This is a genomic window from Rhizobium terrae (assembly GCF_003425685.1).
Lineage (GTDB): Bacteria > Pseudomonadota > Alphaproteobacteria > Rhizobiales > Rhizobiaceae > Neorhizobium > Neorhizobium terrae.
Genome location: NZ_QJKM01000002.1, coordinates 220,107 through 277,777, shown reverse-complemented (window position 1 = coordinate 277,777; position 57,671 = coordinate 220,107). Strand labels below are relative to the sequence as shown.

Here is a 57,671-nt window from a genome sequence, read left to right as displayed (position 1 = left end):
ACGAAGCCCTTTACCCCACGTTGTTTTCTCAATTGGAATCCACAAAAGAGGAAACACCGGGATGAATGCATTTCGTTTGCGCGCGACTGCCGTTGTGGTCGCGATCGCCTCCACGCTCACCACCTTCGGGCCGGCCCAGGCCTTCCAGGTTTCGGCGCCCCCGGGCATTTCGGCGGCAAGTCCCGTGACCGATGTCCAGTATCGCCGCGACTGGCGTGATCGTCGCGGCTGGTACAACGGCCATCGCGGTTATCGCGACCGCCGTCCGGGCTATCGCTACCATAACGGTTTCTGGTTCCCTCTGGCCGCCTTTGCCACCGGCGCCATCATCGGCGGTGCCATCCAGGCCGATCGCGGCGGTTACGGCAGCCGCCATGTCGCCTGGTGTGAAAGCCGCTATCGCACCTATCGCGCTTCGGACAATACTTATGTCGCAAGCGCCGGGGTGCGCCGCACCTGCGTTTCGCCCTACTGATCCCGCAGGGTTGATACAATCCGTCGCCAAACCCGGTCCGGCGTCATGTCTGAGGCCGGGTTCGCGCGCCCCGTGTTAATCGCCCATTCAGGATGGATTTCGTAAGCATTTTTCAAGCATGCAGCCCGTCCGGCAAAAGCGGATCATCGATCCGGCGCAGGGCTGAAGACCATGTAGGGCCAAGGGGATTGGGGAGATTTGAAAATGACGCTGTTCAAGAAGATTGCGGTCGCGGGCATTTCCGCCGCCGTTCTGGCCGGCTCGTTGATGCCGGCTGAGGCCATGCCGGTTCCTGTGGCGCCGGCCGCCGGGATCGAGGCCAAGTCAGATGTCGTGGCGGTTCAATATCGCCGTCGCCATGGCGGCGGCTGGTATCATGGCCATCGCGGTTATCGCGATTACCGGCCGGGTCATCGCCACCATAACGGTTACTGGTTTCCGCTCGCCGCCTTCGGCGCCGGCGCGCTCATCGGCGGCGCCATCGCTTCGCAGCCGCGTTATGTCGAGCCGGTCCCGCGTTACGTCGAACCCGCGCCGCGCTATGTCGAAGCCGCCCCGGCCGGCGACATCAATCCGCGTCACTACGAATGGTGCTCGGACCGCTACCGCTCCTATGATGCCTACTCGAATACGTTCCAGCCGAACTACGGCCCGCGCCAGCAATGCTATTCCCCTTATTACTGAGGATAGCCTGAGGACCTGGCGAGAACCCGCCGGTACGATGCCGGCGGGTTTCGTTCGATGGTTATAAAATTCCGGCGCGCCTCAGCAGCCACCAGGCTGCGGCGACCGAAAATACGATCAGCGCCAACGCGTAGGCCGTACCGCCGATGCCTTCCGCGAACGGAAGCGACGAGGTGTTCATGCCGAAAAAACCCGTCACCAGCGTGGGCGGCAGCATGAAGGCCGTCATGATCGACAGGATGTAGAGATGCCGGTTGGTCTCGGAGGAAAGTTTGGAGTCGATTTCCTCGTGCAGCAGCCGGGCACGTTCCTGAAGGGCATAGACGTCGTGATCCGCCGCCTCCAGCCGGCCGATCAGCCGTCCTGCGACATCGTCGAAACCGAAAGGCATCTCGTCGTCGTCGGCCGCGGCAGCGCGCCGAAGCAGCGTCAGCACGGTCCGCAGGTGCCGGTGCAGCCTGACCACGGTGCGCCTGACGGGAGCCAGTCGCCGGCGTTCGTCGCGCGGGGCGTTGTCATAGACGAAGTCCTCGATCTGATTGAGCTCCTCGGTGAGCTCCATGACAAGCGAGATCAGCGTGCGCTGGAATTCGGCGACGATCGTCTCGAAGACGTCAATCGGCCTTTTGTAGCGTGCGGCGTTCTTCTCCAGTGCGGCGCGCACCCGGTCGATCGAGCGCAGCGGCTGCAGCCGCGTGGTGATGATCACCTTGCCGGATACAAAGAAATGCAGCCAGCCGATATCGCGCGTTTCGCTCGCGAAATCCCGCTGGAAGTCGATGAGCGTGCCATAGAGAAGCTGTTCGTCGAGCGTCACCGCCGCATGCGTGTCATGGGTGGTGAGCGCCGCGATGGCGGCGGGTGAAAGGCCGGGAAAGTTTTCAAGAAAGGCATTGACCCGGGAATCGGCGAGATTGAGGTGCAGCCATAGAAAGCCTTCGCTCACCTCCAGATCGCTACGCGTCGCATCGAGTGGTAATCTGCTGCAGGGAGCGGAGCCTGGACGGAAATGATAAGCCCAGACGAGACCGGGAACGGCAGGGGTCATGAGGGACATGGGCGGGGATTCCGGAAACATGCGGTCACTCCATAAGCCTCTTGTATAACGCTCGTTTCAACAAGATTCTCTAAAGCGGAAGAAGCCCTCGCAGGTCGATGTTCAATCTGCAATATTGACCGTTCGTTCCGGCAGATGGAGACTATTTATATGTCTTTCGAGGAGGAATGCCGCAACCAATCCAGGGCAATCCAGGGCTATCATCGCAGCCGATCGGATCGATGGCGATCTTCCGGCATCCCGGAACGTAGCGCTTGCCGACATTCCCGCAAGCGACGAGGGAGACGACATGCAGTCGGCCTTCGAGAACGGACGTTGACAAGCGCATTTACGTTTACGTAAAAAGCAGGTGAGGATGCCGGTCGAATGGAATCGGCAAGGGCTGCGAGCGCCCGCGAGGAGGGAGCATCATGTACAAGGCACCGGTCGAAGAGATTGCGTTTACGCTCAACCATGTGGCTGGCTTGGCGGAAGCGGTCGAGATCGGCCGTTTCGGCGACCTGAGCACGGACCTCGTCGAGGCGATCCTGGAGGAGGCCGGCCGTTTCGCCGGCAACGAGATGGCGCCGCTCGGGGAGATCGGCGACAAGCAGGGTGCCCGCCTGGGGGACGGCGAGGTGAAGACGCCGGATGGTTGGCCGGACCTTTACCGCCACTGGCGGGAAGGCGGCTGGAACGGGTTGACCGCGCCGGAAGAATTCGGCGGCCAGAACCTGCCGCACATGCTGAATGTCGCCGCGCTCGAAATGTGGAATTCGGCCTCGATGGCTTTCGCACTGGCTCCGACTTTGACCATGGGCGCCATCGAGGCGCTGGTCGCTCACGGCAGCGACGCGCTGAAGTCGAAATACCTTGAAAAGATGGTCTCCGGCGAGTGGACCGGCACCATGAACCTGACCGAGCCGCATGCCGGCTCCGATCTCGGCGTGCTCAAGACCCGCGCGGAACGCCGTGACGACGGCACCTATCGCATCTTCGGCCAGAAGATTTTCATCACCTGGGGCGAGCACGATGCTGCCGATAACATCATCCACCTCGTGCTGGCCCGGCTCCCCGATGCGCCGGCCGGCACGCGAGGCATTTCGCTGTTTTTGGTACCGAAATTCCTCGTCGAAGACGATGGCTCGCTCGGTGCCCGCAACGATGTCTTCTGCCATTCGATCGAACACAAGCTCGGCATCCATGGATCGCCGACCTGTACCATGATCTATGGCGACGGCAAGTTTGGCGATGAAAAGGGCGCGATCGGCTGGCTGGTCGGCGAGGAGAACAAGGGGCTGGCCTGTATGTTCACGATGATGAACAATGCCCGCTTGGCGGTCGGCATGCAGGGCGTGGCGATCGCCGAAGCCGCCACGCAGAAGGCGATCGCCTACGCCCAGGAGCGCACCCAAGGCAGGGCGCCCGGCTGGTCCGGTTCGGGCCAAAGGGAGGGCATGAGCCCGATCATCGAGCATCCGGATATCGCCCGCACGCTGATCACCATGAAGGCCCTGACCCAAGGGGCGAGAGCCATCTGCTATGCCTGCGCCTATGCGACCGATATGTCGCATCACACCGAAGGCGACGAAGCCCGCCACTGGGCCGAGCGCGCCGCGCTTCTGACGCCGGTCGCCAAATCCTTCGCCACCGATATCGGCGTCGATGTCGCATCGCTCGGCATCCAGGTGCATGGCGGCATGGGCTTCATCGAGGAGACGGGGGCAGCCCGCTATCTTCGTGACGCCCGCATCGCACCGATCTACGAAGGCACCAACGGCATCCAGGCGATCGACCTCGTCACCCGCAAGCTGCCGCTCTCCTCCGGCGAGCAGATGCGTGGTTTCATAGGCGAGCTCAGGGAGATTGCCGACCGCGTCTCCACGTCCAATCTGCCCGCGTTCGGTGAAACGAGCGACCGGTTGAAGGCAGCTATCGCCGCTTTGGAGACCGCCACCAACTGGCTGCTGGAGGTGCAGTCCGCCGGCAGGGCCGTTGACGCACTGGCCGGCGCCACCGCCTATCAGCGGCTTTTCGGCCTGGTGCTGACCGGCTGTTATCTCGCCAAGGGAGGGCTTGCCGATACCGGCGACGGCAAGGTGGACAAGCGCATCGCGCTCTGCCGCTTCATGGCGGAAAATCTGTTGGCAGAGACCTCCGCCCTGAAGGACCGCGTCGTTTCCGGAGCAGCAAGCCTCGAAGCTGCCCGTGCGGTTCTGGCCTGAAGGAGTTCTTCGTGAGCGACACCCATATCCTCGTCGAACGCCCTGAAGCCCAACCGGGTGTGATGGTCATCCGCTTCAACCGGCCGGAAAAGAAGAATGCCATCACCTCCGCCATGTACAACCGCATGACGGCGGCGCTGCAAGAGGCGAACGGCGATGCGGGCATCCGCGCCGTCGCCTTCCTCGGTACGGAAGGCTGTTTTTCGGCCGGCAACGACATGGGCGACTTCCTTACCTATGCTATGTCGGGCTCCAAGGAACCTCCTGCCGCGGCCGTCTTCATCAAGGCGCTGGCGCTGGCCGAAAAGCCACTGGTTTCGGGCGTCGATGGCCTGGCGATCGGCATCGGCACGACCCTCAACCTGCATTGCGACATGACAATTGCCTCCGCCCGCAGCCTGTTCAGGACGCCCTTCGTCGATCTTGCGCTAGTGCCGGAAGCAGCCTCCAGCCTGCTCGCGCCGAAGGTGATGGGCCATCAGCGCGCCTTCGCCATGCTGGTGGCGGGCGAAGGTTTTTCCGCCGAAGCTGCGTTCGATGCCGGCGTCATCTGGAAGATCGTCGAACCCCAGGCGGTCGAGGCCGAAACGCTCGCGCTGGCGGCAAGCCTTGCGAAGAAGCCGCCCCAGGCGCTGAAGATCGCCCGCGACCTGGTGCGCGGCCCGCGCGATGCCGTTCTCGCCCGCATGGACGAGGAACTTCTGCATTTTTCCGCGCAGCTGCGAAGTGCCGAGGCGCGCGCCGCCTTCGAGGCGTTCCTGCGCCGTTAACTTCCTCGCATAAAAGAAAAAATACGTCTTCTTTTCTTCTGAAGTCGCGCTAGATTGCAAACATATATAGGGGAGGAAAAGATGACGCATCGCATCTTGTCGGGCTTGCTGGTTTTCATGGTCGGAATTGCACCAGCCGGAGCAGAAACGCTTTCGCTCTCCGCCAGCGGAAAGCCGATCGAACTCGCGCAGAGAAGTCCATCGGTCACAATCGGTCCCAACGGCATCATCATCAATCCCAACGAGCGGGATCGTGACAGGGACAGGGATCGCGACAGAGACCGTGACAGGGATTGGGACCGCGATCGTCGTAGGTATGACTATGTTTGCGTCGTACCGCCGCCGCCGAGCATGGACCGTCGCCGGCCTTACGTCTGCGATGCCCGTCCCGGTCGTGTCGGAGAGCGTTGCCGCTGCTCCGGAGTTCCCGGCACCGGCCGCCTCGACATCGACAGATAACTATTTTTCCAGGAGCGCTACGGCTTCCACATGCGCAGACCAGAGGAACTGGTCGATCGGCGTTACGGATTTGATCCTGTAGCCGCCGTCGATGAGGATTCTCAGGTCGCGGGCGAGCGTGACGGGATTGCAGCTCACCGCCGCGACGGTTTTGATGGTGGAACGGGCGAGTTCCTTCATCTGTGCCTCCGCGCCCGCGCGCGGCGGATCGAAGACGACGGCATCGTAATTCTTGAACTCTGACACCATCATCGGCCTCCGGAAGAGGTCGCGCTTCTCGACGGTTACGGGCTTCAGACCCTGCGTGCTGCGGGCTGCGAGATCGAGCGCCTTTAGAGGTTTTTCCTCGCCTTCGACCGCATGCACCTTGGCACCGCGCGCCAGCCGCAGCGAGAAGGTTCCAGAGCCGGCAAAGAGATCGAGCACCCGCTTGGCCTTCGCCACATGCGAAAGCACCAGCTCCGACATCGCTTCCTCGGCTCGCTTCGTCGCCTGGGTGAAGCTTCCGGGCGGCGGCGAAACCTTGACGCCGCCGAAATCGATCAGCGGCTTCTGCGGCTCGATGACGATCTCGCCGTTGACGGAAACGCGGGCGATGCCTCTCAGCGTAAGCACGGTTTCGGTCACCGCGCGGCGCTGCTTGTCGGAGAGCGGCTTCAGCCCCTCGGCGGCGAGATCGAGGCCGGAAAGCGTTTCGAGCACCGCGACGCGAAACGTTTCCGAACCCGCCGCCAATGATTTTCCAACTGCCCGGATTGCCTCGAGTCGCGCCACGATACCCGGCGAGGCGATCGGACATTCCTCGATGGAGATGATGTGGTTGGTTTCGGCGCGGTTGAAGCCGAGCAGGAATTCCTTCTCCGTCTGGCGAGCCGAAAACACCAGCCGCTGCCTTTCCCCCGGATGGCAGGTGACGAGGTCGTGGACCTCCGGTGTCATGCCCTTGGAAGCGAGGGCATCGACGACGAGCTGACGCTTGAAGGCATGATAGGGCATGTCCGCGAGATGTTGCAGCGAACAGCCGCCGCAGGCATCGCGATCCGGGTCGAAATGGCGACAGAGCGGCGCAATGCGGTCCGGCGAGGGTTCCGAAATCGAGATCAGCGCGCCATGCGTGCCGTTGCGGGCGATCGCCACCGTCTCGCCCGGCAGCGTATGAGGCACATAGATCGGCCCTTTGATTCCTCCTTGGTCGCCTTCGACGACGCCGTGACCCTGCGCACCGAGCCGCGCGATCCTGACGGTTTCCACACTCATTCCGGCTTCCGCCCCGCAAGCAAGAACTCCTGGTTGCCGTCGCCGCCGGTGATCGGCGAGGGGATCAGGCCGAGGCTTTTCCAGCCCATGTCTTCCGCCAGCCAGCGCTCTAGTTCGGCGGCCACCCGTGGTGCGGTCTCGGGTTCCTTCAAAAGCCCTGCCTTGCTGATCGCGTCGCGCCCGGCCTCGAATTGCGGTTTGACGAGCAGCACGCAGAACGCGCCCGGTTCGGCGAGTTCAAGCGCCGGCGCCAGCGCAAGCTTCAGCGAGATGAACGAGACGTCGGAAACGATGAAGGTGATTTCTCGCTCGCCATAGTCCTCGGCGTTCAGATAACGCGCGTTCAGGCCTTCGATATTGGTCACGTGTGCGTCGGCGGTCAGGCGCGGATGCATCTGCCCGTGCCCCACATCGATTGCCGTCACGTGCCCGGCACCGCGCATGACCAGCACTTCGGTGAAGCCGCCGGTGGAGGCGCCGATGTCGAGACAGTCGTGCCCGGCCGGATCGAGCTTAAAATGGTCGAGCGCCGCCACGAGCTTCAGCGCCGCGCGCGACACATACTCCTGCGCGGGGTCGTCGATGGCGATCGCCGCATCGGGCGGAAAGGCAAGGCTCGGCTTGGTGACGACGCGGCCGTTGACGGTGACGGTGCCGCGCGTGATCGCGTCTCGGGCGCGGGCGCGGCTCGCGACCAAGTCGAGCGAGACGAGAAGCTGATCCAGGCGTTGGTGTTCGGAAGCTGAGGACATGCCGCAGTCAATGCCCGCCATCGCCCCTTCGTGCAAGCTTTTAATGGAGTTGGAAACCTCCGCTGCCGGTCGCCGAACTCAATAAAATTTTAATCATGTTGGGATTCTCTCCTGCTTGGAGGAAACCCGAAGCGCTGTTTCATCGGAGAGCGGAAGCCCCCTTATGTCACTCAAGAATCTTTCTTTGAACAAGAAATTGATCATCACGTTCGCCGCCTTGATGTCGGTCTGCCTTCTGGCATCCGCTGGCGTCTACTGGCAGGCGCTGAAATCGAGCCGTTCTTCCGCTCAGCAGGTCGTTTCGCAGACGATCCTCGCGCAGGTGGACAACGCGCTCGAGGCGATGCTGGAACAGGCCGTCAACCAGCGCGGCTTTCTGCTCTTCAAGAGCGACAGCACCTATAACGACGTCTTCAACAATCGCGAGAAGATGATTGCCGCGATCGATGCGGCAAAGAAGGCCGCCGCCGGCGCCCCGGAGATCCTCGCCTCGCTGGATGCCATGCGTGCTGCGGCCGATGTCTTCCACAACCAGCTCACCGTGCCGCAGCTCGACGCGCGCAGGAATACCAGCAAGCCGATCGAGGAAGTCATCGAGATCGGCCGCAACCAGGCCAAGGGACAGCTTGATGGCTTCCGAGACGCGGCCGCCAAGATCAAGAAGCAGGCGCTCGACCTTTCGACCGGCATGGCGAATGCGCAGGCTCAGGCGCATAACGACCTGTTGCTGACCCTGCTCTTCGGCGGCGGCATCGCCGGCCTTATCGCTGCGGCGCTCGTCTGGGCCCTGTCGGGGGCCATCGTCGCCCCGATCGTCGGCATGACCGATGCGATGACCCAGCTTGCCGGCGGCAAGCACGATATCGACGTTCCGGCGCTCGATCGCACCGACGAAGTCGGCCGCATGGCTAAGGCCGTCGCCGTCTTCAAGAATGCGGCGATCGAAAAGCAGTTGCTTGCCCGCGATGCGGATGCTCTCCGCGAGACGACGGAGCGCGAGCGCCTCGCCCATGATGCGGAAAAGGCGCGCGAAGCGGCGGATATCGAATTTGCCATCGATTCGCTGGCGACCGGCCTGGCCAACCTTGCCAATGGCGACGTCGCCTACCGTCTCGAAAGGCCGTTCGCCGACCGTCTCGACCGCCTGCGCACGGATTTCAACCAGGCGCTCGGCCGCCTGCAATCGGCCCTCCGGGCCGTCGGCGAGAATGCATCGGCGATCAATGCCGGCGCCGGCGAAATCCGCGCCGCTGCCGATGATCTCGGCCGCCGCACCGAACAGCAGGCCGCCGCCGTCGAAGAGACCGCTGCGGCTCTCGAAGAGGTGACGACGACGGTCAAGGAATCCGCCCGCCGTGCCGAAGATGTGGGCCAGCGCGTCGAGCGGGCCCGCATCGGTGCGGAAAAGTCCGGCGATGTGGTGCGTCGCGCCGTTTCCGCCATGGAGGAGATCTCCAAGTCGTCCGGCGAGATCATCAACATCATCTCGGTCATCGACGACATCGCCTTCCAGACCAACCTGCTCGCCTTGAACGCGGGTGTCGAGGCGGCCCGCGCCGGTGATGCCGGCAAGGGTTTTGCCGTCGTCGCCCAGGAAGTCCGCGAACTCGCCCAGCGATCCGCGAACGCCGCCAAGGAGATCAAGGCGCTCATCACCACGTCCAGCCAGCAGGTGGATGCCGGCGTCGCCTTGGTCGGCGAAACCGGTGAGGCGCTGCAGGCGATCGTCGGCGAAGTGCAGCAGATCAACGAGCACTTGAACGCCATCGTGATTTCCACCCGGGAACAGTCGACGGGTCTGCAGGAGATCAACTCCTCCGTCAACAACCTCGACCAGGGCACCCAGCAGAATGCCGCCATGGTGGAAGAGCAGAATGCCGCAAGCCACAAGCTTGCCCAGGAGGCGCATGCGCTCGATGCGCTGATCAGGCAGTTCAACCTCGGCGATGCGACGGCGTCCCGCGCATCGCGCCCGGTTGCCGCGTCGGCTGAAACCCGTCCGGTTGCGTCGCCCGCCAATGCTCTCCGCTCCACCGTCGCCCGCGCCTTTTCCGGCAAGACGGCCAGTGCGGCTGCGGTGAAGGAAGAGTGGTCGGAATTCTGATCCGACTGCGCACGGAATCCTTGAAGGCAGGCCGGAAGACCCCCCGGCCTGCCTTCTCTGTTTCATCAAACCGGTCTATCGTCCGCCGGGCTCAAGCGCTGGAGGGATAGATATGCGATGGACCTTGCTGATCGGCGGGTTTTTGTTGGCGGCATCGAACGTCTTGGCGAACGACACGACCGCAGAGCTGACCACCGGGGGGCTGATCTACGTCCAGACTTCCGACGTCGCCATGGAGGAGGAAGAGCTCTATATCTCGCGTGAGGAAGTGCTGGTCGACTACGTGTTCAGGAACACCGGCGACAAGGATGTCGAGAGCATCATTGCCTTTCCGATGCCGGACATCGTCGGCGGCTCGCAAAGCGACATCGCCATGGGCGATGCCGAAAGCGACAACTTCCTCGGTTTCTCGGTGGTGCAGGACAGCCGGCAGATCAAGCCGGAACTGCAGCAGCGGGTGATCGCCGTCGGCATCGACCGCACCGAGGAATTTTCGAAGCGCAATATCCCGCTTCTGCCCTACAGCGAAAAGACGCGCGAGGCGCTCAAGTCGCTGCCGGCCGACGTCAAGGCCGACTGGATCGCCAAGGGCCTCGTCTATATCGACCGTTACGACGCTGGCAAAGGCTGGCAGGAGGATATTACGCCCGCCTGGACGCTGCGCTCCGCCTATTGGTGGAAAACGAAATTTCCCGCAGGCAAGCCGGTCCGCGTCAGTCACCGCTACAAGCCGAGCGTCGGCGGTACCGTGGCCATGACCTTCGTCGACCAGGGCAAGCCGGGCCCCAACCACAAGGATTATGTTGAGCGCTACTGCATCGACCAGCCGTTCATGAAGACGGCCGCCAAGCTCGAGGCCGCGGCCGGCAAGTCCGGTCCGAACTATACCGAGCAATGGGTTTCCTACATCCTGACCACCGGCGCCAACTGGGGTGGTTCGATCGGCAAGTTCAAGCTGACGATCGACAAGGGACGGGAGCAGGATTACGTCAGCTTCTGCGGTACCGGCATCAAGAAGATCGGTCCGACGACGTTCGAGATGAGCGCGACCGATTTTTCCCCGGAAAAAGACCTGCACGTCCTGTTCGTGACAGCGGTGGATCAGTAACGCCGGGTCACGGTCAATTTCAGCAATATTGAAAGAAAGGGTGATACCGGGCCGCTTGCCTGGAACGGCCGTCGATCGCCTTCAGTGTCAGCGGCAGGATCTTCCGCTCGCATATGCGATGAATATCGGCACGCCTATCTATTCGATGCCGTGCAGTTCGACATGATGATCGAAGGCCTGCGGGACCGACCGTCGGCGTCGGGCAGATCAGCCTGCGAAGCCCACGCCGACACGTGTCTGGCCGAGTGCCTTGAAGACCGTCGAAACGATCCCGGTCCGGTCAAGGCCGGCCTTCGCATACATCGCGTCCGGGCTTGCCTGCTCCATCCAGATATCCGGCAGGACCATCGAGCGGATCTTCAGCCCGTTGTCGAGCAGGCCTTCGCTTGCCAGGAACTGCAGGACATGACCGCCGAAGCCGCCGACGGCGCCTTCCTCGATGGTGATCAGCACCTCATGGTGGCGGGCGAGCTGGCGGATCAGGTCCTGATCGAGCGGCTTGGCGAAACGTGCATCGGCAACGGTCGTGGAAAGCCCTGCCGCATCGAGGTCTTCGGCCGCTAGCAGACAGTCCTTCAATCGGGTGCCGAAAGAAAGAAGCGCGACCTTCGAGCCCTGCTTGACGACGCGGCCCTTGCCGATCTGGAGAATCTGGCCGCGTTCCGGCAGTTCGACGCCGACACCTTCGCCACGCGGATACCGGAAGGAGATCGGGCCTTGATCATAGGCGGCGGCGGTGCGCACCATGTGTTTCAGTTCGGCCTCGTCGGCCGCGGCCATCACCACCATGCCCGGCAGGGTGGCGAGGAAGGTCGTGTCGAAGGAGCCCGCATGCGTGGGCCCGTCGGCGCCGACGAAACCGGCGCGGTCGATCGGGAAGCGTACGGGTAGGCCTTGGATCGCCACGTCGTGCACCACCTGGTCGTAACCGCGCTGCAGGAAGGTGGAATAAAGCGCACAGAACGGCTTGTAGCCTTCCGCCGCGAGGCCCGCGGCGAAGGTCACCGCGTGCTGCTCGGCAATACCGACGTCGAAGGTGCGGGACGGGAAGGCTTCCGCCAGCTTGTCGATGCCGGTACCGTTCGGCATGGCGGCGGTGATGCCGACGATCTTGTCGTCGAAACCTGCTTCCTGCACCAGCGCTTCGCCAAAGACGCTGGTATAGGATGGCGCGTTGGGCTTCGACTTCGCCTGCGCGCCGGTGATGACGTCGAACTTGTTGACGCCGTGATATTTGTCGGCGGCCGCTTCCGCCGGCGCGTAACCCTTGCCCTTCTGCGTGACCACATGGATCAGGACAGGGCCGCGGGCATGGTCGCGCACGTTGCGCAGCACCGGCAGAAGATGATCGAAGGAATGACCGTCGATCGGGCCGATATGATAGAAGCCCATTTCCTCGAACATCGTGCCGCCGGTCACGTAGCCGCGGGCATGTTCGACGGCGCGGGTGATCGCCCGGTCGATGCGGCCGCCGAGATAGGCGGTCAGTTTCTTGCCGAGATCGCGGAAGCCCATATAGGTGCGGCCGGAGGCGAGCCGCGCCAGATAGGCGCTCATCGCGCCGGTCGGCGGGGCGATCGACATGTCGTTGTCGTTGAGGATGACGATCAGTCGCGCGTCGAGTGCGCCGGCATTGTTGAGTGCCTCATAGGCCATGCCAGCCGACATGGCGCCGTCGCCGATGACGGCGATCACATTGCGCTTCGAGCCGGAAAGATCGGCGGCGACCGCCATGCCGAGGCCGGCGGAAATCGAAGTGGAGGAGTGTGCCGCGCCGAACGGGTCGTATTCGCTCTCTGCCCGGCGGGTGAAGCCGGAAAGGCCGTTTTCCTGGCGGAGCGTGCGGATGCGGTCACGACGTCCGGTGAGGATCTTGTGGGGATAACACTGGTGCCCGACGTCGAAGATCAGCCGGTCGTCCGGCGTGTTGAACACCTTGTGGATGGCGATCGTCAGCTCAACGACGCCAAGGCCGGCCCCGAGATGCCCGCCGGTGCGGGAGACCGCATCGATCATCTCGTCGCGCACTTCGCGGGCAAGCACCGGCAGGTCGCGATCCTCGACCTCGCGAAGATCGGCGGGAAGCTTGACCTTGTCGAGCAGCGGCGTTGCGGGCGTTGATGTCACGGAAGTTGGCCTTCTCTCGTCTTGGTCGGAAGCATGCTTCCTCACAAGATGAGAAGAAAACAGGCTTTTTCAAGTTGTATGAAGGGCTGTTTCTAGCCGATTTCAGGCGGCGGGCAAGGGGACAAACTCTTCTTCGTCTCCCGGCACGATGTCGAAACGGCCGGTGCGCCACTCCTCTTTTGCCTTTTCGATCCGTTCCTTGGAGGAGGAAACGAAGTTCCACCAGATGTAGCGCCTGGAGTTCAGCGCGGCACCGCCGAACAGCATCAGGTGACAGCCCATCGCACCGGCTTCCAGCGTGATATCGTCCCCCGGGCGGAAGACGAGCAACTGGTCGGCCGCGAACCGGTCGCCGGCCACCAGCAATTCGCCGGAGAGGATATAGATCGCCCGTTCCTCGTGCGCCGCCGCGAAGGGAAAGCGCTTGCCCGGTTCGAGGCGCAGATCGGCATAGAGCGTGTCCGTATAAGTCGAGACCGGCGAGCCGAGGCCTTCGAAGGAGCCGATCACCACCCGACCCCTCGCACCGTCCGCCTCGATCAGCGGCATGGAGTCCTTGCCGGTGTGGGAAAAGGTCGGATCGATCTCCTCCTTGTCGTCCGGCAGCGCCAGCCAGGTCTGCAGGCCGGAGACGGACATCGGGTGGCCCCGCAGGTTCTCCGGCGTGCGTTCCGAATGTACGATGCCCCGCCCGGCGGTCATCAGGTTGATGTCGCCCGGGCGGATGACGAGTTCGGTGCCGAGACTGTCGCGATGCTTGATTTCGCCGTCGAAGAGATAGGTGACGGTGGAAAGCCCGATATGCGGATGCGGTTTGACGTCGAGCGCCTCGTCGGCGCGCAGCAGCGCCGGCCCCATCCGGTCGAAAAAGATGAACGGCCCGACCAGTCGCCTCTGCCGCGTCGGCAAAGCGCGCCGCACGGAAAACCCGCCGATATCGCTGGTGCGTGGAATGATCAGGTTCTCGATCGCATCGCAGGCAAACGCATCGCCCGCGACAGGGTCTTTTCCGGGGAAGAAGGACATGGAGATATACTCGCTACAGTGTTTCCTGGTCTTCGGGGTATTCGGCGAGGAATGCTGTGAGTTCGGTCACCAGGAGCGGAAGATGTCTCGTGATGATCGCCTATGTTACGTCGTCCAGCACGCCCTCATATTCGTGCCGAAGGATGTTTCCGAAGTTGCGGATGTCACGCCAGCCGTACCGCGGAAAAAGGTCTTCGGCCACTGGTCCCAATTTTACGGCTGCTTCGGAGATGCGTGCGAGACAGCGTTCCGAAGCGTCACGCACCAGCCGGTTCTTGAGATAGCCTTCGAAATCAAGCTCTCGGGTATAGTCAAGAATGGCTTCACCATTCTCGGTGATGTCGCGGAACCGGGTAAGGGGTCGCTTAGTAGGCAACGGCACGATCCCGCTCGACGTTCCGGCGCAGACGCTCTTTGCGCACCGGTTCGGCTACAATGTCGACGTGAGAGGCGCCCGTGATTTGGGTAATACGTTCCTGTAGGCCTGCCAAAACACTGAAATAGCCGAAACCCGATTGTATGACGGGTTCGGAACACTTTACAAGAATATCGAGATCTGACTGCGCCGTCGCATCGCCTCTGGCCACGGAACCAAAGATCGACATATGCTCCGCACCCGCAGCGCGCAGTTCGTCCTCGTGCTCCCTCAGCTTGGCGATGACCAGGTCCTTGTCCATGTGGGACAATATAGTGGAACCGTCGGATTTGGTCGATAGTCCTCAGTCGGGACACCTGCTTAGAACGGTTTCGTCTCCCGCCTTGGCACCGAGTTCTGTGCATCCGCCCTCATGGCAGAGCCTCCACCCACCCGGCGTCATGCCGGAAGCTGCGAGCGAAACATGCTTTTGCGGCGGAAGCTTCGGACGCCACGTCCACCAGCCATCCTTCAGCTCCGCATCCGCCTCTGGTTCCATGCCTGCGCCGGAGCCTTTGACCTCGGCCTGGCGAAGTTCCAGCCCGGCCGGTGTCACGGCCCAGGTCTCGCGCCATTCGGTCTTCTGCGCGGAATGGGTCCAGGAAAGCGTGAACATCGAGACGGCGAGCGTCGTTACCTTGCCGCCCGCCAGAATGCAGAGGCTCATCAGCCGGCGCTCAGGGTGTCGCGACCGCCGGCGCCGAGAGCTTGCGCGTCCGCCACCAGTGCCAGCCGATCCAGACCAGGGTGACCACCCAGCCGATCTCGTCGGTCCAGGGCAGAGCCAGGACCAGCAGCACGCCCGCGAGGCAAGCGAGCATCCGCTCCCATATGGCAAGCCGGGCAAACAGGAATCCAACGACGGTGGCGCCCCACAGCACGATACCGAGGCAGGCCTTGACAAAGACATAAGCAACTTCGCCCCAGTAGCCGACATAAACAGAGAGAGGGCCCGGATCCTGCAGCATCAGTGCCGGCGTGTAGACTGCCATAAAGGGAACGAGGAAGCCGGCAATCGCGAGCTTCACTGCTTGAACGCCGATCCGCATGCCGGATTCCTTTGCCATCGGAGCGGCTGCATAAGCGGCGAGCGCCACCGGCGGCGTCAGGTCCGCCATAATGCCGAAATAGAAGACAAACATGTGGCTGACGATCAGCGGCACGCCGAGTTCGAGCAGCGCGGGGCCTGCGAGCGACGAGGTGATGATGTAGTTCGGAATGGTCGGGATGCCCATGCCGAGTATGAGGCAGGTGATCATCGTCAGGACCAGCGAGATGAATAGGTTGTCCCTGCCGATATCGATGATCGTGCCGATCAGCGTCGAGGCGATGCCGGTCAGCGTCAGCGTGCCGATGACGATGCCGACGATGGCGCAGGCGATGCCGACGGGGAGCGCGTTCTTCGCGCCTTCGGCAAGCGAATCGATGCAGATCATCAGCGTCTCGCGGCCGCCCTTGAAGAACAGGCAGGCCAGGATCAGCAGGCAGAGAAGCCCGGCAAGGAAGGTGACGCCGAATTCGAAGAAGCTTGCCGAGGCGATGCCGATCGCCAGCCAGAAGACGATCCGGAAGGCGGTCGGCCCGATAGAGGCGGCGATCGGTGTCGAGAGGATCAGCACGACTGTCAGCGCAAGCCCCATCGTCCCGGCGAAGATCGGGGTGTAACCCGCAAACAAGAGGTAGACGAGGGCGGCAAGCGGCAGGATGAGGGGCCAGTGCTGCCTGATCGCTCCCCAGGCGCTCGGGAGCTCGCTTTCGTCCATGCCTTTGAGGCCCGCCTTGCCGGCTTCCAGATGCACCTGCCAGAAACAGGCGCCAAAATAGAGAATGGCCGGGATGATCGCCGCCTTCACCACTTCCGCATATGGGATATTCAGCGTCTCGGCCATGATGAAAGCAACGGCCCCCATGACCGGCGGCATGATCTGCCCACCCATCGAGGACGTCGCCTCGACGCCGCCGGCGAAGGCGGACCTGAAACCGAAACGTTTCATCAGCGGGATGGTGAACTGGCCCGATGCCACGACGTTTGCGACGCCCGAGCCCGAAATCGTCCCCATCAGCGCCGATGACAGCACGCAGACCTGTGCCGGCCCGCCGCGCCAGTGGCCGACGAGCCCGAGCGCCACGTCATTGAAGAGCGCGATCATGCCCGCCCGTTCGAGGAAGGCGGCAAAGACCACGAAGATGAAGATGTAGGCGGCCGAGACATAAACCGGCGTGCCGTAGATCCCCTCCGTGCCATAGGCGAAATAGTCGATGATCTGGTCGAAGAAATAGCCGCGCGTCTGCAGCGCGCCGGGCGCATACTGGCCGAAGAAGCAATAGGCCAGGAAGATGCCGCACATGATCGTCAGCGGCAGCCCCATAAGCTGGCGGGCACCCTCGAAGACGACGAGGATCAGTACGACGCCGACAATGATGTCGGGTGTGGTCAGGAAGCCGCTGCGCTGCAGGAGCGGCGCATATTCTACCCAGTTGTAGAGGCCGGTCGCAAATCCCAAGATACCGAGCAGCCAGAACCAGCTCTTGCCGATCGGCGTCTTGGCGCGCAACTGCGCCAGGAGGCCGAAGCCGAGCAGCAGCAGGAAGGCCACATGCATGGCCCGGATCACCTGGCTCGGCAAGATGGCATAGGCGGCCGTGATCAGCTGAAAGGCGGAAAAGGCGAGCGCGATGGCAAAGGTGATCTTCGCGCCGATTCCATCACCCCATCCGGCCGGCAGCCCTTCGATCGGCTCCTCGGCGCTTTGCGGCGTCATCGGATGATGCATGGCGGATTCGGACATGTTTACTCCGGAGATCGCTTGCCCCTCACCCTCACCCTAACCCTCTCCCCGCGAACGGGGAGAGGGGATGTGCCCCTGGCTCGGTCGAGAGGAGTTAAAACGTTGCGGCACATCTCCTTCTCCCCATTCAGACGGGGAGAAGGTGCCCGGCAGGGCGGATGAGGGAATACGCCCTCTTACTTCATCAATCCGACTTCCCTGTAATAGCGTTCGGCACCGGGATGCAGCGGCACCGGCATGCCATCGAGCGCCTTCTTCACGTCGATCGCCTTGGCGGCCGCATGCGCGGCGGAAAGTTTCGGCAGGTTGGAGAAGAGCAGCTTGGTCATCTGGTAGACGGTTTCGTCGGACACACCCGAATGGGTGATCAGGAAGTTGCCGACGGCGGCTGTTTCCACGTCCGCGGTCTGGCCCTCATAGGTCCCAGCCGGGATCTTCACCGAAATATAGGGCGCGCCGATCTTCTCGACCTCCGCCTTCGGGATCGCCACGACGTTGATCTTCAGCGAGGTGGCAAGGTCGCGGATGGAAGCGACGCCGAGGCCCGCCGATTGCAGCGTCGCATCAAGCTGGCGGTTTTTGATGAGCTCGACCGATTCGGCGAACGGCAGGTATTCGGTCTTGCCGAGATCCTTGTAGGACATGCCGGCTGCAGCGAAGATCGCCCGCGCATTGAGTTCGGTGCCGGAAGCGGGCGCGCCGACCGAAAGGCTCTTGCCTTTGAGGTCGGCGAGCGTCTTGACGCCTGATTCGGCGCTGGCGACGACCTGGATATAGTTGGGATAGATCGCGGCGATGCCGCGCAGCTTGTCGAGCTTCGCCGGGAAGCCGGCTTCCTTGTTGCCCTTCCAGCCTTCCTGGACGGAATCGCCGAGCGAGAACGCGATCTCGCCGCGGCCCGCCTGCAGCAGGTTCAGGTTTTCGACCGAGGCTTTGGTGGCCTGCACTTGCGTGCGGGCATCCTTGATGCCCTGTCCGTAGATGTCGGCAAGCGCGACGCCGAGCGGATAATACACGCCCGACGTTCCCCCCGTCAGCACGTTGATGAATTCCGCGGCTTTGGCGCCGACCGCCGAGAACGCCGTCGAAACTGCAAGTGTGGCCGCAAACATGAGATTGATTTTGCTGGACTTCACGCAAACCGTCATAATCTGCTCCTCCCAAAGCACCCTGTCAGACGGCAGCTATCATGGGGAGGTGGTCCCGGTGCGTCAATCGCTTTATGATGCATTCCCAACCGGGGTTGTACGACTTTGGTTGTACGTCCGTCGGCAGGCCGTTCAGGACTGCAGTTCCTTACTCGCCGTCCAGCGGTTCGACGCCCTGCGGCTTGCCCGCGCGGTCCAGGCGGATTTTTTCGATGCGGTTTTCGGCGGCGGTGAGCAGTTTCTCGCAATGCTTCTTGAGCGCTTCGCCTCGCTCGTAGATGACAATGGATTCGTCGAGCGCCACGTCGCCGCGTTCCAGCCGCGCGACGATGCTTTCGAGTTCGGCGACGGCCTTTTCGAAGGAGTAGCTGGTGACGTCAACGGTTTCGGTGCTCTCGGTCATCGTCTATCCCCTCATCAGTCTCAGAATGTGCATGCCGGCCGATTCGGCCAATCCTTCGAGATCATAGCCGCCCTCGAGCAGGCTGACGACCCGGTTGTTGGCGTACTTCCCGGCCAGTTCCATCAGCCGACCCGTCGCCCAGTCGAAATCGTCGCCGACGAGGTTGATCTGCGCCAGGGGGTCGCGATGGTGTGCGTCGAAGCCAGCCGAGATGATGAGGAAGTCCGGCCGGAAATTTTCAAGCGCCGGCAGGACGCGGCTCTTGAAGGCCTCGCGAAAGTGCTCGCTGCCGGTGTCGGGCGAAAGCGGCGCATTGATGACATTGTTCTTGATGCCGGTTTCGTCCTTGGCGCCGGTGCCGGGGTAAAGCGGCATCTGGTGCGTCGAGCAGAACAGCACGGACGGATCGTCCCAGAAGATGTCCTGCGTGCCGTTGCCGTGATGCACGTCCCAATCGACGATGGCGACGCGTTCGATACCGTGTTTCTGCCGCGAATGGCGGGCGGCGATCGCCGCATTGTTGAACAGGCAGAAGCCCATGAACTTGTTTTTTTCGGCGTGATGGCCGGGCGGCCGGGCCGCCACGAAGGCATTGTCCACCTTGCCCGAAAGCACGTCGTCGACCGCCGCCATCGCACCGCCGACGCCGGTCAGCGCCGCTTGGAAGCTTTTTGGGCCGACATAGGTATCGGCTTCGATCTGACGGACTTCGTCTTCCTCCGGGATGGAACGCATCACCGCGCGCAGGTGCTTTTCCGGATGGACGAGCAGCACCGAATCCTCGTTGGCCTGCGGGGCCTGTTTGCGGTCGAGCGTGGAAAAATTCGGATGCTGCAGTGCGATGTTGAGCGACCGCAGCCGGTCGGCTCTTTCAGGATGCCCTTCCGGCGTGCGATGTTCGAGGAAGATCTCGTGTTCGTAAAGGCGCGTGGTCATGAAGCGGCCTCGTCAGGTGTGAGTCCAGGGCGGACATTCTCCGACATGGCGCAGATGGCCGATTTTTTCAAGCCGTAACCCCTTGCCCTGACGCTTGTTTAGCTTGAAAGAATGGTCTTACATGAGGATGTTCAGCCAGAGGGTGCAGTGGCCAGAGAATCAGTCAGACCGCACGAGTTTCGAGTTCCGTTCCGCGACGTGGATATGCATGGGGAGATGTTCCGTGCCGCCTATGTCACGCGGGCCGAAGAGGCCGTGACGGAATTCTGGGCGCGGCGTAAATCCCGGAAGGACGATCCGTTCTTCACGATCGGCAAGGTGACATGCACATTCCATTCGGCGCTGAAGCTCGGTGACACCGTCCAGACGAGCGTCGGTATCAGCAAGATCGGTGGAAAGTCGGCAGGTTTTCTGGTGCGCATGATGCGCGGCAACGAGGCCGTAGCGGAGGCGGAGATCGTCTGGGCCGCCTGCGACCGGGAAAGTCGCGAGCCGGTCGCACTTCCCGAAGACCTTCGCGACTGGCTGTATCAGTTCCTCGATTGATGAGGGGACCGGAGCTTTCAGACCCGCTGGGGCAGCAGAGGATAACCCACCATGACCGCACGGCCGGCAAGCGCCGCGATCATCGCCTTCAAGACGTCGCCGGGAACGAAGGCGAGGTCGCCGAGGAAGGCGGTCGAAAGGCCGGTGCCGGTGCCGAAGGCGAGCCAGATGATGCCGAGCCCGTGGTCCACCACCACGCCGCCGAGGAGCGCCGCCAGGAAGAAGCCGGTGATCTGCACGATGCCGCTCTGCGAGCGGTCGACGAAGCGCTCGGAAAGATAGCCGGCCACGACAGCCGCGAAGAACCAGCCGACAAGATAGCCTGCGGTCGGAGAAGCGAAAGTGGCAAGGCCGCCGCGGCCGCCCGATAGCACCGGCAGGCCGATCGCGACGAGCACCAGCACCAGGAGCACGGCGAAACCGCCGCGTTTGGCGCCGAGCACGACGCCTGCCAGCATGACCCCGAGGGATTGCGCGGTAATCGGTACCGGAATGAAACCGAGAATGATCGGCGGTACCAGGCCGAGCGCCACGATGATGGCGGCGAAGAGGGCGGCCAGAACGAGATCCCGGGTGGACATGGTGTATAATCCCTTAACGCTGATCTTTATCCCAGTTCTGCCCGCGGATGCCGCGGGCGTCAATGGCCGCGGCGATCTCGTCGGCATTGCGCAGGGTGAGGATGATCAGCGGCACCCCCAAAGTCAGGGCACTCGGTTTCAACCCACGGGCGCGATGGGCATCGCGGATGGCCTGGTACCGGCCGAGCACGTCAGGCACGAAACGAATTACGAGACCGATGGCGAGCCCGATATCGGCAGCTCTGCCGAGGCCGGTTCTTTCCAGCGGACGCGCGGCACTCGATATGGTCGCGATAAAATCGCCCGTGCTGGTCGTTGCCGTTATGGTTGCAGCAAAAAAAGCGAGCGCGGTCAGCCGAAAAAATCCCGTCGCCGCCGCTCCCGGGTCGTTGATGACCAGCATGAAGGCCGACACGATGACGATCGTCAGCAGAATCGCGCGCAATCGCTGCCACGAATTGCGCCAACCGAGCCCGAGCGTGCCATAGAGCGCGGCTGCCGCGATCGCAGCGGGGGCGAGCAGGACAGGCGAATCCGCGACAAAGAGAAGCATGCTCGCCATTGCCAGGGCCGCGAGCTTCACACGGGCTGAGAGCCGGTGCAGGAGCGTATTGCCTTCGACATAAAGCGTCTTCATGGCGAGCATATCTCGCGATAACGTCCGATCGTCTCGGCTGGAGCGCCGTCGGCCGCGAGCCTGCCTTCGTGAAAAAGCAGCACGCGATCGAAACCGGCGATCAGGTCGAGGTCGTGGCTGATGACGATGACGGTCTCGCCGAGCCGCTCGACCGTCCGCTCCACGAGGCTGCGGTTTTTGAGGTCGAGCTGGTTGGTGGGTTCATCCATGATCAGGATATCGGGCTCGGAAACCAGCACCGAGGCGAGCGCCGCGAGTTGCAGTTCGCCGCCTGAAAGCTCGTGCACCCGCCGTTCTGCCAGGTGGCCGATGCCGAAGCGCGCAAGAACCGTCTCGACCTTGGCCGCGATTTCCTGTTTCGGCAGCTTCCGCGATTGCAGGCCGAGCGCGATGTCCTCCTTGAGGATCGGCAGGATGATCTGGTTCTGCGGGTTTTGGAAGATGAAGCCGGCGATGGCGCGAACCCGGTCGCCCTCCTTCGCCGTATCGAACCCGTTGACCGTGACGCGGCCGGAAGCCGGCATTACCAGCCCGTTGATCATCCGTGCAAACGTCGTCTTGCCGGAACCATTGAGGCCGATCACGCCGATACGCCGCTCGAAAAGGCATAGCGTCAGGGGATGAAGGATGGTGCGTCCCTCGAAACGCGCTTCTGCCTGTTCGAAACGGATATCCAAGCCGGTCCCTCGTCTTTGCGGGTTCTATAGACATTAAATGCGGGGAGGGGAATTCAGAACCAAACATGAACATTGAAACCTGCCATCAGGCATCCTAGTCTTCTTTCCATGGCGATTCTCATTCCGAACGATCAGGCCCGAAAGATTTTCCTCGAACGGCAGCGGCTGTCTGAACCGCCAGGCCGCGCACTTACCAAACCGGGGCTCTTGCAGCTCATCGACGACCTGGGTTTCGTGCAGGTGGACAGTATCGCCACCGTCGAACGTGCCCATCACATGATCCTGTTCTCGCGCAACCAGACCTATCGGCGCGAGCACCTGACGGCGCTGCTCGAAAAGGACGGCGAGCTCTTCGAGCACTGGACGCATGACGCCTCGATCATTCCGTCGCGCCTCTTCCGCTACTGGAAGCACCGGTTCCGCCGCCGCGAACCGATCATCGCCGAACGCTGGAAGAAATGGCACGGCGAAGGTTTCGATTCCGCCTTCGAGGATACCTTCCGGCACATCGCCGAGAACGGCGCAATCATGTCCCGCGATATGAAGGTGGAGGACCACAAGTCGGGTGGCTGGTGGAACTGGCATCCGAACAAGACGGCGCTTGAATATTACTGGCATACGGGCAAGCTGGCGATCGCCGGCCGGGTCAATTTCCAGAAGATCTACGACCTGACGGAGCGGGTGATCGCGCAGCATCACCACGAGCCGGAAGTCGACCACGAGGAATTCGTCGACTGGGCCTGCCGCAGTGCGCTGGAGAAACTGGGCTTTGCGACCTCCGGCGAGATCGCCGCCTTTTGGGATATCGTGACGCCGGACGAGGCGAAGGACTGGGTGAAGGCGCATCGCGGCGAACTGGTGGACGTGCTGATCGAGACCGCCGACGGCAGCAAGCCGCGCGCATCGGTCGCCTTTGCCGGCTTTCCGGAAACTCTCGGCGACATCCCGCAACCACCCGCGCGTGTCCGGGTGCTCAGCCCGTTCGATCCGCTCCTGCGCAACCGCGACCGGGCCGAGCGGCTGTTCAATTTCTTCTACCGGATAGAGGTCTTCGTGCCGGAACCGAAGCGGCAATACGGTTATTACGTCTTCCCGCTGCTCGAAGGCGACCGGATGATCGGCCGGATCGACATGAAGGCGGATCGCAGGACGGGTTCGCTCGACGTGAAGAAGCTCTGGCTGGAAAAGGGTGTACGCCCGTCGTCCGGCCGACTCGAAAAGCTGGACGCGGAACTCGTGCGCGTCGGTCGTTTCGCCGGCGTCGACAAGGTGACCTATCAGAGCGGCTGGCGGGAGGTGTAAGCTACGCCCTGCCTGCCGGCGGAGCGATGCCGCTGGTAATAAGCCCGATCATTCCCGCCACCTCAAAAACACCGTCGCGAGTGGCGGCAGGTCCAGCAGGATGGAGTGATCTCTTCCGTGTGAGGGCACGTGTTCCGCCCAGGCGTCGGTCTGGCCGAAATTGGAGCCGCCGTAGCTTGCGGCGTCGGTATTCAGAACGACTTCCCAGCGGCCGCCCGCCGGCACACCCATGCGATAGCCGTGCCGCGGCACCGGTGTCATATTGGAGGCGATGAGGATATGGGAGCGGCGATCTGCTGCACTCCGCAACATGCCGTAGACGGAATTTTCCGCGTCGTCCGCGACCGCCCATTCGAAGCCCTCATGGTGGAGATCGCCATATTGCAGCGCCGGCTCCTGGGCATAAAGCCGGTTGAGGTCGCGGATCAGTCGCTGCACGCCCGCATGGGCCGGGCTGTCGAGCAGGTCCCAGACGACCGAGCCATCATGGTTCCACTCGGTTTCTTGTGCAAGTTCGCCTCCCATGAACAGCAGTTTCTTGCCGGGATGTCCCCACATGAAGCCGTAATAGGCGCGCAGGTTCGCAAGCTTCTGCCAGTGGTCGCCCGGCATCTTGCCGAACAGGGAGCCCTTGCCATGCACCACTTCGTCGTGTGAAAGCGGCAGGATGAAGCGCTCCGAATAGGCGTAGATCATCCCGAAGGTCATGCCGCCGTGGTGGTATTTGCGGTAGACCGGATCGTCGGACATGTAATGCAGCGTGTCGTGCATCCAGCCCATGTTCCACTTGAAATCGAAGCCGAGTCCGCCGTTCTCGACCCTGTTGGTGACGCCCGGCCAGGCGGTCGATTCTTCCGCCGCCGTGAAGGCGTGCGGGCAACGATCGTGGATGATGCTGTTGAGGTGCTTGAAGAATTCCACCGCTTCGAGATTTTCGCGGCCGCCATACCGGTTGGGGATCCATTCGCCTTCGTTGCGGCTGTAATCGCGGTAGAGCATCGAGGCGACTGCATCGACGCGCAGGCCGTCAACGTGGAAATGCTCCAGCCATTCGAGCGCCGAGGCGATCAGAAATCCCTTCACCTCGTTGCGGCCGAGATTGTAGATCAGCGTATTCCAGTCCTTGTGGAAACCCTCGCGCGGGTCTTCGTGCTCGTAGAGCGCCGTGCCGTCGAAGCGGGCGAGCCCCCAGACGTCGGTCGGGAAATGCGCCGGGACCCAGTCGAGGATGACGCCGATGCCGGCCTCATGGCAGCGGTCGACGAAATAGGCGAAATCCTCCGGCGTGCCGTGCCGGCCGGTCGGGGCAAACAGGCCGAGCGGCTGGTAGCCCCAGGAGCCGCCGAACGGATGCTCCATGATCGGCAGCATTTCGATATGGGTGAAACCGAGATTCTGCACATAGGGTATCAGCCGCTGGCTGAGCTCCACCCAGTCGAGCGGCCGGTTGCCTTCTTCGGAAACCCGAAGCCAGGAACCGAGATGCACCTCGTAGATCGACATGGCGCCCTCGCGCGTCCGGTCAGCCCGCTGCCGAGCCATCCAGCCGGCATCGGTCCAGCGGAAGGGTTTCGACGATGCGACGATCGAGGCGGTCGAGGGCGCGGCCTCGCTGGCACGGGCGACCGGATCGGCTTTCTGCGGCAGAAGATTGCCGTTCCCGTCGAGGAGTTCGAACTTATAGCGTTCGCCGTGGGTGAGGCGAGGGATGAAGAGTTCCCACACGCCCGCCTGCTGCCTCAGCCGCATCGGATGCCGGCGCCCGTCCCATGCGTTGAAGTCGCCGACGACCGAGACCCGCTGCGCATTCGGTGCCCAGACGGAGAAGCGGACGCCGGAGACGCCGTCCACCTCCATGGGAATTGCTCCGAGGGTTCGGCCGAGATCATAGTGGGTGCCTTGACCGATCAGATGCAGATCGAGATCGCCCAGCAACGGCGGGAACGAGTAGGGATCTTCCGTTTCCTGCACCGCATCCGGCCATTCGATGCGGAAAAGGTAGGGCGCCGTGCTGCCCGTCACACCTGCGAAAAGGCCGCCCTCATGAATGGTTTCGAGCTCGGCAAGGACCTTGCCGGTATCGGCCTCGACCACCCAGACGGTGATCGCGCCGGGCAGAAGCGCCCGCACCACGGTGAGGTCGCCATATTGATGGCGTCCGAGGATCGAGAAGGGGTCGCCGTGCCGTCCGTCCACCAGGGCCTGCAGGCCTTCCCGGACGGTGCCGATGACAAGGTCTGTGCGCTCGTATCTCATCAGGTTTTCTCCAGAAGTCTCGATGCGATCGCCGAAAAGCCGGCAAGCGGGAGGGGAAGCCAGTGGGGCCGGCTGCGGACCTCGTAGGCGATCTCGTAGGCAGCCTTTTCGAGGAGGAAGAGGTCGAGGACGCGATCGCGCTTTTCGTTGGAAATCGTCAACTGATCGGATGCTTCCGCGGCGTCGAAATAGGCTTGCAGGAAGGCCGATTCCGCTCGTTGGATGAAGCGGGTCACCAGTTCCTTGTGCCGTGCGTCGTCGACTTCGCTGACTACCTCGCGCTCGAGGTCGGCGGAGGCTGCGAGATAGCTCAGCGAACGAAGGAGGCCCGCCACGTCGCGCAGCGGGTTGGTCTTGGCACGCCGCTCGGCAAGATCCTTGGTCGGCTCGCCCTCGAAATCGATGATATAGGCATCGCCTTCCGCGACCAGAACCTGGCCGAGATGGAAGTCTCCGTGGTTACGGGTCATCAGCGTGCCGTCCGCCGCTTCCGCTAGGTCCGATGCGATCCTGAGCAACGCGTCGCGGCGTTCCAGGAGCATGCGCACTTCCTGCTGCAGCGGTCCCTCAAGACCCTTGGCCGTTCGTTCGAGCAACTGCAGGCTTTGACCGATCTGTCGGGTCACCGACTGGCGCCAGCGATCGGCGTCCTCCGTCGTCGCCCAGACCGGTTGAAAGTCGGGATCGTCCGTCGGCTGGGCAAGCGCCACATGCAGGTCGCCAAGCCGCCTGCCGATGGTTGCGACAAAGTCGACCAGCGGCTTGAAATGCTCGTCGGCCATGTCACCGTCGATGCCCGTCACCACGACCTCATCGATCGACCGGCGCAAGTTGCCCAGCATCCAGTTCCAGGCGTCACCCTGGTTGCGGATCGCGCCCTGTACGATGATAAGCGTGTAGCGGCTGCCGTCGGGCGCAATACGGGCCACCTCGCCCAGCAGCTGCGCCGTGTTCTGATAGCCGACATTGGTGAGATAGCGGGTCATTTCCACTTCCGGGTGGATGCCCGGAAAAATGTGCCGGATGAGCTTCACCATCGCCTGGTCGCCGAGGATGAGCGAACTGTTGGACTGTTCGGCCGAGAGCCAGTGCACCTGCATGTCCTCGTTGAGGCTGACGCAGTCGAGCTTTTCGGTACCGAGAAATTCCAGCGTGCCTGCCCGGCCGGAAATCACCGCTCGGTCGCATAGTCCTCTCAGCACCCCGCGCGCGAGGCCCTCCATCGCAAAACCATCCGTCAGGAAGCCGACGCGCCGGCCCTGCCGGATACGGGCTAGCGCCAGTTGCTGGGCGAGCGCGCTCGGCTGCGTATCGTCCCACGCGACAGCGAGCGGCAGGAGATAGGTATCCTTGCGGCCGTTGAGATCGACCTCGAGCTCGCCGAGCAGGAGATTGTTGGCGAAGGTGATGGGCGTTGCCGCGGCAAGTCTGGCGTGGTTCAGGATTTCGCCCTTGGAGCCGAACCAGCGGCGCTTGCCGAGATAGGGCGGCAGCACCTCCTGGGAAAACGTGTTTGCAAGCCGCGGCTCGTCTGTCAGTTCCTGCAGGTCCCGGCGCATGACCATGGTCACCATGTCCTGCATCTGCTCGGGCGGTTCCTTGCGCCAGACCGGCCCATCCGCTTCGGCGGCGAGCTGGAACCAGAAGAAGCCATAGGGCGGCAGAGTCAGGAGATAGGTCAGCTGGCCGATCGGCGGGAAGGGCGACATGCCGGAAAGCTCGATCGGCACCCGGCCGGAAAACTGCGCCAGATCGAGCTCGACTGCCTGGGGCAGGCGCGAGAGATTGGCGACGCAAAGGATCGTCTCGCTGTTATATTCGCGCAGATAGGCAAGGATCTTCCGATTGCCGGGCGCCAGGAATTTCAGCGAGCCGCGCCCGAAGGCGGCATGTTTGTTGCGCAGTGCCAGCATCCGCCGCGTCCAGTTGAGCAGCGAATGGGCATCTGCCCCTTGTGCCTCGACATTCACGGCCTCGTATCCGTAAAGCGGGTCCATGACCGTCGGCAGCACCAGGCGAGCCGGGTCGGCCTTGGAAAAGCCGCCGTTCCTGTCCGGCGACCATTGCATCGGGGTGCGCACCCCGTCGCGATCGCCGAGGTAAATATTGTCGCCCATGCCGATCTCGTCGCCGTAATAGATAACCGGGGTGCCCGGCATGGACAGCAGCAGGCCGTTCATCAATTCCACACGGCGCCGGTCGCGTTCCATCAGCGGCGAAAGCCGTCGGCGGATGCCGAGATTGATGCGGGCGCGGCGATCCGCGGCATAGATGTTCCAGAGGTAGTCGCGCTCTTCGTCGGTCACCATTTCGAGCGTCAGCTCGTCATGGTTCCTGAGGAAGATCGCCCATTGGCAGTTTTCGGGAATTTCCGGTGTCTGCCGCATAATGTCGGTGATCGGGAAACGGTCTTCCTTGGCGATCGCCATGTACATGCGCGGCATTAGCGGGAAGTGGAACGCCATGTTGCATTCGTCGCCGTCGCCGAAATATTCGCGCGTGTCTTCCGGCCACTGATTGGCTTCGGCAAGCAGCATCTTGCCGGGATGGGTGCTGTCGAGCGCGGCACGGATCTTCTTGAGGATCTCGTGCGTCTCCGGCAGGTTCTCGTTGATCGTGCCTTCCCGCTCAATCAGATAGGGAATGGCGTCCAGTCGGAACCCGTCGATGCCGGTTTCCAGCCAAAAGCGCATGACGCCCAGCAGTTCCTCCAGCACCAGTGGATTGTCAAAATTCAGATCCGGCTGATGGGAATAGAACCGGTGCCAGTAGTAGGCGCCGGCGATGGGGTCCCAGGTCCAGTTGGATTTTTCCGTATCGAGGAAGATGATCCGGGTCTCGGGGAATTTCTGGTCGGTGTCCGACCAGACATAGAAATCCCGCTCCGGCGATCCGGGTGGTGCATGGCGGGCGCGCTGGAACCACGGATGCTGGTCGGACGTGTGGTTGATGACGAGCTCTATGACGACTCTCAGGCCCCGCTGATGGGCGGCGTCGACAAACGCCTTAAACTCCTCAATCGTTCCGTAGTCGGGGCTGACATTGGTGTAGTCGGCGATGTCATAACCGTCGTCCCGGCGCGGCGAGGGGAAGAAGGGAAGGAGCCAGATCGTGTTGGCGCCGAGAGAGGCGATGTGATCGAGCTTTTCTTGCAGGCCCTGGAAATCGCCGATGCCGTCGCCATTGGCGTCATAGAAGGACTTGATATGCAGCTGATAGATGACCGCGTCCTTGTACCACAGCAAATCGTCGCTGAAGGGCTGGCTATGGTTCTGCACTTGGCTGCGGCCGCTCGTCATGTCCATTTTTTCCTCCCTTATCGCACGCGCCAGATCGAAAACGGCAGGCCGTGATGCGGATCGAGCCGAATGCGCTGGACTTTGCCTGTCAGCGTGAAACGGTTGCCGCTGACCAGATCTTCGAGATCAAGTGCGGCATGGTCCGGGAGGTTCCATGACCACAGCGGAATTTCGACATCCGCTTCATGGGCATTGTAGGGATCGAGGTTGACGGCGATTAGCAGCGCATTTTCCCGGCCGGCGCTCGTCTTCTCGAAGAACATAATATTGTCGTTCCAGGCGACGAGAAGCTGCAGGCCGAGATGCGAGTGCAGCGCCGGGTTCTCGCGGCGGATACGGTTGAGAAGAGCGATCTCGCCCTTGATGTTGCCGGGACGGTCGTAGTCCCAGGCGCGGATCTCGTATTTTTCGGAATCGGCATATTCCTTGCGCTTGGCATCCGGCCGGCCTTCGCAGAGTTCAAAGCCGTTATAGACACCCCAGAGGCCGGAAAGCGTCGCTGCGAGCGCGGCGCGGATCAGGTAGGCCGGCCGCGGCGCGTTCTGGAGAAAATCGGGATTGATGTCGTGCGTGTTGACGAAGAAATGCGGCCGGAAAAATTCCTTCGGCTCCTCCGTGGTGATCTCGCGCATGTATTGCTCGAGTTCCCATTTGGCATTGCGCCAGGTGAAATAGGTATAGGATTGCGAAAAGCCCACCTTGGCGAGCCGGTACATGACCTTGGGCTTGGTGAAGGCTTCCGACAGGAACACCACCTCCGGATGCCGCGAACGGATATCGGCGATCAGCCATTCCCAGAACGGGAAGGGCTTGGTGTGCGGGTTGTCGACCCGGAAAAGCTTCACGCCGTTGTCGACCCATTTCTGCACGACGTCGCGCAGTTCCGTCCAGAGCGAGGGGATCGCGTTGCTGGCGTAGAAATCGACATTGACGATGTCTTCGTATTTCTTCGGCGGGTTTTCCGCATAACGTATCGTGCCGTCCGGCCGCCAGTCGAACCAGCCGGGATGCTGTTTGAGCCAGGGATGGTCCGGCGATGCCTGGATGGCGAGATCGAGGGCGATCTCCAGCCCTTCGTCCTTGGCCGCCTCGATTAGCCGGCGGAAATCCTCGAACGAGCCGAGCTGCGGATGGATGGCATCATGGCCGCCGGCCTCCGAACCGATCGCATAGGGGCTGCCGGGATCCTCCGGCGCCGCATTCAGCGTGTTGTTCCGGCCCTTGCGGTTGGTCTTGCCGATCGGGTGGATCGGCGGGAAATAAAGCACGTCGAAGCCCATCTCCCGGATCGCCGGCAGCCGGCGGATCACGTCGTCGAACGTGCCGTGGCGGTGTGGATCGCCGCTCTGCGAGCGCGGAAATATCTGGTACCAGCTGGCGAAGGCCGCTGCGGTGCGCTCCGCATCCACCGGAATCACCTGCGATTGGACCTTGTGCGGCCGGCGGTCGGCCTCGGCCATCAGCTCCGCCGTTTCTATGGCGAGCAGCGTTTCGACCCTCTGCTGGTCCTGCTGGGCCGTCAGCCTGTCGAACAGCACCTTGAGCTGCGTCTTGAGATGGCCTTCCGCATAATCCAGCGCATCGAGCACGAGGTTGATCCCCTCCTGGATTTCGAGGCGAAGGTCCAGCCGTGCCTCGTGTTTTTTGGTGAACTCGTAGCGGAAGATTGCAAACGGGTTGCGCCAGCCTTCGACCATGAATTCGTGCCGCCCCATGCGCTTCAATGGGAATTCCGCCTGCCAGCGGTCGTTCTGGACGAGCTGCATGGGTACTTCGTTCCACTTGCTTTCGTCCGCGGCGCGCCACAGAAGGGCTGCCGAAAGCGGATCATGTCCGTCGCCGAAGATATCGGCCTCGACTTTCACGGTTTCACCGATGACGCGTTTGACGACAAACCGTCCCTCATCCACCGCGGGCGTGATCTTCTCGATCGCCAGACGAGGCGACGCCGCAGCCTTTTCAACAGTCGGGACAGGGACGGCATCGACGATCGGCAAGGAGGAACGGCCCTCGAAGACACGCAGTTCCCCGGGCTTCAGCTTGAGTTCGGGCGCGAACGTCTCGCCCTCCTCGCCTGGAGACTTCAGCGGCAGGAAGGGGGAGGCGGCTTCCCGCAACAGGTTATAGGGGGCGTTGACCACGCGCCTGAGGTCGCGATTGAGCACCACGATGCGGATTTTCTCCGAGGCACGCGAATCTTCCCTATCGGTCTGTAAAAGCGCGACCGCCGGCGTCTGGCTGGTGGAGACGAGCCTCAAAGGCTGGCGAGCAAAACCGGCGGCGGTCTTGTTGGTGCCGGCGGTCACCTGGCGGATGTCGCTCGACAGGTCGAACGAACCCTGGTCCCGCAGGCCGCGCAGGCCAAGACCATCGCCATGCAACGGATCGAGAGGAACGGCTGCCCCATATTCGAAACCCATGGGAATCATGAGACCGCTCGCGAAGGTCGAGGCGAGCTTCAGCGCCCGGATCGCCTTGCGTTGCAGGACTTGGGTGCCGTCCGTGCCATGCGCCATGCGCTTGCCGAACGGCGCTTCGGGAAAGGTGATTTGATAGCCGAGTTCCCGCTGGATCTGGTATTCGTCCATGATCCAGCGCTCTTCCAGGTTCCACCAGGCAAAGGAGGAGAAGCTGCCGTCGAAGCCGGCGCCCTGCAAACCCTTGCGGTCCTCGAACGCGCTGCCCGGCGTCCAAGCGAGGAAGGTCGTCTCCGGCGCGGATTTGCGGGTCGAGACGATCAGGTTGTACCAGGCTTCCGGGGCGATCCTGCCGATGCCGAGGCAGCGGAAGCCGGCGATCCCGAGTTCGGTCAGACGGCTCAGGCGGTTGCGCCAATCCTCGACATGCCGGGCCTCGCTCAGGAAGTCGATCCTGCGGCTCTCGCTTTCCTGCGGCGCCCGGCGCGGGTCGGCGACCACCTGCGGGGCATGTTCCGCATCGAGCGCCACGCGATCGACGACGAGGTCGAGCATCAGCTTGATCTTGTTGTCGCCGGCGGCCTGAATGAGCGCCCTGAAGCCGTCCTCGACGGAGTCTCCAAGCCCCAGCTCCGGATCCAGCCGGTCAAAATTCTTCGTAACGAAGACGCTGGCATTCCGCCCCCGCTCGAAGAGCGGTGCGGTCAGCACCGTATCTAAGCCGAGATCGCGGGCATGGGCGAAAACCTCGCGCCACGCCTCCGATCCCTTGAGCATCAACGGATGCACGTAATAAATCTGGGGCGGCAGTTGCGAAAGCGAGATCCGAGAGGCGAATTGGGGGCGCGTGTTCATCGGTTTTGCCTTGCCGTAGATTTAAGGGCAGAGAATTGCCGGTCTAACTGCGAGGCGGTGGGGCTTGTTCCGATGAAATTGCTGCGATTTGCTGGTTTTCCGGTTCCCTGGAGAAAATTCCGTCACTGAAGCCTTTGAAGAGCAATGGCAATCCGGGGTTGCTGCCGGAGGCATATTTGCAGCGTCTGATCGGCGGGAAATCGGCAAACGAAAAGGCCGGAGCGAACTCCGGCCCTTCCGCACGCATTCTTCTTCCGGGGAGCTTATTGTTTCTCGATCTTGCCGATCTTCGCCCACTCTTCCCAACGCTTCACGTCCATCGTTGCGTAGTCGAGCGTGGCCTGCGGGCTGTCGAGGATCATAGGTTCGCCGCCGTTCGTGCCGACGAACTTGCGGGCTTCGTCGCTGGTGGTGACCTCAGTCATCACCTTGTGCATCTTTTCGAGGATCGGCTTCGGCGTGCCCTTGGGCGCAGCGAGCACCCACCAGATGCGCACGTCGACATTCGGAACACCTTCTTCCGCAAAGGTCGGGATATCCGGCACGGAGGAGATGCGCTTGGCAGTCGAGACCGCCAGAATCCGTAGCGTTCCGTCGCGCGAACGGGCAAGCCCGAAGACCGGGTCGCCGACCATGTAGTCGATCGAGCCGCTGGCGAAGTCGTTCAGCGAGTCGGCGCTGGTTTTGTAGCGAACCTGCAGTGTGTTCAGGCCACCCGCATTCGCTTTGTACATTTCCGCAAGAATGGTGGCCGGGAAATTCGGGGTGGCATAGGATGCCTTGTCGCCCTTTTCCTTCATGGCCGCGGTCAGTTCCGAAATATGCTTGTAGGGTGACTTGGCGCTCACCAGCATCATGAAGGCTTGGCTGAAGACCGGCGCGATATAGTCAAAATCCTTGAGCGGATCGTAGGGCGGTTCTTTGAATACATGCGGAGCAGCCGTGAACTGGTCCGCCGAGCCGATCAGCATCGTATAGCCGTCCGGCTTGGCGTTCTTCAGCGCCACGACCGAAAGACTGCCGAGGCCGCCCGGCTTGTTCTCGACGATCACGGTCTGCTTCAGTTTTTCCTCGAGCTTCTTTGCAAAGAAACGCGCATAGACATCGGCACCGCTGCCGGCCGGGAAACCGGCGATCAGGGTGATCTGTCTGGTGGGATAGTCGTCGGCCGCGGCGGCTCCGCCGGGCGACATCATTGCGGAAAATACGAGCGCCATAGCGCCTGCGAAAAACTTCTTCACTGCACTCTCCTCCTAGAGTCAGCACCGCTCACCGAAAATGAAGCGGTTGGCAACGATGCGAACAGTCTCCTCCCATTCGCTTCGTGATATAAGGAAGCCATATAACTTGCGGGGCGTCAAATACTCTCCATGCGGGAGGCCTCTTCCAGCATAAATCTAATGCTCAAGGCCGCGTCGCTTAACCCTGCTCCCGGCACCGGATAACTCATGAAGTGAAGTGCCCCCGTTTCACCGGACAGTCGGCTAGTTTGATTTAGCCCTGATGAACTGCCTGGGGGGACCCAGGCGGTGATCGATACGATCGTCGATCATTACAACCTTGTCGCCCACCAACTGACAACACCGGGCCGCTATGCTCCGGTCCTGATGCGCACAGACGAAGATGACGTTCTTGCGGATTACTGGGCGGATGGCTTCTTTGGCGCCATAAGCCTGAACCTGAACGAATGGGCACCCCTGTTCGCTGAAAAGGAGACCGGCGAACCCCTCATGGGCATCCTCATTCAGTCCACGAGATCCGAATTGGCCGAAATGATCTCCACGGCATTCCCAAAGCCTTCGCCGGCCCTTCTCAAGGATGCATGGCGCGCGATCCCGTTTGTGGTCGAGCAGATCTATGCCAATTGCAAGCCGATGCGCTACAATCCCGCCGCCCCAGCAAATGACCCGTAGCGTCGCTACCGGATAGACGGCCTCGTAATCAGCCTGTGCTGCGTCACCAGCCGCACAACGTCAACTCAATTTGACCGTGGGTCGCTCAAAACGGTTACGTTGAGAAGCAGACTTCAGCTCGCAGCGAAACCGGAATCTGATATTGCAAGGAAACAGTGCCAAAACTGCGTGTTTCCGGCAAAACGCATTACTCCAAACCGCTAAATCTCCTCGAAATACAAGCCCTTCCCAGTTCTTCACGGCCAACTCTCTGGGATAATCGACCACTAGCACAGGGAGGTATCCGCTCTTGGCGCAGCCCACCCTTCGCAATCGTTTAACGGGCTTTCTCCTCACTGGAGTAAGTCGCTAGCCAAATGTCGCGATTTTTGTCATCCGGGAGATCATCCCATCAAACTGTACCGCCGTTAAGCCGGGGTAATATAAAATTGCCTCCTCGTAATCAGATAAACTAACTGTGTAATAGATATCCCCATACTGTATAGAAATACATGAAAGTAATAAACAATCTCCGTCAGAAATACTGCTTACCGGAAATAATTCTGTCGAATACCGAAAATTACCAACTGTATCAGTTGCCCTGGGTTCCCGATCCACCTTATTGACTTGGGCAAAAATGTGCACCTTGGCCAAGGCATTGTTCCGATTTACAGTGGAGGTGAAAGCTACAGCTTCCATATCTATACCGTCAAGAACTTCGGATATTGTGAAGAACTCCAACGATTCGCTGCCAAGTCCAAAAACTAGGGAACTAAAATTATTCCCGAAAAAGGGTGCGCTTTTCAAGCTCGCCGCTCGCAGATCAACGTGACATAAGTCTGCGTACGACGCAGGCGGGAGTCCAAGATATCTCCATATCATTGCCATCAGTCAATCCCAATGTATCGTTTCGGGAGGCTTACCCGTGGCGGGGTTACCAGGAATGTCTACTCGTGCGCCCTTTGGAGAGCCATTCGGTAAGACTCTTGCGGGGCGATATCGTACACCATTCGGAGCGACAAGCGAGCCATCAGGTTGAGCCGTGGGTGTTTGCCCTCCTGAAGCGGAATCAAATACGCCTTGAGGCGTGTCACCCGGTTTAGCACCCGTATTTATGCCCTTGCCACTTGAAGGCCTCGGGTCTACGCCAAGTAATCCCTCAGGAAGTGAAGCTGGCGGGTCCCCACCATTATTCAACAACGGCCCGCCGAAGATAGGCGGTATACCTCCGGGTACAACGCATGCGTTAGGTGGGTTGCCCGGAACTGGATATGGCAGCGAGAACGGAAATGGGAGCGGGCTGGGCGGATATTGCAAATACCACAACCCTTCACGATCAATATTCATCAACGGCGAGTGATTGACATATGTCCATCTGTTAGGCCCATCTGGCATGCCGAGGGGGTCTGGCTGAATGTATCGGCCGAGGGTTGGGTCGTAGTGGCGATGCCAGTTGTAGTGCAGGCCCGATTCGAGCTGGAACCATTGGCCGGGGAAGCGCTGGTCGAGGGTCGCGGAGCCGGTGATCGTGTAGACCTCGCCATGCGGCAGGTAGGTTGCCCGCCAGACGACGTTCTTAGCACCGTCCGTCATCATGATCGGCCGCTCGAGATGGTCGGTATGAACGTGGTAGATGGTCGGCGAGGACGAACCTGCATTGGCGACCACGGCTAGGGGACGCTCATCAGCCCAGGCATATTCGCGCAGCAGTGTGCCGCTGCTGTCATACTCGGCGATGATGTTGCCATCGAGATCGTGCACGTAATGTAACGTCGTGCTGCTGGTGGGCAGTGAGCGGATGGTCAGGCGCGAGAGGTAGTCATAGGTGTATTGCCCACTCAACTGAGTTCCGACCGTGACGGAGGCAACGTTTCCGGGCGCGTTGTAACCGAAAGTCTTGGTCGTGCTGGTGGTCGTGTTGGTGTCGGTGGTGATATTGCCGGACGCATCCCAGCCGAAGGCGCGCGTCTGGACGCTGTTCGTCAGAACCTGGGACACCCGGTTGGTCCCGGGCATCAGCCCTAAATCGTCGGTCGTTGTTGAACTGCCGACTTCGAGGATCCGTTGCCGGCGATTGCCGGCACCATCGACATAGAAGCTCAGGCTGCCCCAGGGGCCGTCGGCATTCTGCATGAAGCCGTTTGGCGTGTACCAGTAGTTCGCGTTGCGGCTGGCATCGAGATTGTCGACGATCGCGACCAGGTTCCGGTTGTCCCAATAGCCGTGCCAGCGGTTGATGAATTCGACCGCTGGACTGACGCTCGGATCCGTCAACCCGATGGTGACAGTCCGTTTGTCTTCGTCATAGAAGCGCCAGTCGCTGAGCTGGTTGCCGTGTGTTATACCCTGCGTCGGCCCGAAAGGCGTATGTCCGACCCACCACGCCAGCCCGTCGAACTGGGCCGTGGCGGATTGTGTGTAGACGTGTTCGATATTGCCGTTGGCATCGCGGCCGATCTGGATTTCCCGCCCGGAGGGGTAAGTGATCTGGGTGAGCTTGCCGGCATCATCCCATTGATAAGCCGTCGTATAAGCATGGCTTCCAATGGTCCGCGTTTCCTGCGTGACTCGACCAAGCGTATCATAAGTTTTCGTCAGCGAGCCGGCTGCATCGTTGACACTAGTCAGGCGACCGTTGCCATTGGCTCCGGCATCGTAGGTATAGGCGATATTGGAGCTCGCTTCTGCAGGATAGGTGACGGTGAGCGGGCGGCCGATATCGTCATATGTGAAGTTGCTGACAATCCCGCGCGCGTCGGTGCGGCTGCTTATCTTGCCCCGCTGGTCGCGCTGATAAACGACAGTGCCGATATCGGCGCTCTGTTCCAGAATGACCTCGCTCCAGCCGTTGCGGACATAGCCGGTAGTGACTGAATTCGGATCCGTGGTTGAGGTCGGATCTTCGGTCGGGCCATAAGCCCAGGAGGTGACACTGGTGCGCTCATCGGCAAAACCGACCAGCCGGTTCAGCTTATCATAGGTCGACGCGGTAGCATTGCTGTTAGGGTCAGTGACGGAAACGACGTTGCCGACCTTGTCATACCCGTAGGACCAGGTGGCCGATCCGGATCGCACGACATTGATCAGCCTGCCCAGTTCATCGAAGGCGTTCTGCGTCTTAAAGAAGAGGCTGGCGCTGGCGTTCTTCGTTTCGCTGAGGGTGACGTTGCCCATCAGGTCATAGGTATAGTCGATCGTCTCGCCGCCGTTGTTGGTGAGCTTGGTGACGCGATCATTGCCGTCATATTGGAACGTAAGAAAGCTGCCATTCGGCTGAGTGACCTTCGTGACGTTGCCGGCATTGTCATATTCCAGCAGGGTCGGGGCATTGATGCCGGTCGGATCGACAGTATCGGAAAGCAGGCGACCTCTTGCATCATAGCTGAGGTTTTCGATGACGCCGTTGGGATCCTGCAACTGTGTCGGCTGTCCGCGCCCATTCGTGGCGAGCACGGTGTAAACGTGACCAACCTCGTTGGTGAAGGTCGCAACGTACCCGTTTGCATCATAGGTATAGGAGGCCGTATCCCCAGTTCCCGGCAAGGGACCATCGATCGAAGCGACAAGCCCGCCGGTCGTATAGGTATAGGTCCAGGTGCGCGACTGTCCGGTCGTCGCATAGGGGAGCGTATGCGTCGTCGTGTCGGTTTCCGTCTTCGACGTGAGCTGGCCGCTGGTGTTGTAGCTGTAGGTCGTCGTCAGCCCCGGCCGTGCGATCGACGTCGGCACGTTGTAGGTTGAATGCCAGACGATTGTGGTGACCCGCGCATCCGTCGTACCGCTCGCCTCGGTGATCTGGGTCGGGCGACCACGCGCATCGCGTACAAAGGCCGTGACCCGGCCTTCCTCGTCCGTCTGCGTCGCAACAAACCCAGACCCGTCGTAGGTCAAGCTCGAATTCGACGCAACACAATGCGTACTGGCCTCGCCGGCCACAGACGTCAGGCGCTTGTCAAAAGAGCTGAAGTTAAACTTGGAGAACGTATAAACTGCGGCTTTATTGAGGGGATTGGTTACGTGGCGGATTGAGGCATTCGAGTTCGAGGAATATTCGACGGTGAATTTGTTTTGCCCATCAGCGCCCTCGGTCGTCAGTACTCGTCCGGAATCATCGTAGGTGTAGGTGGCGGTGCGGACGTTTCGATGATCGGTGATACCCGTTACATAGTCTGGGAAATTGGGATCTTCGTAGTGATAAGCTTCATGATCAACGACGACGTTCGTCCCGTCTCGCCACTCGATGCCCAGAAGCTTCGTTGCCGATCCATTCGTTGTAGGTCCGGAAGACGCCGGGGCCGGATCGAAGCTATAGTGCGCCTGCGTCCCATCCGGAAACGTGATCGATTGCACCGTTTCGGGAATGGGCATGGCTCCTGCCACATTGGACAGAGATGTGATATAGAATTTGTTCCAAGTAAAGCTCGCGGTGCGCCCGAAACTGTCGGTAATCGAGGAAAGGCTTCCGTCCGATGCGGAATAGGTGAACGTCCACTGATACCCGTCCCTTTCGGTCTTGGTGATCGGCCGAGCCACCAGGTAGGTGTTCGGACTATTGACCGGCGCCATTGTACGCAGGAGCCACTTAGTTTCATCAGGTCCGGTGACAATCCATTCAGACGGTGCATTGGCGAGGGTTTCCAGATTACTCGGCAGCGGCCCGACATGTTCGACCCTGTAGTCGTAGGAAACCTCGCCGGAATCGGGGTTAGGATTCCAGCTGCCATTGCTTTTGACGCGGAAATCGTAACCGGCCCCGCCCGGCGCGATAACCAGGACGGTCGAGAGTTCATTCGAAGCGGAGCCGAGAAGCCTGCCGATCTGGAGTTCAACCTCGAAATCGAATTGCCAGCCTGCGGGTAATCCGATCGGAAGACTGCGGACACGTTCTGCTCGACCGACGGGGTGGCTGCGGTAGGTGCGGCCGATGCGAAACTTACCGTCCTGTGTTGCAAAATCTTCGCGAGAAATGAATTTGGAACCTGTACTTAAGATAATCGGATTGCCTACGGCGGGATTGCCGGGGCCACATGGAGGCCTCGCGGGCCGCGCATCCCCGGATGGGATGCAGTTGCCACCGACAGTTTGCATATATCCCGACGCACACCAAAACTCGACGTAGCTCGGCAGGACAGTTCCGCAATCGATTGTTCCTCCGCCACCATTTTCTTGGGCGCAGAGATACTGAAAACTCGTCCAGCTGCAGTCTTTGTAATACCACCGCGAATCGTCATCTAAGGCGCCTATAAAACGGCTTTTGCCGTTGTTCATCCCCGCCCAAATCCATTGAGCTCGGCATGCCTCTGTGGCGGTGCCGTAATATTGGCCCTGCCATAACCAGCCGAGCACTCCCTCGGGAGCAGCTTGGGCATTTTGCCGAACTAACGGCGACAACACTATGAGAATGGAAAGTCCCAAAATGTGAATGAGGTACGGGATGCGGCTCAGAAAATTGATAGCCATAAGGAATCTCTTAAATGAAAAGGAACCAAAGCGTGGGTACGTGAATGTTATACAGCCAGTAGCTGTAGTCAATTCAACGGAGCTAAAACCCGGCGACCACGTTGTGATGACCTTTGCCTCCTACGGCTCATGCCGAAGCTGTCTAGAGGCCGAGCCTGCCTATTGTCACAGGCAGCATGCGCTGAATTTCGGCTGCGAGCGTCCGGATGGGGCGGGCGCCTATCTCTCCGACGACGGCGAGGGCATCCACGGCGATTTCTTCGGCCAGTCCTCTTTCGCGACCTATGCGATCGGTATCGAACGCAATGTCATCAAGGTGCCGGACGATGTGCCGCTGGAAATTCTCGGCCCGCTCGGCTGTGGCATCCGGACGGGCGCGGGGGCGGCGCTCAATGAACTGAAGGTCGGCCCCGGCGACCGTTTCGCCGTCTTCGGCGCCGGCAGCCTGGGTTTGAGCGCCATCATGGCGGCCCGCTATGCCGGCGCCGGGACGATTATTGCGGTCGATCGCATGAAGGCGCATCTCGACATGGCCGTGGAACTGGGTGCCGACCATGCCATCATGACGACCGGGACGGATGCGGTGGCGGAAATCATGCGGATCACCGGCGGAAGTGTCGACCGCTCGCTCGATACGACAACGGTCGCTGTGGTCATGCGCCAGGCGATCGATGCACTCGCACCGCGCGGTACCTGCGGTTTCGTGAGTTCGCCGAGCGATGGAACCGAGTTGCCGGTAGCGGTGCGCCATCTCCTGCTGGGCCGCAAGGTGCAAGGCATCGTCGAAGGCAACAGCAATCCGAAACTCTTCATTCCTTTCCTGATCGACCTCTACAGACGCGGCCATTTCCCCTTCGACCGGCTGATCCGCTTTTACGACTTTGATGAAATCAACGAGGCTTTTCACGCCCAGCACAGCGGCGAGGCGATCAAACCGGTCCTCCGCGTCACGGCTCGCACATAAGGCTAACGGCTGGACCAATGCCGTATCAGCGCGCCATTTTCGCCATCGATAGGATCTGCTGCGGGACAAGGCAGGGAAGCGATTTTCGCAAGCTGTTCTTCGCTTGCCGGGCCGGTTTGAATATCCGCATGCTGGCCCGGCGGATAACCGCCGATCACCAGAAAATCCCGGCTGGCATCGATACGCTTATGGCCCGTGCCGGCGGGTAGGACGAGGCAATCGCCAGCGACCACGCTCAGTTCGTTGCCATTTGGACCGCCGAGCAGCAGCCGTGCCCGGCCACCCGCGATGCCGAGCACCTCATGGGCGCCGGTGTGATAATGCTGATAATCGAAGATGCCGTTGCGCCATATGCCCTGCCAGCCGTTTTCTGCAAACCGCGCTTCGAATTTCGGTGCCGTCTCGCCTTCCGCCGGGAACGCATGACGGTAGAGCAGAACCGGAAGGTGCGGATGGTTCGGCACCCACTCGCTCGGCTCGAAGAATAGCGTTTCGATGATCATTTCGGTCGCTGGCATCGTGGCCGACGGCCTGGCGGGATCGAGGCTCGGCGGGGTGATCTTAACGCTTCGGTTCACGGCCAAAATCCTTTCGGAGCTCGTCCTTGGCCTTTTCCAAGGTCGCATGCCGCGATCTGGAAAGCTGGTCACCGGCTCGGTTGATGTAGAAAGTCAGCATCGACATCGCCGAGCGGAAGGGGGTCGATTTGCGCCGATGGCTGGCTTCGGCAGACTGCTTCAGCGAGTCGGCAATCTTTTTCGGGCTGCGTGACTTGAAGAGCCCGTCCTTCAGGTCCATCGCATCGCTGTGTTCGGTCACATCCTGCGACCATTTCTTCTTCGGCATGGCAGGCTCCCGTGACAAGGGGTAGTCTTCCCAACCGGCCCCGCGCCGCAAGGTTCCAGCCTTCAGCGCGCCGCCGTCGTATTGCGCACCACGAGATGCGTTTCGAGCACGTAGCGGACGTCGCGAATGGCGCGCGACTGCAGCATGTCGAGAAGCAGTGAGACCGCGACGCGTCCGGCTTCCATCGAACGGTTGGAGACGGAGGTCAGCGCCGGATAGGTGACGGCGCCGAGCACGTCGTCGCAGCCGATCAGGCTGAAGTCGCCGGGCACCGAGACTTTCTTCTCGGCCAGGCCCGCAAGCACGCCTTGCGCCGTCAGATCGTCGAACGCCACCGCCGCGGTGGCGCCGGTGGCAAGGATCGCGCTTACCGCATTGCGGCCGGAATTGTAGCTCGCCAGCACTGCCGGCACGGTCTCGATTGCCACGCCGAGGTTCGATGCGGCGGCCCGGATCGCGGTGCGCCGCTGCTTGTTGGACCAGGAATTCGACGGGCCGCTGACATAGACGATCTTGCGATGGCCGAGCTTCGCGAGATGTTCGACCGCCTGGCTGACGCCGGAGCCGCTGTCGATCAGCACGCGGGGAATGCCGTCGATGTCGCGATTGATCAGCACCAGCGGCAACTGCCCGGCATGGGCGCGGATGCGCTCGTCGGAAAGGCGCGAGGAGGCGAGAACGAGGCCCTCCACCTGGCCGGCGAAACGTCCAACCAGCTTGTCCTCCTGTTTTGGGTTTTCCTCCGTATTGCCGAGGAAGATGCAGAAGTCCGAGCGGTCCGCCTCGATCTGGGCCGCCTGGATCAACGGCGGAAAAAAGGGATTGGCGATATCCGGGACGATCAGCCCGACATTGCCGTGCCGGCCGGTGCTGAGTGCGCGGGCCGTATGGTTCGGCACGTATCCGAGCGCTTCCGCGGCCTTCATGATCCGCTCGACGGTTTCCGGCGAAAGCATGTCGGGGCGGGTGAAGGCGCGCGACACGCTGGAACGCGCCACGCCGGCCGCATCCGCGACCTGGCTGATGGTTACGCCCTTGGCCCGCTTGATCATGGTATCTGGAAACTCTCGGTTCTTGGTCCCGCTTACCATGAAGTCTGCAGCCTCATCAATCGACGCGCCCGCGATGCGCGCTCCGACGATGCCAGACTGCCATTCATCCACTTGACATGCAACCGGTTGCATGAAAGTCTCAGGCCAATAAGAACAAGGGGAACTGCAACAGATGCGGCCATGAGATATGGCCTTGTGCCGCCGGTTTCCCGTGGGCGAACCTATGCCCTGAACATGGAGACCGCATGAGCCCCGCCACCACCCTTCGCCCCTCGCCGAAAACCCGGCGGACCTTCGACCGGCTTGCGGTCGAAAGTTTTGCAACGCGGGCGGAAATGGGCGCAGCCGCGGCTGCGGATATCGCCGCGGCGCTGGCCGAACGCCTTTCCAGGCAATCGAACGTCCGCATGGTCTTTGCCGCCGCTCCCAGCCAGGCGGACATGCTGGCGGCGCTCGCCGCCGTGCCACGCATCGACTGGAGCCGCGTCACCGCCTTCCACATGGATGAATATATCGGACTCGACCCGGCCTCGCCGGCCCGCTTTGCCAACTGGCTCGAGGCGCATGTCTTCAACCGTATCCCCTTTGCCGCCGTCCACCGCATGAAGCCGGAGCCGGACGCCGATGCGGAAGCCGCTCGCTACGCCGCAATCATGAACGAGGCGCCGATCGATTTCGTCTGCCTCGGCATCGGCGTGAACGGCCACATCGCCTTCAACGATCCGCCGGTTGCCGATTTCAACGATCCGCTGGACGTCAAGATCGTCGAACTGGACGACATCTGCCGCCAGCAGCAGGTGGATGACGATTGTTTCCCCGATCTCGCCTCGGTGCCGCATCGCGCGATCACCCTCACCGTGCCGCGGCTGATGCGTGCCGACCGGCTGTTCTGCGTCGTGCCGGGTGCCATCAAGCGCGATGCCGTTTCCAGGACGATCTATGGTCCGCTCACCACGGAATGCCCGGCGAGCGTGCTGCGTTTCCATCCGGCCTGCACCCTCTATATCGACAAGGACTCCGACCCCGATGCCTGAGAACATTGTCCCCGACACCATGGACATCGATGCGGATGCACTCTGCGAAGGTTATTTCGTCTCCACTCAAAGCCTGATGCGCCGGGTTCTGGAAGAGGAAAAGGCGCCGCTCGATCAGGCGGCGTCGAAGCTTGCCGACCAGATCGCTGCCGACCGGCTGGTACATATCTACGGCCCCGGCGGCCATTCCAATCTCGCCTCGCAGGAACTTTTCTTCCGCGCCGGCGGACTGATGCATATCAGCGCCATTCTTGACGAGGGCACGCTCCTGTCCAACGGCGCCCTGCGCTCCATGGCGATCGAGCGCACGCCTGGTTATGGCAAGGTGGTGATCGCCAACCAGCGGCTTGGTTCGGAAGATCTGCTGATCCTGGTGAACGCCTATGGCATCAACGCCGCGCTGATCGATGCGGCGCTGGAAGCCCGCCGACGCGGCGCCTTCCTGATCGGCGTCAGTTCGCGCCAGCATGCCGCCAATACCTTGCCGGATCATCCGGCCCGTCACCCGACCAAACAGAACCTGCACGATATTGTCGACATCGCCATCGACTGCAAGGTGCCGATCGGCGATGCGGTGGTCTCCGTGCCCGGCATGGGCGAAAACATTGCGGCGATCTCCACCTTCGCCAACGCGTTCACCCTGAACTGCCTCGTCATCCGCACGGTTGCCAAGCTCGTCGAGCGCGGCATCGAGCCGCCGGTCTGGCGCAGCGGCAACGCGCCGGGTGGCGACGAGGCGAACGGCCGCTTCATCGCCAGTTTCCAGGGCCGGGTGAGGGTGCTCTGACCATGGTCGTCGACGGCATCGATCCCCGCACCGGCAAAGGTATCGCGATCGAGATCGCCGACGGAACGATTGCCGCCATCCGGCCGGCGGAAAATACCGGACCGCATTATCTTTCGGCCGGACTGATCGACCTGCAGGTCAACGGCTATCAGGGGTTTGACCTGAATGCCGGCGAGGTGACGCCGGCCATCATGCTCTCGCTTTGCGAGGAGCTTTTGAGCGTCGGCGTGACCACTTGGCTGCCGACCATCATCACCGCCTCTGAAGCTTCGATCCTCCAGGCGCTGGAAGCGATCGCCAGGAGCCGTGCCGGCCACCGGCTGATCGCCGAAATGGTGCCGGGGGTGCATGTGGAAGGCCCGTCGATCTCCGACAGGGATGGTTCGCGCGGCGCCCATCCGCTGGCATTTGTCCGCCCACCATCAATGGCCGAGTTCGAGCGATGGCAGCAGGCATCCGGCAGCCTCGTCACGATGGTGACGCTGGCGCCCGAGCATGAGGGCAGCCTGGATTATATCCGAGCGCTCAGCGCACAGGGTATTCTCGTAGCGCTCGGCCATACGGCGGCGACTTCGGATGAGATCCATGCGGCGGCCGAGGCGGGTGCGAGACTCTCCACCCATCTCGGCAACGGTGCCGCCACCTTGCTGCCGCGCCATCCGAATGTCATCTGGGCGCAGCTAGCCGATGATCGGCTCACGGCGAGCTTCATTGTCGACGGTTGGCACCTGCCCGCCGATACGTTCAAGGCCATGCTGCGCGCCAAAGGTTTGGAGCGGGCGATTCTCGTCTCGGATACCGTCGCACTCGCCGGCATGCCGCCCGGTATTTACGACCAGCCGGTCGGTGGCCGGGTCGAGGTCTCGGCGGAAGGCCGGATCAGCGTTGCCGGCACGCTTTATCTCGCAGGCGCCAGCCTGCCGCTTTCCGCCAATGTGGCGATCGCTGCCGAGATGGCCGGCATTCCGCTTGCCGATGCCCTTTTGCTCGCGACACGAAATCCCGGCCGCTTCGTCGGCGGGCGCGGGCGGCTGGAAGTGGGCGCGCGCGCTGATCTCATCCGTTTCGAATGGTCGCAGGGCGATCGGGCAATCCGGGTCGGCGAAGCCTGGGTGCATGGAGAAAAGGCGTACTGCCGATGATCGAAGCCGGGGCAGCCATCGTCGATATCACGCCCACGCCGGGTCTTTCCATGTCGGGTTTCGCAGCCCGCAGCCTTCCGGCCAAAGGCACGCATGACCCATTGACGGCGCGGGCCGTGGTGATTGGTGACACGGCCGTTGTCGTGGCGGATGTGATCGGCATCGATGCCGCAATGAGCGCCAGCATCCGCAGGCGCTGCGTGCTGCCGGCGGAGAACGTCGTGGTAACCGCCCTTCACAATCACGGCGGTCCCGTTTCGATGGCGGGCAGGTTGAGCCTCGCTGCCGACCCGGCCTATCTGGAACGGCTGGAAGATGCCTGCGTAACGGCGATCGACAAGGCGGCCGCGACGCGCCGGCCGGCAAATATCACGGTGGGGCAAGGCAGCGATCCGGGGATAGCGCGAAACAGGCGCCATTCCGGCGGACAGGTGGACGCTTGCCTGCCGCTGCTGCGTATTCGCGGTGACGACGGCAAGATGATCGCCGTCGTCACCGCCTATGCCTGCCATCCTGTCGTGCTGGCGGCCGATAACCTGCTCTGGACGGCCGATTATCCGCATTTCGTCCGTCAGGCTTTGGAAGAAGCCTATCCCGGTAGCGTCGCGCTGTTCATAACCGGCTGCGCCGGTGACGCGAATACCGGTCATTCAGCCCATGCTTCGATCACGCTGTCCGCCAATCCAGATCGCACCTATGAGACGGCGGAGCGCATCGGCCGCAAAGTTGCTGAAGCCGCGCTTGCCGCCGGCGAGGCTCCGATTTCCGACCGGGTGACCGCACGCGACGGCACCGTCATGCTCGGCTTCGGACGCCGCGAGGCGGAAGCCCCGGAAACTCTCAAGAAACGCTGGCGGGAAGAGGCGTTGGCCGCCGAACCTGCCCGCAAAAGTCTGCTCGGCTACTGGATCGACTGGGCGAAGGCCATTGCGCCGATCACGCCCGAACCACTCGCCGCCCGTGTCACGGTGATCAAATGGGGCGGTGTGCCCCTCGTAGCATTGCCCGGAGAAATCTTCGCCGCGACGGCGCTTTCGATCCGCGCCGCGCTCGGCCCGGCAAAGCCGGCCTTCGTCATCGGTTTTGCCGACGACAATCCCGGCTATATCCCGCCGGCCAGCGAGTTCCAGTTCGGCGGTTACGAGGTGGACGAGGCGCATCGCTATTACGGGCTATCGATGACATTCGCGCCGGGTTCGGCGGAAGCGCTTGCTGCGTGCGCCTTAGAGCTTGCGACCGGCGATTGAGGAGAAAGACGACGTGATCCGCACCATCGCCGAAAACCATCCGATGCTTGACACGCAACCGGTTGCATGAGAGCTTTTTGTCAACAACAACAAGGGAACAGGGATATGAAAAACGCATCAGTGACAGTCAGGCTTTCCACCCGCGCGCTGCTGATGAGTGCAGCTTTCGCGGGCTCGCTTATCTGCGGCATGGCTTCGGCGTCTGCCGAGACGCTGACCGTCTGGAGCGGCTATCCGGAGATGGCGCCGTTCTACGAACATGTCGCCCAGGGCATGAAGGCCGCCCATCCGAAGCTCGAAGTGAAGGTCGAGGCGATTGCGCTCCGCGAACATGAAAAGCGTGTTGCGCTCGGGCTGACCGGCGGCGGCCAGGACGGTGTCACCGTCATCGAACTTTCCGGCTCGACCGCGACCCGCTACCTCGAAAACGATCTTCTGCCGGAAGCCCCGGACGATGTGTCGGCTTTCGTCAAGGACGCCAAGAATTTCGACAAGTTCTTCAGTGATACCGCAAGTTACGACGGTACGGTCCATGGCGTACCGCTGTTCCGCGGGCAGGGTGCCCTCTATTACAATACCGACATGTTCAAGGCTGCCGGCCTTGCCGGCCCGCCGAAGACCATGGAAGAATATTCCACCTATGCCGAAAAGCTGACCAAACGGGATGCTTCGGGCAAGGCGACCGTCTCCGGCTGGAGCATGCGTCTTTCCGGCGGCGGACAAGGCATTGCCGAAAAATTCTGGATCAACATGCATCAGTTCGGCGGCGCGATCCTGATTCCGGCCGGCGATGGCAAGTGGAAAACCAACTTCGCCAACGAGGCCGGCCGCAAGGCGCTGAAACAGTACCTCGCCAACATCTTCACCACCAAGACCGTGACGCCGGAAATGCCGGCCGATGCCGACGCCTTCGAGCGCGGCCAGACGGCCATGTTCATTCGCGAATCCTGGGTCATCGGCGATATCGCCAAAAAGGCGCCGGACCTGAAATACGCGACTGCTCCCCTGCCGAAGGGCTCGATCGCGCTGCCGACCAATCTCTATGTCGTCGGCGACGAGGACGATGCGAAGATCGGCTGGGAATTCGCCAAGGCCGCCAACGCGCCGGAAAATCTCGTCTGGCTGCTGCAGAATGTCGGCTGGCTGCCGAACCGTTCGGGCATCGACTATTCGAGCGTCACCTCCAAGCAGCCGGCTTTCGCCGCCTTCGTCGATTACCCGAAGGGCTACGAGTTCTTCACGCTGCCGTCGATCGGCCCGATCGAGGAAATCCTGACCCGCGTCGCGGCCCAACTGGTCGTCGCGTTTGCCGACGCCTCGATGGCGAGCGACGATGCCAAGATCGACGCCTTCCTCAAGAAGACCAGCGATGAAGTGAACACCATCCTCGCGCGCGAAAACCTGCTGGCCAAATAATCACCGGCCGCTCTCGCCAATATCGATCGCCCGGGGCATCTTGGTCCCGGGTACTTTCCGAGGAATAGGGTCCGATGCGCATCGCGGACGAACCCGCCTGCCTTGAACTCACATGATCTACAGGCCATCCGAATGCTGAAGCGCAAAAGGTTCATTTTTGCGATCCTTGCGATCCTGCCGACGCTGGCGATCTTCGCCTATGTGCGGCTTTATCCGATCGCCGACACGCTGAGGCTCAGTCTTTACCAGTGGAATATTTTGTCAAAGAACAAGCCTTTCGTGGGACTTGCGAATTTCCGCGAGCTGATGGGCGACCACCTGTTCATCTCGGCGCTGGTCAATACCACGATCATCGCTTTCGGCGTGCTGATCCTGACGATCCCGATGGCTCTCGTCATCGCCGCGCTGATCTTCCACCGCACCCGTTCGAAGATGGCCGGCTTCTACGAGACCGCCGTCTTCATTCCGCATGTCGTTTCGCTGGTGCCGGCCGCCATGGCCTGGAAATGGATTTTCGACGCCCGGCTCGGGCCGCTCAATGCGCTCCTGGATTTTTTCGGCCTCCCCATGCAGAATTGGCTTTTCGACCCGGTCCTGTCGGTTATTTGCATCATTATCCTCTGCTCCTGGCAGGCGCTGGGTTATGCGGTGCTGATCTATATCGTCGGTTTCAAGAACCTGCCGGTCTCGCTCTATGAAGCGGCCAAGCTCGACGGCGCCTCCGGGCCGCAAAGCTTTTGGCATCTCTCCATCCCGATGCTGAAGCCGATCACCCTCTATGTCTCGGTCGTGACGCTGGTCTCCGGCTTCAACGTCTATGCCCAGGCCTTCGTACTGGCCTCCGATGCGCAAGGCGCGCCCGGACGGCAGGTGCGGGTGCTGGTCCTGGACATGCTGGAAAACAGCTTCCGCAATTACCGCGTCGGTTACGCCGCGTCGGAAGCCGTGGTGCTGCTGGTCATTGTGCTGGTGCTGACGCTCATCCAGTTCTCGATGCTGCGGGAAAGGGGTAAGGCATGACCATCGAAGCGGCCATGAACAAAAAGACCGCCCATATCGAACCGAGCGCCGAAGAACTGGCCGAAGGCGTGCGCCTGCGCCGCAGGAAGCGGCTGACGAACCTTGCGATCGACATCTTCCTGGTGATCGTTTCGATCCTGATGCTCCTGCCGCTGGTCTTCCTGGTGGCGAATGCCTTCAAGACGCCGGCGGAAATGCTCGCCTGGCCGCCGACCATCATCCCGCGCGACCCGACGATCGCCAATTTCTCCGCAGTGCTCGGCGAGACGCCGCTCTTGCGCTGGATCGGCAACAGCCTTGCCTTTGCGGTTCTCTCGACGGTCGCGATCGTCGCCACGTCGGCGATTGCCGGCTACATTTTCGGTAAATTCCGCTTCCGGACGATGAACGTCATCTTTGCTCTGTTCCTCGCAACCGCCATCGTGCCGTTCGAAGTCTATATGATCCCGCTCTATTTCCAGGCCAAAAGCCTCGGCATCCTGAATTCTGTCTGGGGCCTGCTGCTCGGCTATCTGGTGATGAGCTTCGGCATTTTCCTGATCCGCCAGAACGTCATCCACTCGATCCCGGACGAATTGCTGGAAGCGGCCCGCATCGACGGCGCCGGCGAGTTCTGGATCTTCCTGCACATCGTCCTACCGCTGTTGCGCGGCGCGCTGGGCGCGCTCGCCGTGCTGGCCTTCTTCCAGGCCTGGACCGCCTTCGCCTGGCCGATGATCGTCGCGACGACCCGGTCCAGCTATACGATTGAGGTGGGGCTGGCGCTCTTCCAGACCGGCTTCACGGTCGATCTCGGCCGCTTGAGTGCCGCCTCCGCCACCGTGCTCATCCCCTCTATCTTGCTCTTCGTGCTGCTGCGCCGCAACTTCGTGCAGGGCGTCGCCAGCACCGGCCTCAAGGAGTGAGGCGATGAAGTTTGTCACGGAAGCCCGCGCCATCTATGCCGCCGCCAATGCCGGCACCCTTTACTGGATGCTGCAGCGGCCGGTGCTTGGCGGCGGGTTCCTGAACACCAAGCAGAACAGCTTGACGCTGAAGGACTACGGTGCCGAGGATGGCGTCCGCGGCCCGGATTATACCTATGGCTGGATCCAGGGCAGGGGTCTCGAATCCCTCGTCTGCCATGCGGAGTTCTTTGAGAAAGAACTGCCGCCGCTCGCCGAAAAGCTGGATGCCGTCGCCTGCCGCCTCTACGATCTGCTGGCCGCGCTGCAGAAGCCGGATGGCCACGCCTATTTCTGCTACGATCGCGGCATGAACGCTGTCTATACGGATACCGAGGGCGTGGTCCATACCCAAGAGAGACCGGCGCTGATCTATTCCTATTCGGATGCCTTCGTCGCCAAGGGCCTGGTCGCCGCCGCAAGCCGCTACAGTCTGCCGGCTCTCGCCGATCATCTCGCCTATTTCGACCGCATCATCGCATCGATCGAGGCTGGTCGCTTCCAGATGGACGAACGCCGCCCGCTCTCGCTCGACAGCTTAGCCATGCAGGCCGACGATTTCAGCCCCCGCATGATCCTGCTCGGCGCCGCCGGCATGCTGAAGCGTTTCGGGCACACGGCGCATCTCCCCTTCGCCGACCGCTTCATCGCCCACGTCATCGACCGGCATTACGATGGTCCAAGCGGCCTGCTGCGCAATGTGCCGGGCGACGATAGCTGCAACATCGGCCACGGCATCGAGTTCGTCGGATTCGCGCTGGACTATCTCGACGAGAATGCCGCTCCGGCGCTGATCGAGACGCTGGAACACATCCTCGTTTCCTCCTTCGACAAGGGGTTCGTCGGCCCCGGCATCGCTTTGACGGTTTCGATGTCCACCGGCGAGGCGCAAAGTCCTTACTGCCCGTGGTGGTCGCTGCCGGAGACGATCCGTTCCGCTGCACTCGCTCATCATCGCACCGGCAGCGCCGAGAGCCTGCGCGTCTGGAAATCGGCGCATGCGGCCTTCTTCGAATCCTACTGGCGCGGCACGCCGCCGATCGTCTATCAGACCAGGACGAAAGACAGGCCGGTCGATTTCGTGCCGGCCACGCCCGATCTCGACCCCGGTTACCACACCGGCCTCAGCCTGCTCGCAGCCATCCGCGCCGCAGACCGGCTGATGTCTGAAACTCCATCAATCTCAGGATCAATCCATGGCTGCCGTTGAAATCCAGAACGTCCGCAAGGCCTATGGCGACGTCGAAACCATCAAGGGCGTTTCGGTCGACGTGCCGGACGGCGCATTCGTCGTGCTGGTCGGCCCGTCCGGCTGCGGCAAGTCCACACTGCTCAGGATGATCGCCGGGCTGGAGGAAATCACCGGCGGCACGATCCGCATCGATGGCCGCGTCATCAACGATGTCGAGCCCAAGAACCGTGACATCGCCATGGTCTTCCAGAACTATGCGCTCTACCCGCACATGACGATCGCCGAGAATATGGGTTTTTCGCTCCGGCTCGCCAAAAAATCCAGGGAGGAGATCGCATCTCGGGTCGCCGATGCCGCCCGCATCCTCGGCCTCACTGATTATCTCCAGCGCTACCCGAAACAGCTCTCCGGCGGCCAGCGCCAGCGTGTCGCCATGGGCCGCGCCATTGTCCGTAACCCGAAGGTCTTTCTCTTCGACGAACCGTTGTCCAACCTCGATGCCAAGCTGCGCGTGCAGATGCGCGCCGAACTCAAGGACATCCACGCCCGCATCCGGACGACGACCGTCTATGTCACTCATGACCAGATCGAGGCCATGACCATGGCCGACCGGATCGTGGTGATGCGCGACGGCATCGTCGAACAGGTCGGTGCGCCGCTCGATCTCTACGACAGGCCGGTCAACACGTTCGTCGCGAGCTTCATCGGCTCGCCTTCGATGAATTTCCTCTCCACCAGGATCGAGGCGGACCGCCGCTCAGCCGTGACCGAAAGCGGTATCCGCTTGCCATTCGGCTCCGAAACCTCCGTTGCTCCCGGCACGGCCATCAGCTACGGCATCCGCCCCGAACACCTGACGATCGCAACGGGCGGCGGCGAAGGCATCCCGATGGTGGTTGCCAATATCGAGCCGACCGGCTCGGAAACCTTCGTGCAGGGTACGATCGGTGGGCAGAAAGTGTCCGCTCAATTGCGCGAACGGCTCTTCATCAAGACCGGCGAAGTGCTCAACCTGACGCTCTCGCCGTCCAACAGCCACCTCTTCGACGCCACCACGGGCGTACGTCTCTAAAAAGGCAATCGGACAATGGAACAGACCTGGCGCTGGTTCGGACCGGACGACACGGTGAAGCTTTCGCATGTGAAGCAGGCGGGTGCCACCGGGATCGTCAGCGCGCTGCATCACCTCAACGACGGCCGCATCTGGCCCGACGACGAGATTTTGAAGCGCAAGGCGATCATCGAGGAGGCCGGACTCACCTGGTCGGTGGTGGAAAGCATCATCGTCCACGAGGACATCAAGACCCGCACCGGCCGCTATCGCGAGCTGATCGAGAACTACAAGGCCTCGATTCGATCAGTCGCCAAGGCCGGTATCAAGACCGTCTGCTACAATTTCATGGCGATCACCGACTGGACGCGCACCGATCTCGAATACCGGATGCCGCATGGCGGTACCGCCCTGCGTTTCGATATCATCGAATTCTGCGCCTATGACATGTTCGTCCTGAAGCGCCCCGGCGCGGAACAGGACCACCCGGCTGAGCGCGTTGCGAAGGCTCAAGCCTGGTTGAGGACGGCAAGCGAAAGCGATCTCGCTCGGCTGGAACGCAATCTGATCGAATGGGTGCCGGCCCGCGAATTCGTCTACGACCGCCAGAGCCTCAACCGCATGCTGGACATCTACAAGGAACTCTCGGAAACCGGTTTTCGCGAGAATCTATTCACGTTCCTGAAGGAAATTATCCCCGTCGCCGAAGAGGCGGGTGTCAGGATGGCGATCCACCCGGACGATCCGCCGTTTCCGCTCTTCGGCCTGCCGCGCGTCGTCTGCAAGGCATCCGATGCCCGCGCGCTGCTTGCGGCGGTGAAGTCGCCATCGAACGGCATCACGCTCTGCACCGGCTCCTATGGCGCAAACCCGGAAAACGACCTCGTCGCCATGGCGAAGGAATTCGCCTCCGATATTCATTTCGCCCATCTGCGCAACGTCACCAGGGAAGGTAACGGCTCGTTCCATGAAGCCGAGCATCTGGACGGCGATACCGACATGGTGCGGGTGGTGATGGCGCTGACGGCGGAAGAGAAGCGCCGCAAAGCGGAAGGTCGGGCCGACTGGCAGATCCCGATGCGCCCCGACCATAGCCACGCCATCGTCGACGATATTGGCAGACAAGTGAACCCCGGCTATTCCTGCATCGGCCGATTGAAGGGCCTGGCGGAACTGCGCGGCATCATGCGTACGCTGGAAGTGCTGGGCTGAAACCAACGGCGGATAGGGAGGAGACCATGGCAAAATTAAAAGTGGCGATGATCGGGCTCGGCATGGCTGCGGGGCACCATGTCCGCTCACTGCTCGACCTGTCGGACCGCATCGAATGCGTGGCCGCCTACAGCCAGACCTCCGTCCGCCGGGAAGCCCTCGCCGGCCAATATCCCACTATTCCGACCTCAGGCGATCTCGATGCGATCTTCGCCGACACGGCGATCGAAGCCATATTGATCCTCACCCCGCCGAGCAGCCATCTGGAACTCGTCCGGCGCGCCGCTGCTGCCGGGAAACATATCCTGCTCGAAAAGCCGCTCGACATCTCCTTCGAACGCTCTGAAGCGATCGTCAAGACGGCGCGGGATGCCGGCGTGCTGCTCGGCATGGTGCTGCAGAACCGGTTCCGCACGGCAGCTCTCAAGCTCGATGAAATCGTCAAATCCCGACGGCTGGGCGATTTGGTCGAGGCCTCGGCCGCAATCCGCAACTGGCGGCCGCAGAGCTATTACGATGTCGAGGGCCGCGGCACCCGTGCACGAGACGGCGGCGGCGTGCTGCTCACCCAGGGCATCCACACGATCGACCTGCTGCTGAGTTATGCCGGCACTCCGAAGGATGTCTCCTCCTTCGTCCGCACCACGCCGATCCACATGATGGAAACGGAAGATCTCGTCACCGCCGTCTTCTCCTTCGAGAACGGTGCGATCGGCACCCTGAACGCAACGACCTGCGCCTATCCCGGCCTGCCGGAACGGATAGAGTTGATCGGCACCAAGGGCACGGCTGTCTTCACCGGTGACAGGCTGGAAGCAGCCTTCATGGACGGCACGACGGTGACGGCAGGCGGTGAAAAATCCGGCAGCGGGGCAGGGGCCAATCCCATGGCCTTCGGCCACGAGATGCACCGGGCTTTGATCGCCAATTTCATCGACGCGATCCAGGACGGCACGCCCCTCCGCGTCACCGGCGACGACGCGCTGAAGGCGCATCGTTTCATCGAGGCGATTTTGGCGGCGGGCCGCTGAGCTTCTCGTGTCGGGCGATCAGCAGATCACCGTCTCGGCGATCTTGATGCCGAACCCTTCAAGGCCGACGTAATGGCGTTCGCTGCGGGTGAGAAGCTTGATCGAGCTGACGCCGAGGTCTTTCAGGATCTGCGCGCCAAGGCCGATTTCCAGCCATTCGCTTTCACGCGCCTTGGCTTCCGCATGTACTTCCTGGTCTTGGCGAAGCTTGCGGCCGTGGTCCTTTTGGCCGACGCCGACCGAGCCTTCGCGGAGATAGATGACCACGCCGCGACCCTCTTCCGCAATCTTCGTCATGTATTTGTCGATCGGACGGTAGGAGCCGAAAACGTCGCGCGTGACATTTTCGAGATGCAGGCGGACCGGAATATCGACGCCGTCGCGGATATCGCCGAAGATCACCGCCACGTGCTGCATCGGGTCCCAGGGCAACGAATAGGCATGCGCCTTCGCCTTGCCATGCACGGTGTCGATATCGAAGCTGGATTGCAGCTCGATCAGCGTCTCCTTGCGCTGGCGGTAAGCGATGAGATCGGCGACGGAAACCTGCTTCAGCCCATGCTTCTCGGCGAAATCCGCCACCTGCTGGCCGCGCGTCACCGTTCCGTCGTCGTTGACCAGTTCGCAGATCACGCCAACCGGGGGAAGGCCTGCGAGCTTGCAGAGGTCGACGGCCGCTTCCGTATGGCCGGAGCGCATCAGTACGCCGCCTTCGCGGGCGATCAACGGAAAGATATGGCCGGGACGGACGAAATCGGCCGGCCCGGCATTCGGATTGGCGAGATTGCGCACGGTCAGTGTTCGGTCTTCGGCCGAGATGCCGGTTGTCGTGCCGTGTCTGAAGTCGACGGTGACGGTGAAGGCGGTCGTATGCGCGCTGTCGTTTTCCGCCACCATGGCGTTGAGGTTCAGGCGCTTGGCCTCTTCGCGCGGCATCGGCGCGCAGACGATGCCGGATGTATGGCGCACGATGAAGGCCATCTTGTCCGGCGTGCAATGCACCGCGGCGACGATCAGGTCGCCCTCGTTCTCGCGGTCGTCGTCATCGGTAACGACGACGATCTCGCCGGCTTCGAAGGCACGAATGGCGTCGACGACGCGCTTCTGGTCATAGGCCATGGATGATTTTCCTAGAGGGAGCGTCCCGTCTGTGCTCGGTGGCGGAGATAGTGATCGGCAACGGCGCAGGCAACCATCGCCTCGCCGATCGGCACGGCGCGGATCCCGACACAGGGGTCGTGGCGGCCCTTGGTGCGTACCTCGACATTGTTGCCGTCGGCATCGATGGAGCGCCGCTCGGTAAGGATGGAGGAGGTCGGCTTGATCGCGAAGCGGGCGATCACCGCTTCGCCGGTCGAAATGCCGCCCAGAATGCCGCCCGCATGGTTGGAGAGGAAGATCGGCTTGCCGTCATTGCCCATGCGCATCTCGTCGGCGTTCTCTTCACCGGAGAGCTCGGCTGAGGCAAAGCCGTCGCCGATCTCGACGCCTTTCACGGCGTTGATCGACATCAGCAGCCCGGCAATGTCCTGGTCGAGCTTGCCGTAGATCGGTGCGCCCAGGCCGGCGGGCACACCCTCTGCTACCACTTCCACCACGGCGCCGATCGAGGAGCCAGCCTTGCGGATGCCGTCCAGATATTCCTCCCAGACCGGCACCATCGCCGCATCCGGGCAGAAAAAGGGGTTCTGGTCGATCTGACTCCAATCCCAGTTGGCGCGGTTTATTCTGTGCCTGCCGATCTGGATCAGCGCAGCGCGGACGTTGAGGCCCGGCACGGCCTTGCGGGCCAGCGCGCCGGCGGCGACGCGAGCCGCCGTCTCGCGGGCCGAGGACCGGCCGCCGCCGCGATAGTCGCGGATGCCGTATTTCACATCATAGGTATAGTCGGCATGGCCGGGGCGATAGCGGCGGGCGATCTCGCCGTAGTCCTTTGAGCGCTGGTCGGTATTTTCGATCAGCATGGAAATCGGCGTGCCGGTGGCGATCATCGTCTCGCCGTCCTCGTCCATCATCACGCCGGAGAGGACCTTGACGATGTCGTCTTCGCGCCGCTGCGTCACGAAACGGGACTGGCCGGGCTTGCGCTTGTCCATCCAAGCCTGGATCTCGGCCTGCGTGAAACGGATGCCGGGCGGGCAGCCGTCCACGACGCAGCCGAGCGCCGGGCCATGGCTTTCGCCCCAGGTGGTGACGCGGAAAAGGTGACCGAAGGTGTTATGCGACATGGCGACGAAATACCGGCTGTGGCGGAACCGGCTACCGGCCGGCTCCTGTCGCGGTTGTCATATGGAAAAGGCCGCCGGGCGACAAGCCTTTCTTGTGTGAACGGGTACGGCGCGCCTATGAACAATGCGTTCTCAGGCGGCAACAGCCTTCCGCCATCCGGTGACGGCAGCCTCGCTGAAATCGTCGAAGGACAGCGGCCGTGAGAAGGCGTAGCCCTGCAGGAGGTCGCAGCCGAGTTCGCGCAGCAGCGCCGCATGCTGCATCGTCTCGACGCCTTCCGCCACCGTCTCGACGCCGAGCGAACGGGCGATGTCGATGATCGAGCGCACCAGTGCCCGCTCCTGCGGCGAGGTCAGAATAGGCATCACGAGCTGACGGTCGATCTTGAGCCGCTTCGGCTTCAGCTTCAAAAGGCTGACGATCGACGTATGGCCTGTGCCGAAATCATCGATCTCGATATCGATGCCCAGTTCCTTGATGCGTTCGAGATTGCTGGCGGCCGAGTCCTCGCTCTCATCCAAGAAGATCGATTCCACCAGCTCGAAGGAGATTTCTCCGGGCGTGATCTGCAGCGCCTTCAGCGTATCGATCAGCGTCTCGTCGTGCAGCCGCTTGGAGGAGACGTTGACGGAAACCTTCGGCACCCGGATCCCCTTCGCCGTCCAGCGCAGTTTGTCCTTCATCACGGTCTCGAGCACGATCTGGTCGAGCAGGGCCGAGACGTTCAAGTCCTCGGCGATCTTCAGGAACCGATCGGGTGCGAGAATGCCGTGATGGGGATGTTTCCAGCGGATCAGCGCCTCGACACCGGTCAGGACATTCGTCCGGGCATCGAATTGCGGCTGATAGAAGGTGACGAATTCATGAT

48 protein-coding genes and 1 pseudogene (1 of these 49 only partly in view) are annotated in these 57,671 nt (G+C 61.8%); 22 read left to right on the top strand and 27 right to left on the bottom strand.

The annotated features are described in order from the left end of the window. Positions 1 to 61: 61 nt before the first annotated feature. Both DMO26_RS04285 and DMO26_RS04280 read left to right on the top strand, forming a co-directional pair. Positions 62 to 475 (top strand): BA14K family protein, encoded by a 414-nt coding sequence (locus tag DMO26_RS04285; protein WP_117190780.1) that lies wholly within the window; start codon positions 62 to 64, stop codon positions 473 to 475. 204 nt (positions 476 to 679) lie between these two features. Continuing rightward, entirely contained in the window at positions 680 to 1,159 is a 480-nt protein-coding gene (locus DMO26_RS04280; RefSeq protein WP_117190779.1) for a BA14K family protein, read from the top strand. A 61-nt stretch (positions 1,160 to 1,220) separates the two neighbouring features. Here DMO26_RS04280 and DMO26_RS04275 read toward each other — a convergent pair whose 3' ends face one another. Continuing rightward, positions 1,221 to 2,216, bottom strand: a complete 996-nt coding sequence (locus DMO26_RS04275; protein ID WP_117191035.1) for a transporter — start codon at positions 2,214 to 2,216, stop codon at positions 1,221 to 1,223. 410 nt (positions 2,217 to 2,626) lie between these two features. Between DMO26_RS04275 and DMO26_RS04270 the strand changes: the two genes are divergently transcribed. From DMO26_RS04270 to DMO26_RS34115, 3 genes are all read left to right on the top strand, one after another. After that, positions 2,627 to 4,420, top strand: coding sequence for an acyl-CoA dehydrogenase (locus DMO26_RS04270; RefSeq protein ID WP_117190778.1), 1,794 nt, complete (start codon positions 2,627 to 2,629; stop codon positions 4,418 to 4,420). A gap of 11 nt (positions 4,421 to 4,431) precedes the next feature. Continuing rightward, a complete protein-coding gene (locus tag DMO26_RS04265; protein ID WP_117190777.1) occupies positions 4,432 to 5,190 on the top strand; it encodes a crotonase/enoyl-CoA hydratase family protein in 759 nt (252 codons plus the stop codon). A gap of 81 nt (positions 5,191 to 5,271) precedes the next feature. After that, positions 5,272 to 5,649: a hypothetical protein gene (locus tag DMO26_RS34115; protein WP_205421173.1), complete on the top strand. Its 378-nt coding sequence runs from the start codon at positions 5,272 to 5,274 to the stop codon at positions 5,647 to 5,649. Here DMO26_RS34115 and DMO26_RS04255 read toward each other — a convergent pair whose 3' ends face one another. Both DMO26_RS04255 and DMO26_RS04250 read right to left on the bottom strand, forming a co-directional pair. Continuing rightward, the gene (locus tag DMO26_RS04255) at positions 5,650 to 6,906 is read right to left on the bottom strand and encodes a class I SAM-dependent RNA methyltransferase (protein ID WP_117190776.1); all 1,257 of its coding nucleotides are present in this window, start codon (positions 6,904 to 6,906) and stop codon (positions 5,650 to 5,652) included. Further along, the gene (locus DMO26_RS04250; protein ID WP_404947010.1) at positions 6,903 to 7,679 is read right to left on the bottom strand and encodes a TlyA family RNA methyltransferase; all 777 of its coding nucleotides are present in this window, start codon (positions 7,677 to 7,679) and stop codon (positions 6,903 to 6,905) included. The genes DMO26_RS04255 and DMO26_RS04250 overlap by 4 nt, the downstream gene beginning before the upstream one ends. Positions 7,680 to 7,821: 142 nt before the next feature. Here DMO26_RS04250 and DMO26_RS04245 point away from each other — a divergent pair, with 142 nt between their 5' ends. Further along, positions 7,822 to 9,762, top strand: coding sequence for a methyl-accepting chemotaxis protein (locus tag DMO26_RS04245; RefSeq protein ID WP_117190775.1), 1,941 nt, complete (start codon positions 7,822 to 7,824; stop codon positions 9,760 to 9,762). A 112-nt stretch (positions 9,763 to 9,874) separates the two neighbouring features. Continuing rightward, the gene (locus tag DMO26_RS04240; protein WP_404947009.1) at positions 9,875 to 10,870 is read left to right on the top strand and encodes a DUF4424 domain-containing protein; all 996 of its coding nucleotides are present in this window, start codon (positions 9,875 to 9,877) and stop codon (positions 10,868 to 10,870) included. A gap of 207 nt (positions 10,871 to 11,077) precedes the next feature. On the opposite strand, the gene dxs is transcribed toward DMO26_RS04240, so the two are convergent. From dxs to DMO26_RS04195, 9 genes are all read right to left on the bottom strand, one after another. Further along, a complete protein-coding gene (gene dxs, locus DMO26_RS04235) occupies positions 11,078 to 12,997 on the bottom strand; it encodes a 1-deoxy-D-xylulose-5-phosphate synthase (RefSeq protein WP_117190773.1) in 1,920 nt (639 codons plus the stop codon). Between the two features lie 102 nt (positions 12,998 to 13,099). After that, a complete protein-coding gene (locus DMO26_RS04230) occupies positions 13,100 to 14,023 on the bottom strand; it encodes a pirin family protein (protein WP_117190772.1) in 924 nt (307 codons plus the stop codon). A 100-nt stretch (positions 14,024 to 14,123) separates the two neighbouring features. After that, a complete protein-coding gene (locus DMO26_RS04225) occupies positions 14,124 to 14,399 on the bottom strand; it encodes a HepT-like ribonuclease domain-containing protein (RefSeq protein ID WP_226951188.1) in 276 nt (91 codons plus the stop codon). Then, complete coding sequence (locus DMO26_RS04220) at positions 14,389 to 14,700, bottom strand: nucleotidyltransferase family protein (RefSeq protein ID WP_117191032.1); 312 nt, start codon at positions 14,698 to 14,700, stop codon at positions 14,389 to 14,391. Before DMO26_RS04220 ends, DMO26_RS04225 begins: the two co-directional genes overlap by 11 nt. A 42-nt stretch (positions 14,701 to 14,742) precedes the next feature. Then, on the bottom strand, positions 14,743 to 15,105 hold the full coding sequence (locus DMO26_RS04215) for a DUF1850 domain-containing protein (protein ID WP_117190771.1): 363 nt from the start codon (positions 15,103 to 15,105) through the stop codon (positions 14,743 to 14,745). Positions 15,106 to 15,115: 10 nt separating this feature from the next. Then, the gene (locus DMO26_RS04210) at positions 15,116 to 17,227 is read right to left on the bottom strand and encodes a TRAP transporter permease (protein WP_117190770.1); all 2,112 of its coding nucleotides are present in this window, start codon (positions 17,225 to 17,227) and stop codon (positions 15,116 to 15,118) included. A 176-nt stretch (positions 17,228 to 17,403) separates the two neighbouring features. Next, positions 17,404 to 18,339, bottom strand: a complete 936-nt coding sequence (locus DMO26_RS04205) for a TAXI family TRAP transporter solute-binding subunit (RefSeq protein ID WP_117191031.1) — start codon at positions 18,337 to 18,339, stop codon at positions 17,404 to 17,406. A 184-nt stretch (positions 18,340 to 18,523) separates the two neighbouring features. Further along, positions 18,524 to 18,778 carry an exodeoxyribonuclease VII small subunit gene (locus DMO26_RS04200; protein WP_117190769.1) on the bottom strand — a complete coding sequence of 85 codons (255 nt, stop codon included), beginning with the start codon at positions 18,776 to 18,778 and terminating at the stop codon, positions 18,524 to 18,526. A 3-nt stretch (positions 18,779 to 18,781) separates the two neighbouring features. Next, the gene (locus DMO26_RS04195) at positions 18,782 to 19,714 is read right to left on the bottom strand and encodes a histone deacetylase family protein (RefSeq protein ID WP_117190768.1); all 933 of its coding nucleotides are present in this window, start codon (positions 19,712 to 19,714) and stop codon (positions 18,782 to 18,784) included. A 147-nt stretch (positions 19,715 to 19,861) separates the two neighbouring features. Between DMO26_RS04195 and DMO26_RS04190 the strand changes: the two genes are divergently transcribed. After that, a complete protein-coding gene (locus tag DMO26_RS04190; protein WP_162894707.1) occupies positions 19,862 to 20,260 on the top strand; it encodes an acyl-CoA thioesterase in 399 nt (132 codons plus the stop codon). 17 nt (positions 20,261 to 20,277) lie between these two features. On the opposite strand, the gene DMO26_RS04185 is transcribed toward DMO26_RS04190, so the two are convergent. Genes DMO26_RS04185 through DMO26_RS04175 form a run of 3 tightly spaced genes read right to left on the bottom strand, consistent with a single transcriptional unit; the run spans position 20,278 to position 22,155 of the window. After that, positions 20,278 to 20,841, bottom strand: coding sequence for a biotin transporter BioY (locus DMO26_RS04185; RefSeq protein WP_117190766.1), 564 nt, complete (start codon positions 20,839 to 20,841; stop codon positions 20,278 to 20,280). Between the two features lie 13 nt (positions 20,842 to 20,854). Next, a complete protein-coding gene (locus tag DMO26_RS04180) occupies positions 20,855 to 21,478 on the bottom strand; it encodes an energy-coupling factor transporter transmembrane component T family protein (protein WP_117191030.1) in 624 nt (207 codons plus the stop codon). After that, positions 21,475 to 22,155: an energy-coupling factor ABC transporter ATP-binding protein gene (locus DMO26_RS04175; protein WP_117190765.1), complete on the bottom strand. Its 681-nt coding sequence runs from the start codon at positions 22,153 to 22,155 to the stop codon at positions 21,475 to 21,477. Before DMO26_RS04175 ends, DMO26_RS04180 begins: the two co-directional genes overlap by 4 nt. A 108-nt stretch (positions 22,156 to 22,263) precedes the next feature. Here DMO26_RS04175 and DMO26_RS04170 point away from each other — a divergent pair, with 108 nt between their 5' ends. Further along, positions 22,264 to 23,457 carry a winged helix-turn-helix domain-containing protein gene (locus DMO26_RS04170; RefSeq protein WP_117190764.1) on the top strand — a complete coding sequence of 398 codons (1,194 nt, stop codon included), beginning with the start codon at positions 22,264 to 22,266 and terminating at the stop codon, positions 23,455 to 23,457. Positions 23,458 to 23,505: 48 nt separating this feature from the next. On the opposite strand, the gene glgB is transcribed toward DMO26_RS04170, so the two are convergent. The 4 genes from glgB to DMO26_RS04145 form a co-directional block, all read right to left on the bottom strand. Beyond that, entirely contained in the window at positions 23,506 to 25,713 is a 2,208-nt protein-coding gene (glgB, locus tag DMO26_RS04165) for a 1,4-alpha-glucan branching protein GlgB (RefSeq protein WP_117190763.1), read from the bottom strand. After that, positions 25,713 to 29,012, bottom strand: coding sequence for a maltose alpha-D-glucosyltransferase (treS, locus tag DMO26_RS04160; RefSeq protein WP_226951196.1), 3,300 nt, complete (start codon positions 29,010 to 29,012; stop codon positions 25,713 to 25,715). Before treS ends, glgB begins: the two co-directional genes overlap by 1 nt. A gap of 17 nt (positions 29,013 to 29,029) precedes the next feature. Beyond that, the gene (locus DMO26_RS04155) at positions 29,030 to 32,284 is read right to left on the bottom strand and encodes an alpha-1,4-glucan--maltose-1-phosphate maltosyltransferase (protein ID WP_117190761.1); all 3,255 of its coding nucleotides are present in this window, start codon (positions 32,282 to 32,284) and stop codon (positions 29,030 to 29,032) included. Positions 32,285 to 32,547: 263 nt separating this feature from the next. Further along, positions 32,548 to 33,525: a Bug family tripartite tricarboxylate transporter substrate binding protein gene (locus tag DMO26_RS04145; RefSeq protein ID WP_117190759.1), complete on the bottom strand. Its 978-nt coding sequence runs from the start codon at positions 33,523 to 33,525 to the stop codon at positions 32,548 to 32,550. Between the two features lie 279 nt (positions 33,526 to 33,804). Between DMO26_RS04145 and DMO26_RS04140 the strand changes: the two are divergent. Then, positions 33,805 to 34,197, top strand: a pseudogene (locus tag DMO26_RS04140) (UPF0149 family protein); the annotation flags it as partial. A 348-nt stretch (positions 34,198 to 34,545) separates the two neighbouring features. On the opposite strand, the gene DMO26_RS33530 reads toward DMO26_RS04140, so the two are convergent. Both DMO26_RS33530 and DMO26_RS04135 read right to left on the bottom strand, forming a co-directional pair. Beyond that, positions 34,546 to 35,064, bottom strand: coding sequence for a hypothetical protein (locus tag DMO26_RS33530; protein ID WP_162894706.1), 519 nt, complete (start codon positions 35,062 to 35,064; stop codon positions 34,546 to 34,548). A gap of 3 nt (positions 35,065 to 35,067) precedes the next feature. Next, entirely contained in the window at positions 35,068 to 39,636 is a 4,569-nt protein-coding gene (locus DMO26_RS04135; protein WP_117190757.1) for an RHS repeat-associated core domain-containing protein, read from the bottom strand. A 106-nt stretch (positions 39,637 to 39,742) separates the two neighbouring features. On the opposite strand from DMO26_RS04135, the gene DMO26_RS04130 reads away from it, so the two are divergent. Further along, complete coding sequence (locus tag DMO26_RS04130) at positions 39,743 to 40,600, top strand: NAD(P)-dependent alcohol dehydrogenase (protein WP_162894705.1); 858 nt, start codon at positions 39,743 to 39,745, stop codon at positions 40,598 to 40,600. Positions 40,601 to 40,602: 2 nt separating this feature from the next. Here DMO26_RS04130 and DMO26_RS04125 read toward each other — a convergent pair whose 3' ends face one another. From DMO26_RS04125 to DMO26_RS04115, 3 genes are all read right to left on the bottom strand, one after another. Then, entirely contained in the window at positions 40,603 to 41,103 is a 501-nt protein-coding gene (locus DMO26_RS04125) for a cupin (RefSeq protein WP_117191029.1), read from the bottom strand. Between the two features lie 58 nt (positions 41,104 to 41,161). Then, on the bottom strand, positions 41,162 to 41,446 hold the full coding sequence (locus DMO26_RS04120) for a DUF3175 domain-containing protein (protein WP_117190755.1): 285 nt from the start codon (positions 41,444 to 41,446) through the stop codon (positions 41,162 to 41,164). A gap of 62 nt (positions 41,447 to 41,508) precedes the next feature. Continuing rightward, complete coding sequence (locus DMO26_RS04115) at positions 41,509 to 42,498, bottom strand: LacI family DNA-binding transcriptional regulator (RefSeq protein ID WP_117191028.1); 990 nt, start codon at positions 42,496 to 42,498, stop codon at positions 41,509 to 41,511. 245 nt (positions 42,499 to 42,743) lie between these two features. Between DMO26_RS04115 and DMO26_RS04110 the strand changes: the two genes are divergently transcribed. From DMO26_RS04110 to DMO26_RS04060, 11 genes are all read left to right on the top strand, one after another. Next, positions 42,744 to 43,532, top strand: coding sequence for a 6-phosphogluconolactonase (locus tag DMO26_RS04110; RefSeq protein WP_117190754.1), 789 nt, complete (start codon positions 42,744 to 42,746; stop codon positions 43,530 to 43,532). Continuing rightward, positions 43,525 to 44,319, top strand: coding sequence for a sugar isomerase domain-containing protein (locus DMO26_RS04105; RefSeq protein WP_205421172.1), 795 nt, complete (start codon positions 43,525 to 43,527; stop codon positions 44,317 to 44,319). The genes DMO26_RS04110 and DMO26_RS04105 overlap by 8 nt, the downstream gene beginning before the upstream one ends. Before the next feature lie 2 nt (positions 44,320 to 44,321). Beyond that, a complete protein-coding gene (locus tag DMO26_RS04100; protein WP_117190752.1) occupies positions 44,322 to 45,461 on the top strand; it encodes an N-acetylglucosamine-6-phosphate deacetylase in 1,140 nt (379 codons plus the stop codon). Continuing rightward, complete coding sequence (locus DMO26_RS04095; RefSeq protein WP_117190751.1) at positions 45,458 to 46,708, top strand: neutral/alkaline non-lysosomal ceramidase N-terminal domain-containing protein; 1,251 nt, start codon at positions 45,458 to 45,460, stop codon at positions 46,706 to 46,708. Before DMO26_RS04100 ends, DMO26_RS04095 begins: the two co-directional genes overlap by 4 nt. A 105-nt stretch (positions 46,709 to 46,813) precedes the next feature. Continuing rightward, positions 46,814 to 48,124, top strand: a complete 1,311-nt coding sequence (locus DMO26_RS04090; RefSeq protein ID WP_117190750.1) for an ABC transporter substrate-binding protein — start codon at positions 46,814 to 46,816, stop codon at positions 48,122 to 48,124. Positions 48,125 to 48,256: 132 nt separating this feature from the next. Next, complete coding sequence (locus DMO26_RS04085) at positions 48,257 to 49,144, top strand: carbohydrate ABC transporter permease (RefSeq protein ID WP_117190749.1); 888 nt, start codon at positions 48,257 to 48,259, stop codon at positions 49,142 to 49,144. Further along, positions 49,141 to 50,049 carry a carbohydrate ABC transporter permease gene (locus DMO26_RS04080; protein WP_226951187.1) on the top strand — a complete coding sequence of 303 codons (909 nt, stop codon included), beginning with the start codon at positions 49,141 to 49,143 and terminating at the stop codon, positions 50,047 to 50,049. The genes DMO26_RS04085 and DMO26_RS04080 overlap by 4 nt, the downstream gene beginning before the upstream one ends. A gap of 4 nt (positions 50,050 to 50,053) precedes the next feature. Beyond that, entirely contained in the window at positions 50,054 to 51,298 is a 1,245-nt protein-coding gene (locus DMO26_RS04075; protein ID WP_117190748.1) for an AGE family epimerase/isomerase, read from the top strand. Next, the gene (locus tag DMO26_RS04070; protein WP_117190747.1) at positions 51,285 to 52,352 is read left to right on the top strand and encodes an ABC transporter ATP-binding protein; all 1,068 of its coding nucleotides are present in this window, start codon (positions 51,285 to 51,287) and stop codon (positions 52,350 to 52,352) included. The genes DMO26_RS04075 and DMO26_RS04070 overlap by 14 nt, the downstream gene beginning before the upstream one ends. Before the next feature lie 15 nt (positions 52,353 to 52,367). After that, on the top strand, positions 52,368 to 53,543 hold the full coding sequence (uxuA, locus tag DMO26_RS04065; protein WP_117190746.1) for a mannonate dehydratase: 1,176 nt from the start codon (positions 52,368 to 52,370) through the stop codon (positions 53,541 to 53,543). A gap of 26 nt (positions 53,544 to 53,569) precedes the next feature. After that, entirely contained in the window at positions 53,570 to 54,574 is a 1,005-nt protein-coding gene (locus DMO26_RS04060; RefSeq protein ID WP_117190745.1) for a Gfo/Idh/MocA family protein, read from the top strand. Positions 54,575 to 54,592: 18 nt separating this feature from the next. Here the strand turns inward: DMO26_RS04060 and ribB are convergent, their stop codons facing one another. From ribB to DMO26_RS04045, 3 genes are all read right to left on the bottom strand, one after another. Then, positions 54,593 to 55,693 (bottom strand): 3,4-dihydroxy-2-butanone-4-phosphate synthase, encoded by a 1,101-nt coding sequence (gene ribB, locus DMO26_RS04055; protein WP_117190744.1) that lies wholly within the window; start codon positions 55,691 to 55,693, stop codon positions 54,593 to 54,595. Between the two features lie 11 nt (positions 55,694 to 55,704). Beyond that, complete coding sequence (aroC, locus tag DMO26_RS04050; RefSeq protein ID WP_117190743.1) at positions 55,705 to 56,802, bottom strand: chorismate synthase; 1,098 nt, start codon at positions 56,800 to 56,802, stop codon at positions 55,705 to 55,707. Between the two features lie 132 nt (positions 56,803 to 56,934). Further along, positions 56,935 to 57,671, bottom strand: the 3' end of a protein-coding gene (locus DMO26_RS04045) for a bifunctional diguanylate cyclase/phosphodiesterase (RefSeq protein ID WP_117190742.1). Its footprint extends 2,443 nt past the window's final position; 737 of the gene's 3,180 nt are visible here — the last part of the coding sequence; the start codon falls outside the window, past its right edge — the gene reads right to left on this strand; its stop codon occupies positions 56,935 to 56,937.

Coding starts and splice junctions, on each gene's coding strand:
- DMO26_RS04080 (WP_226951187.1), top strand. CDS start 49,141: ATGACCATCGAAGCGGCCATGAACAAAAAGACCGCCCATATCGAACCG.
- DMO26_RS04215 (WP_117190771.1), bottom strand. CDS start 15,105: ATGAGCCTCTGCATTCTGGCGGGCGGCAAGGTAACGACGCTCGCCGTC.
- DMO26_RS04205 (WP_117191031.1), bottom strand. CDS start 18,339: ATGTTTGCGGCCACACTTGCAGTTTCGACGGCGTTCTCGGCGGTCGGC.
- DMO26_RS33530 (WP_162894706.1), bottom strand. CDS start 35,064: ATGGCAATGATATGGAGATATCTTGGACTCCCGCCTGCGTCGTACGCA.
- DMO26_RS04070 (WP_117190747.1), top strand. CDS start 51,285: ATGGCTGCCGTTGAAATCCAGAACGTCCGCAAGGCCTATGGCGACGTC.
- DMO26_RS04245 (WP_117190775.1), top strand. CDS start 7,822: ATGTCACTCAAGAATCTTTCTTTGAACAAGAAATTGATCATCACGTTC.
- DMO26_RS04250 (WP_404947010.1), bottom strand. CDS start 7,679: ATGGCGGGCATTGACTGCGGCATGTCCTCAGCTTCCGAACACCAACGC.
- DMO26_RS04170 (WP_117190764.1), top strand. CDS start 22,264: ATGGCGATTCTCATTCCGAACGATCAGGCCCGAAAGATTTTCCTCGAA.
- DMO26_RS04120 (WP_117190755.1), bottom strand. CDS start 41,446: ATGCCGAAGAAGAAATGGTCGCAGGATGTGACCGAACACAGCGATGCG.
- DMO26_RS04115 (WP_117191028.1), bottom strand. CDS start 42,498: ATGATCAAGCGGGCCAAGGGCGTAACCATCAGCCAGGTCGCGGATGCG.
- DMO26_RS04130 (WP_162894705.1), top strand. CDS start 39,743: ATGACCTTTGCCTCCTACGGCTCATGCCGAAGCTGTCTAGAGGCCGAG.
- DMO26_RS04195 (WP_117190768.1), bottom strand. CDS start 19,714: ATGACCACGCGCCTTTACGAACACGAGATCTTCCTCGAACATCGCACG.
- DMO26_RS04110 (WP_117190754.1), top strand. CDS start 42,744: ATGAGCCCCGCCACCACCCTTCGCCCCTCGCCGAAAACCCGGCGGACC.
- DMO26_RS04185 (WP_117190766.1), bottom strand. CDS start 20,841: ATGTCCACCCGGGATCTCGTTCTGGCCGCCCTCTTCGCCGCCATCATC.
- DMO26_RS34115 (WP_205421173.1), top strand. CDS start 5,272: ATGACGCATCGCATCTTGTCGGGCTTGCTGGTTTTCATGGTCGGAATT.
- DMO26_RS04060 (WP_117190745.1), top strand. CDS start 53,570: ATGGCAAAATTAAAAGTGGCGATGATCGGGCTCGGCATGGCTGCGGGG.
- DMO26_RS04275 (WP_117191035.1), bottom strand. CDS start 2,216: ATGTCCCTCATGACCCCTGCCGTTCCCGGTCTCGTCTGGGCTTATCAT.
- DMO26_RS04095 (WP_117190751.1), top strand. CDS start 45,458: ATGATCGAAGCCGGGGCAGCCATCGTCGATATCACGCCCACGCCGGGT.
- aroC (WP_117190743.1), bottom strand. CDS start 56,802: ATGTCGCATAACACCTTCGGTCACCTTTTCCGCGTCACCACCTGGGGC.
- DMO26_RS04075 (WP_117190748.1), top strand. CDS start 50,054: ATGAAGTTTGTCACGGAAGCCCGCGCCATCTATGCCGCCGCCAATGCC.
- DMO26_RS04105 (WP_205421172.1), top strand. CDS start 43,525: ATGCCTGAGAACATTGTCCCCGACACCATGGACATCGATGCGGATGCA.
- DMO26_RS04270 (WP_117190778.1), top strand. CDS start 2,627: ATGTACAAGGCACCGGTCGAAGAGATTGCGTTTACGCTCAACCATGTG.
- DMO26_RS04085 (WP_117190749.1), top strand. CDS start 48,257: ATGCTGAAGCGCAAAAGGTTCATTTTTGCGATCCTTGCGATCCTGCCG.
- DMO26_RS04280 (WP_117190779.1), top strand. CDS start 680: ATGACGCTGTTCAAGAAGATTGCGGTCGCGGGCATTTCCGCCGCCGTT.
- DMO26_RS04220 (WP_117191032.1), bottom strand. CDS start 14,700: ATGGACAAGGACCTGGTCATCGCCAAGCTGAGGGAGCACGAGGACGAA.
- DMO26_RS04255 (WP_117190776.1), bottom strand. CDS start 6,906: ATGAGTGTGGAAACCGTCAGGATCGCGCGGCTCGGTGCGCAGGGTCAC.
- DMO26_RS04125 (WP_117191029.1), bottom strand. CDS start 41,103: ATGATCATCGAAACGCTATTCTTCGAGCCGAGCGAGTGGGTGCCGAAC.
- DMO26_RS04230 (WP_117190772.1), bottom strand. CDS start 14,023: ATGTCCTTCTTCCCCGGAAAAGACCCTGTCGCGGGCGATGCGTTTGCC.
- DMO26_RS04135 (WP_117190757.1), bottom strand. CDS start 39,636: ATGGCTATCAATTTTCTGAGCCGCATCCCGTACCTCATTCACATTTTG.
- glgB (WP_117190763.1), bottom strand. CDS start 25,713: ATGAGATACGAGCGCACAGACCTTGTCATCGGCACCGTCCGGGAAGGC.
- treS (WP_226951196.1), bottom strand. CDS start 29,012: ATGACGAGCGGCCGCAGCCAAGTGCAGAACCATAGCCAGCCCTTCAGC.
- DMO26_RS04285 (WP_117190780.1), top strand. CDS start 62: ATGAATGCATTTCGTTTGCGCGCGACTGCCGTTGTGGTCGCGATCGCC.
- ribB (WP_117190744.1), bottom strand. CDS start 55,693: ATGGCCTATGACCAGAAGCGCGTCGTCGACGCCATTCGTGCCTTCGAA.
- DMO26_RS04210 (WP_117190770.1), bottom strand. CDS start 17,227: ATGTCCGAATCCGCCATGCATCATCCGATGACGCCGCAAAGCGCCGAG.
- DMO26_RS04155 (WP_117190761.1), bottom strand. CDS start 32,284: ATGAACACGCGCCCCCAATTCGCCTCTCGGATCTCGCTTTCGCAACTG.
- DMO26_RS04090 (WP_117190750.1), top strand. CDS start 46,814: ATGAAAAACGCATCAGTGACAGTCAGGCTTTCCACCCGCGCGCTGCTG.
- DMO26_RS04200 (WP_117190769.1), bottom strand. CDS start 18,778: ATGACCGAGAGCACCGAAACCGTTGACGTCACCAGCTACTCCTTCGAA.
- DMO26_RS04100 (WP_117190752.1), top strand. CDS start 44,322: ATGGTCGTCGACGGCATCGATCCCCGCACCGGCAAAGGTATCGCGATC.
- DMO26_RS04180 (WP_117191030.1), bottom strand. CDS start 21,478: ATGAAGACGCTTTATGTCGAAGGCAATACGCTCCTGCACCGGCTCTCA.
- uxuA (WP_117190746.1), top strand. CDS start 52,368: ATGGAACAGACCTGGCGCTGGTTCGGACCGGACGACACGGTGAAGCTT.
- DMO26_RS04240 (WP_404947009.1), top strand. CDS start 9,875: ATGCGATGGACCTTGCTGATCGGCGGGTTTTTGTTGGCGGCATCGAAC.